Origin of the sequence: Rhizobium leguminosarum, from assembly GCF_004123835.1 — a bacterium.
Taxonomy (GTDB): domain Bacteria; phylum Pseudomonadota; class Alphaproteobacteria; order Rhizobiales; family Rhizobiaceae; genus Rhizobium; species Rhizobium leguminosarum_M.
Window position 1 is genome coordinate 57,672 of record NZ_MZMU01000025.1, and the last position, 56,560, is coordinate 114,231.

Here is a 56,560-nt window from a genome sequence, read left to right on the forward strand (position 1 = left end):
TAGCGGAGACGGATGCCCAGTCGGGGTGGGATGTTTTGGCCGCGTCTAAAATGCGGGTAGGAGGACGCGTTGATAGGCAAGCATATCATCAACCTGAGTTTTACGTTTTCAACGCGACGCTCGCCTACGCCAAAATACCAGACGATACCAGTTACAGGTGGCGCGAGGTATCCTTCTTCAATTGGCGCCACGGCTCGATGGAGAACGCACCTGTGGCCCTGAATCCTAGTTCCCAGGAGTTTCATCTGGCGTTGTCGAATGTCGTCAGCGGATGGCAAACAGCTTTTGGACCCGCGGCCATCGATGGAGAGGATGAAGAGGGATTCGCAGAAAGGTGGATTAAGCTGTTCACCAAGGCGGTGGGCGGCAGGCTGAACCCGCCGAGTGGCCTCCCTCTTTCACCCTCTTATTTCAAATAGCCGACACCACGGGCAACATTCGTAATATCCGCTATATCCGCTCATCGAACATCGAGCGCCGTTGCCGGATGGAACGCAAGGAGGGGGACTTCGGCCCGTCCCTTCCAACCCTCGACCAGCCATGCCGATTGGATCACGCCAATGTTCTCGCCGCTTTTGACCGCGCCGGAGCTTGTGCCGTCCTGGACCTGCGTCGGGCTTTTAGCATTGATACCCTTCGGCGTTCCTGAGCAGACGGCATAACGACGTCCTTTCTCCACAATTCGGCACCAAATGTTCTCTATTTGTTTATGTCGTGGCATATGATAGATTCGTGGCGCTGTTGGCGGTAACGCCACTCACGAGACGTCGCCTTCTGTGCGGAGGCGTGGTGGGAAACTACCCCCGCACAAATCGTCGGCGACGCTCGCAGTCGTCTCCTACGCCTCGCGCTTTTCATATCTCGACGATAACAGCCGTCAGCCGCTTGACCATCGGCAGCACCAATAGCAGGACGGGAAAGGCGATCGCCCATGCGGAGGGCCACATGGCAAGTGCAGGCGCGGTCAGGCCTTGTGCTCTCACGATGCTGATCGCCGAGACGACACGGGTCATCAGCAGCGAGAGGATGAGCGGCATGGCCACCGTATTGTAACGTTTGGGGAGTTTGCCTTTGGGCATTTTGATCTCCGTAAGATGCCGATCAGACAATTGCGCAGCTCCGACCGGCGGGTTGCGCGTTGATTGACGTAAATGCTTACGGAGCTTCGATCTGAAGCAACGCCATCTCTATGGCCGAAAATGTCTTGCCGTTCAAGTCCGCCCATCCCTTCCGATCACCTTTGCCAATTCCTCAATAGGACGATGTATGTTCGTTGCCGCAACCTCAGCGATTCGGCTCCAGGACCTTCAGCCAATGACCAGAGCAAGACGCCGCCGCATCATCCGGACCCGACGAACCCTGACCGGGCTCGCCCTTGTCGGCTCGATCTCGTTTCTGGCCGGCATGACCGATGCCACCGGTCTTCTGCTGACCGGCGATTTCGTTTCCTTCATGACGGGAAACACCACGCGGGCGGCACTGGCCTTGAGCGAGGGCAATCTTTATCACGCCGCGGTCCTGATCTGTGCGATCGTCGTTTTCGTGCTTGGCAATGCGGCAGGCATCGTCATTTCCCATGTCTCGCAACGCCGCATTTTCGTGGTGCTTGGCTGCGTCGGGCTGGTTCTGGCGCTCGCCTCGATGATGACGGTGCAGAACATGTTGTTCGCGCGGTTCTACATGATCGTTTTTTCCATGGGCATGGTGAACGCTGCCGTCGAGCATATCGAAGGCCTGCCGATCGGGCTGACCTATGTGACTGGCGCCCTGTCGCGTTTCGGCCGCGGCATCGGCCGCTGGATCATCGGCGATCGTCGTGTCGAATGGACGATCCAGATCGTGCCCTGGGGCGGCATGGTGCTCGGCGCGATCGCCGGGGCCGTCCTGACACGACTGACGGGCGCGCATGCGCTGTGGCTGGTCTCCCTCTTCGCCATGGCGCTGGCGCTTGCCGCGATGCTTATCCCGCGGCCGCTTCAGCGGCGCTTTAACCAGAAGATCGCGCCGCATCGATCCGCCGTTGCGCGGATGAAATAGAACCGTCGCATTCCTGTTACCGTCGAATCGGATAGGAAGGACCGCCGCCCATCCTCAAGGAGTAGGTCTTGTTCGTCATTTCGAAGCTTGTCTGGATTTTCGCTCAGCCGCTGTCGCTGGCATTCTTCCTCGTCTTCCTTGCTCTGCTTGCCGGCCTTCTGCGCTGGCGTATCCTAAGTATCCTCGGCGCAGCCGGTTCAGCCCTCATCCTTTTCGTCACGCTCTACACCACGGCCGGCAACTTCCTGATGCAGGGTCTCGAGCAGCGCTTCGCAAAGCCGCCCGCGGATCCCGATAACCTGCAATGCATGATCGTGCTCGGCGGCGGCTTCGAAAATGAGGTGAACACGGCGCGCCACGGCATAGAATTCAATGCCGGAGCCGACCGCTTCGTCGAAGCCCTGCGGCTCGCGCAGAAATTTCCGCAGTCGCGCATTCTGGTATCGGGCGGCGACGGCTCCCTCTCCGGCATCTATGAAGGTGATGCGGCGGCGTCCGAGCGTTTCTTCCCGCTCTTCGGCGTTGGCAAGGATCGCCTGATCGAAGAGAGACAATCGCGCACGACCTTCGAAAACGCCGTCAACACCAAGGAATTCCTGGCAAGCCAGGGGCTTTCCAATTGCCTGCTGATCACGTCGGGTTTCCATATGCCGCGATCCGTCGGCATCTTCCGCAAGCTCGGCATCGATATCGTGCCCTGGCCGACCGATTATCGCACCGACGGCCAAGTGAGGCTGGGGTTTGATTTCACCCAGCCGACCCTCAACGCGCAGAACATGGCAACCGCGATCCGCGAATGGTACGGCTTGGTCGGCTATTATCTCGCCGGCCGCACGTCGGAACTCTATCCGCAATAGAGCGCCGCGTGTCCGCCAGGACGCGCAAAGGACGCTCTATCGCTTTGAATCCACGCATAACCCCGAAAATCTTTCGGGGTTATGCGTGGTGAGTTACTTCTTCGAGATGGTGACGAATTTCGTGCCGCGGACACGCGCCGTCACGATGCAGGGATCACCTTCGGTGCGGTCGCAGAAGCGCGGATGCATCTTCATCGCCAGCACCATGTTGCCGAAGCGCTGGACGAAATCGTAGCCATAGATCTGCGCGGTTGCGATCATGAAATAACCGCCTTCTGCAACCTGCAGGTAGAAATTATAGGTGCAGCCGTCATCATTGCATTGCGGCCCCTTCTGCCCGTCGCAGGTCAGCTGGCCCTCGTTGACCACCGCGTCGATCAAGCCGTCATTGTTGATATCCTGCCGGACGACGAGGCCGTCGGCAAACTCGGCCGTCTTGCACTGCTCCTGAAAATGTTTCTTCTCGTAGATCTCAGGGTCGGAGATCAGCGATTGCTGACCGAAGGCGGCAGCCGGCATGGCCAGCAGCAGAACGATATTCAGAACGGCGAGCACCAGCGTTTTCACGGCTTTCCTCTTTCGGATAAAGGCTCCCAATGCATGTCGCCCAAAGTGTGCAGCGGTTTTGGGGCAACGACATGCAGCAAACAAAGACTTCACCTTTATGGCCGCGCCGCCTTGCGCCGCCCTTGCCGCCGTGTTTCTTTCCGGAAATTGTTCGCCGGTTCCGGGGGCCGCATGTCCTTGCTCGTCTATCTCGATTATGCCGGCATTGCGCTGTTTGCCGCGACAGGCGCGCTCGCCGCCTCGCGCAAGCAACTGGACCTGATCGGTTTTTTGTTTTTCGCCATGGTGACGGGAACGGGCGGCGGCACCGTGCGCGATATCGTGCTCGGCCGCGTTCCGGTCTTCTGGGTGTTGAACCCCGCCTATATCCTCGTCTGCTGCATCGTGGGCGTCATCGTTTTCTTCACCGCCCACCTGCTGGAATCGCGCTATCGCCTGCTGATCTGGCTGGATGCGATCGGCCTTGCCGCTTATTGCGTGATCGGCGCCGCCAAGGGCCTCGCCGCCACCGGCTCGCCCACGATTGCGATCGTCACCGGCACGCTGACGGCGACCTTCGGCGGCATCCTGCGCGATCTGATGGCAAACGAGCCTTCGGTGCTGTTGCGGCCGGAAATCTACGTGACCGCAGCCCTTATCGGCGCCGGTGTGTTCACGGCCGCCAATGCGCTTGGAATGCAGCTCTATCTGGCGTCTGCCTGCGGCGTCGTGGCGGCCTTTGCCGTCCGTGGCGGAGCCCTGTGGTTCGGCTGGACCTTCCCGACCTACAGGCACAAGCCCGGCCGGCATCCCGACGATGTCATGTGAAGTCTCGGGTGGCCTGGGGTGGCGTCAGCCCTGCTTCGCCCGCAGGCGGATCACCACGTCGACATGGGCGATCTCCATGCCCTCAGGCGGTTCCGGCAGATTGGCGATCGTCAGGTTGCTGACGGGAATGTCGAGCACCTCGTTTTCGCCTTCGACGAAGAAATGGTGATGGTCGGAAACATTGGTGTCGAAATAGGTCTTGGCGCTCTCAACGGCGAGAACGCGGATGAGACCGGCTTCCGTGAATTGGTGCAGCGTGTTGTAGACGGTTGCCAAGGACACCGGCACGCCGGCGGCAACCGCCTCTTCATGCAGTTCCTCGACGGTCAAATGCCGGTCGCCCTTGGCAAACAGGAGGTCGCCGAGCGCGACGCGCTGGCGGGTGGGGCGCAGGCCTGCACCGCGCAGCCTTACCTCTATTGCGATCGGGAATGCACCCGTCATCAAAACCAACTCCGGTTATTCTGGCATAAAGCAATCATGTTTCTTTAAGCGGTATAACTTTTGCATCGGAGCCTTTCAATAGTTCAATGGGGACGGGAGCCTGATAAACGCGGCAAAAACGGGCTTTTGACGCAAATAGGTCTGGTCCCAGCCCTAGCCTTCCTGTATGCGACCACCAAATAATGGCGCAAGCCTGGTCCGGGGCGATGAATGAAGCTGCCTTGCTTGTGCTTCATTTTCTGAAGAACTTGGACTACACGTTCACATCCATCGGCTTGACGCGGGGGGAAAAAGAAACTTTATGACGACCAGACAATCCAGCTTCTCGTATGAAGAACTCATCGCTTGCGCACATGGCGAGCTGTTCGGCCCCGGCAATGCGCAGTTGCCCCTGCCGCCCATGCTGATGGTTCACCGCATCACGGACATTTCCGAAACGGGCGGCACCTTCGATAAGGGCTACCTCAGAGCGGAATACGACGTACGCCCGGACGACTGGTATTTCCCCTGCCATTTCGAAGGCAATCCGATCATGCCGGGCTGCCTCGGTCTCGACGGCATGTGGCAGCTGACCGGTTTCTTTCTGGGTTGGCTCGGCGAAGAAGGCCGCGGCATGGCGCTTTCGACCGGCGAAGTGAAATTCAAGGGCATGGTCCGGCCACAGACGAAGCTGATCGAATATGGCATCGATTTCAAACGTGTCATGCGCGGCCGTCTGGTCCTCGGCACCGCCGACGGCTGGCTAAAGGCGGACGGCGAGACCATATATCAGGCGGCCGATCTTCGCGTCGGTCTATCGAAAGACAAGACGGCCTGAAACCGCATTTCGAGCGGCTGACGAAAACAACAAAGGTTTGATCAGATGAGACGGGTAGTTGTCACAGGTCTGGGTGTCGTGTCCTCGATCGGAAACGACGCAGCCGAAGTCACCGAATCCTTGCGGCAGGCAAAGTCGGGTATCTCCTTTTCGAGCGATTTTGCCGAACATGGGTTCAAGTGCCAGGTCTGGGGCAGTCCCAAGCTCGGTTCGGCGGAACTTGCCGAACTGGTTGACCGCCGCGCCATGCGTTTCCTGTCGCAGGGCGGCGCCTGGAACCATGTGGCCATGAAGCAGGCGATCGCCGATTCCGGCCTGGAAGAGAAAGACTACGCTCAGAACGAGCGTACCGGCATCATCATGGGCTCTGGCGGTCCGTCCACTCGCACCCTGATCGAGGCCGCCGAAATCACCGTCAAAAACAACAGCCCGAAGCGCATCGGCCCCTTCGCCGTGCCGAAGGCGATGTCCTCGACCGCATCGGCCACGCTCGCCACCTGGTTCAAGATCCACGGCGTCAATTATTCGATCTCGTCGGCTTGCTCGACGTCGGCGCATTGCATCGGCAACGCCGCCGAGATGATCCAGTGGGGCAAGCAGGACGTGATGTTCGCAGGCGGCCACGAGGATCTCGATTGGACGATGTCCAACCTCTTCGACGCCATGGGCGCCATGTCCTCCAAATATAACGACACGCCGGACAGCGCCTCGCGCGCCTATGACGTCAACCGCGACGGTTTCGTCATTGCCGGCGGCGCCGGCGTGCTGGTGCTCGAGGAGCTGGAGCGCGCCAAGGCCCGCGGTGCCAAGATCTATGCCGAAATCGTCGGCTACGGCGCAACCTCTGATGGATACGACATGGTCGCCCCCTCGGGCGAAGGCGCTATCCGCTGCATGCGCCAGGCGCTCGCCACCGTCAAAGGCGATGTCGACTACGTCAACACCCACGGCACCTCGACGCCGGTCGGCGACAGCAAGGAAATCGGCGCCATCCGCGAAGTATTCGGCTCGAAGATCCCGCATATCCAGTCGACCAAGTCGCTGACCGGCCATTCGCTGGGGGCTGCCGGTGTGCAGGAATCGATCTATTCCCTGCTGATGATGCAGCAAGGCTTCATCGGCGAAAGCGCCCATATCACCGAGCTCGATCCCGAATTCGAAGGTGTCCCGATCGTGCGCAAGCGCATCGACGACGCCAAGATCGACACTGCCCTCTCCAATTCCTTCGGCTTCGGCGGCACCAACGCCACGCTCGTCTTCCAGCGCTATAACGGATAATAATAATATGACGGGAATCATGCAGGGTAAGCGCGGGCTCGTCATGGGCGTCGCCAACAACCACTCGATCGCCTGGGGAATTTCAAAAGCTCTCGCCGCACAGGGTGCGGAACTCGCCTTCACCTATCAGGGCGATGCGCTCGGCAAGCGCGTCAAGCCGCTTGCTGCCGAGGTCAGCTCGGATTTCGTGCTGCCCTGCGACGTCGAGGACATCGCCTCGGTCGATGCCGTCGTCGATGCGATAAGCGAGCGCTGGGGCAAGCTCGATTTCATCGTCCATGCCATCGGCTTTTCCGACAAGAACGAGCTGAAGGGTCTCTACGCCGATACGACGCGTGAGAATTTCAGCCGCACCATGGTCATTTCCTGTTTCTCCTTCACCGAGATCGCCAAGCGCTGCGCTCCGTTGATGGAAGATGGTGGTGCGATGCTGACGCTGACCTATAATGGCTCGACGCGCGTCATCCCGAATTACAACGTCATGGGGGTTGCCAAGGCGGCGCTCGAGGCTTCGGTGCGTTATCTCGCCGCCGACTACGGCCCGCGCGGCATCCGCGTCAATGCCATTTCCGCCGGCCCGATTCGTACGCTTGCCGGCGCCGGCATCTCCGATGCGCGCGCGATCCTCTCCTGGAACCAGCGCAATGCGCCGCTGCGCAAGACCGTGACCATCGACCAGGTCGGCAACTCGGCTCTCTACCTGCTTTCCGACCTTTCCTCCGGCGTCACCGGCGAAATCCACTTCGTCGACGCCGGCTTCAACGTCACCTCCATGCCGACGCTGGAAACGCTGCGCAAAGCGGACGTCGAATAAGAGTCTTGTTCCGATAGCAGAAGATTATTGCCAGGCTGAAGCGGGAAGGCTTCGAAGTCGTTTCGATCAAAGGCTCGCACCACAAGCTTCGAAGACGTAGTCAGACCATCATCGTTCCGCACCCGAAGAAGGATCTGCCGATCGGCACCGCGCTCTGCATAATTCCTTAAATCGGAATCGATTTAAGGATAAAATTATGCAGCACTTCAAAGTGCTACAGCGTCCTTTGCGCGTCTAAAAAGACGCGCGGCGCTGTAGAGATTGCGAAACAGGCCGGATGGAATGCGAGTGACAAATCATGAAATATTTCATTGCCATCGTGCATAAGGACAAGGACAGCCCTTTCGGGATCAGCTTTCCAGATCTGCCGTCGGTATTCTCCGCCGCCGATAAGGAGGAGGATCTGATTGCAAACGCCATCGAAGCGCTTCGCCTCTGGGCAGAAGATGAAACCCTGCCGATGCCGTCCTCATACGACGAGATGAGTTCCCGGCAGGATATCCGCGAGCAACTGGCCGCCGGTGCTTTTCTGACGCGTGTTCCCTTTATCGAAGATACGACGCGCACCGTTCGAGCCAATGTCACCTTCGACAAAGGCATGTTGGATGCAATCGACAAGGCCGCGAAAGAGCGCGGCCTGACCCGTTCGGCTTTTCTTGCGAGTGCTGCCCGCAAGGAAATCGAGGCTGCGTAAAGCTTATTTCTTCGCCCAGAGAACCTTGAACCGGGCGTTGCGGCAGGTTTCGCCGCTTTCCCTGAAATTCGCCGCCAGAACCGGCTCGTAAGGCAGGCCGCGATTGGCGACGAGCATCAGGCGGCCGCCGCCGCGAAGGGCGGATCCGGCGGTCTTGATCATTGCCTGGCCGAGTGCCGGCTCGGCCGCGTGTCCCTCATGGAAGGGCGGGTTCATGATGACGAGATCGTATTTGTCTTTGACCGGTTCGCCCGCCAGATCGTGCCAGAAGAAGCGCGCAGGCGCGTTCGGGCAGTTCTCCGCCAGATTATCCCTGGCAGCCTCCAGAGCTGCGTGATCGGCCTCGTAGAGGTCGAGGCGCGTCAGTCCACGCGACTTCTGGGCCAGCTCGACGGAGAGATAGCCCCATCCGGCGCCAAAATCCGCAACGTCGCCGGTGAAATCCTCAGGCAGGCGCGAGGCAAGCAGTTCCGATCCGGCATCGATGCGGTCATGCGAGAACATGCCGGCGGTTGCATTGAAACGGCCGTCGACACGCACCGGCGCCTTTGCCAGCTTGGAGATAATCTCGTCGGCATCCGCCGGCCGGCCAAACCAGAAGGCGACGCCATGATATTTCGGCATATGGTCGACGGCGAGATTGAAACCTTCCATCCGCTTGCGCAGCGGCTGGATGCCGTCTTCCTTGGCGCCGGCAACGACGATCAGCCCGCCGAGCCGCGTACGGGCGATAGCAGCGGCAAGATTGGCCTCGTTCTCACCCTTGTGCTTGGTGCAGAGCACCAGAGCCGCATCGTAGTCCTCGCCGTTGATCTCCGGCTTCGCTTCGATCCGCTGGGCCAGCAGCTGCCGATAGAGCGGCCGGAAGCCCTGGACGGCACTGAGCGAGGCGGCGAAGCCTTCCGGCAGCGCAAAGCCTGCCTCGGCGCCGAGGAAGAGCACGCGCTCGCCCTCGCCGGGCGCCGCGACTGTGCCGCTGGCAAAGGGATGGAACAGGGTCTTCAGCGTCTCGCTGCTCATGGTCTCGTCTCGTCCTAAAGCATGTCGCGCAAAAGTGTTCAGCGGTTTTGCGAGCACGACATGCGCAAAACCAAAGACCTGAAGTGCGGCAAGCGATCTGAACGATCGCACCGCGCTTTAGGATACAAAAAAGGGCGCGGAAGCATTCCCGCGCCCGGTATTGAATCTGGAAGGCGGCTTATTCGGCCGCTTCTTCCTTCTTCTTCTCGTTCGGGATTTCCTGGCCGGTGGCCTGGTCGACGACCTTCATCGACAGGCGAACCTTGCCGCGTTCGTCGAAGCCGAGCAGCTTGACCCAGACCTTGTCGCCTTCCTTGACGACGTCCTGCGTCTTGGCAACACGCTCGGAAGCGAGCTGCGAGATGTGGACGAGGCCGTCACGGGCGCCGAAGAAGTTGACGAAGGCGCCGAAGTCGGCGGTCTTGACGACCGTGCCTTCGTAGACCTGGCCGATCTCAGGTTCGGCAACGATCGAGTGGATCCACTTGCGGGCCGCTTCGATCTCCTTGCCGGAGGAGGAGGCGATCTTGACGGTGCCGTCGTCCTCGATGTTGATCTTCGCGCCGGTCTTTTCGACGATTTCGCGAATGACCTTGCCGCCGGAGCCGATGACTTCACGGATCTTGTCGACCGGGATGTTCATGACTTCGATGCGCGGAGCGAATTCGCCGAGCTGGCCGCGGCTTTCGGTGATGGCCTTGGACATTTCGCCGAGGATGTGGACACGACCGCCTTGGGCTTGGCCAAGGGCGACCTTCATGATCTCTTCGGTGATACCGGTGATCTTGATGTCCATCTGCAGCGAGGTGATGCCGTCGGCGGTACCGGCGACCTTGAAGTCCATATCGCCGAGGTGGTCTTCGTCACCGAGAATGTCGGACAGGACAGCGAAGCGATCGCCTTCCAGGATCAGACCCATGGCGATACCGGCAACCGGCTTTGCCAGCGGAACGCCGGCGTCCATCAAAGCGAGCGAGGTACCGCAGACGGTCGCCATCGAGGACGAACCATTCGACTCGGTGATCTCAGAGACGACGCGCAGCGTGTAGGGGAACTGCTCAGGTGTCGGCAGCATCGGACGGATCGCGCGCCATGCGAGCTTGCCGTGGCCGATTTCGCGGCGACCCGGGGAGCCCATGCGGCCGGTCTCGCCAACCGAGTAGGGAGGGAAGTTGTAATGGAGCAGGAAGCGCTCCTTGTACATGCCCGTCAGGCTGTCGACATACTGCTCGTCTTCGCCGGTGCCGAGCGTGGCAACCACGATCGCCTGGGTTTCGCCGCGGGTGAACAGCGCCGAACCGTGGGTGCGCGGCAGAAGGCCGACTTCCGAAACGATCGGACGGACGGTTTCGAGGTTGCGGCCGTCGATGCGGCTCTTGGTGTCGAGGATGTTCCAACGGACGATCTTCGCCTGCAGATGCTTGAAGATCGCGCCGACTTCTTCAGGTGTGTACCGGGCTTCGCCTTCCTCGGGGAGGAAGTGCGCCTTCACCTTCGCCTTGACGGCGTCGACGGCGGCGTAGCGATCAGCCTTCTGGGTGATCTTGTAGGCTTCGCGAAGTTCACCTTCGGCAAGGCCGAGCATCTCGGTTTCGAGAGCGGAGTAGTCTTCCGGCTGGAAGTCGCGCGGCTCCTTGGCGGCCACTTCGGCGAGCTTGATGATCGCGTCGAGAACTGGCTGGAAGCCCTTGTGGCCGAACATGACGGCGCCGAGCATGACGTCTTCGTTAAGTTCCTTGGCTTCGGATTCCACCATCAGCACGGCGTCATAAGTGCCGGCGACGACGAGATCGAGGCTCGATTCGTCCATCTCGTCGAGATGCGGGTTGAGAACGTATTCGCCGTTGATGTAGCCGACGCGCGCACCGCCGACGGGGCCCATGAAGGGAACGCCGGACAGCGTCAGCGCAGCCGAGGTGGCAACCATCGACAGCACGTCGGGATCGTTTTCGAGGTCATGCTGGATAACGGTAACGACGACCTGCGTGTCGTTCTTGTAGCCCTCAGGGAAGAGCGGGCGGATCGGGCGGTCGATCAGGCGGGAAACCAAGGTTTCCTTTTCGCTCGGACGGCCTTCGCGCTTGAAATAGCCGCCGGGGATCTTGCCGGCTGCGTAGGTCTTTTCCTGGTAGTTGACGGTGAGCGGGAAGAAGTCCTGGCCGGCCTTCGGCGCCTTGGCCGAGACGACGGTGGCGAGAACAACGGTTTCGCCGTAGGTGGCGAGAACCGCGCCGTCGGCCTGACGGGCGATCTTGCCGGTTTCGAGCTTCAGCGGGCGGCCGGCCCACTCGATTTCCACTGTGTGTGTATCAAACATGTCTTGTCCTTCAATGCGGGAGCACGCGCCATCGCCGATATCAAGGCGCAGCGCACAGTCGACCGCAATCAATGTGACGTATCACGGGCAAGACAACGGGAGGCTTTTCATCCTCGGTTTCCTCGGGCGTTCCTGAGAAACCGGGCCAAAGCTCATTGACAAGCCTTGGCCGAAAGCATCCGGCAATCCTGCCCCATGACAGGTCAACGGTTGGTTTGGCAGATCCGGCCCATCCGGGTCTGCCGGTCGTTCCACCGCTAAAAGATAGGGCGCGGCTGGAACATTTCATCGGGAGCCTTGTCCCGAAACAGATCCGGCGGGCGCTCGGAAAGCGCCCGCCGGACAATCTTAGCGGCGGATACCCAGGCTCGTGATCAACTTGGAATAGCGGCCTTCATCCTTCTTCTTGAGATAATCAAGAAGCGAGCGGCGGCTCGAAACCATCGTCAGCAGGCCACGGCGGGAATGGTTATCCTTCTTGTGGTCCTTGAAGTGTTCGGTCAGGTTGTTGATGCGTTCGGTCAAGATCGCGACCTGGACTTCCGGAGAACCGGTATCGCCTTCAACGGTCGCATATTCCTTGATCAGTGCAGACTTGCGCTCAGCAGTGATCGACATCGGGTGATCCTTTCTAAGAGGAGGAGATTAAAGTCGCCAAAAGCCGGGATGTCGTCCAGCTTTGGCCGTGAATGCAAACGGGCGTACCCGATGCTGGCGCTGCCTATAAACCAAATATGGATCGATGGAAAGAGGGGTCGTCCTTGGCGGCTTCAACGGCCCGCCATGGCGCCCCGGATCATCCCGTCATAGGCTGCAGGATCCTGCAGCATGGCGAAATGGCTCACATCTTTCAGGATGACGAGTTTGGCGCCCGGAATCTGTTTTGCCATCATTTCCGTATGGTCGAGCTTTACGGCTTCATCATGATCGCCGATGGCAAGTGTCACCGGCACCGAGATCTTGCCAAGATCGGCGGCCGTCCAGGCCGGCTGGGTTGCCCACATTTCGGAGATCTGCTTGACGAAGGCGTCGTATTCGTTCGGTGTCGGCGAAAGCTTCCGGTACTGCTCGCCGGCGACGTTGATGTAGTCGTTGAAGGTCTTATTGTCCATGACGTCAGCCTTGACGCCGTCTGTTGTGACGTTGGCTGCCTGGGCAATGACGCGGGTCAATTTTTCCGGGTGTTTCATCGCCATGTCGATGCCGATGATGCCGCCGTCCGACCATCCGACAAGCGTCACCTTGTCGATCTTCAGATAGTCGAGAAGTGCCACATAATCCGATGTCATCAGGTCATAGCCGAAGGGCTGCTGGCTGCGCGTCGAACGTCCATGGCCGCGGCTGTCGGCAACGATGACCAGGTGGTCCTTGGCAAAATCGGCGACCTGATGACCCCAGACCTCGGCATTTCCAAGACCGCCGTGAATGAACAGGATGGGGTCGCCTTCGCCGTATTCGGCGTAATACATCTTGATGTCGTTCACTTCGGCCATGCCGCTCGTCCTTGCCGTCGGCATCGAAGGAGAGGCCGGGAGCTCGGCCCAGCGCTCGGCGGATCGAGCGCCGGCGACGGCGAGAAACATCGAAAAGAACGTCAGGATTCCGATAGCAGTTCCGCGCATGATCTTTCCCTCTGTCAGGCCCCCATGGCCCCTCGGGCCGCTATGGCCCGACAGGGAAGATATCGCATCGCTACCGGCTGACAATCGCTGTCGTTGTCAGAAAGCGAGATAGGCTCAGGCGAAAACCCGCTTCGGGCGAAACTCGCCCTGGCCGATCTCGCCGATCGCGATCAGCTTGCCGCGGGCCGTCGCATAGGCTTCGCTTTCGGCAACCGGCGCATCGCGGCCACGCACCAGGATCGGGTTGCCCATCTTCAGCCGGTGCGCCTGGTCGTCGTTGATGACGAGATGGGGCAGGGAGGATAGCGCTTCGCAGGTGTCGATCAGCAGCGCGTCGAGGGCCGCCAGGCGCTCGTCCATATCCTCGATCGCCTCCAGTGCCACGAGATCCGCGAGCGGCACCATGGCCTCTTCCGCGAAAGGCGCGACGAAGGTGCGCCGCAGCCCGGACACATGGCCGTAGCAGCCGAGCTCGCGGCCGAAATCGCGCGCCAGCGCCCTGACATAGGTACCCTTGCCGCATTCCACTTCGAAATGCGCGCTGTCGGCGTCCGGGCAGGCGAGCAAGGTCAGCCGAAAAATATCGACCTCACGCGAGGGGATTTCGACGGTTTCGCCTTCGCGCGCCAGATCATAGGCGCGTTCACCGGATATCTTGATAGCGGAAAACTGCGGCGGCACCTGGCTGATGGTACCGATATATCCAGGCAGGATATCGCGGATCTGCTGTTCGCTCGGGCGTTTGTCCGAACTCTTGGTCACGTCGCCCTCGAGATCGTCGGTCGCACGCTCCTCGCCCCAGCTCACCGTGAATTCATAGATCTTGCGGCCGTCCATCACGTAGGGGACAGTCTTCGTCGCGTCGCCGAGCGCGATCGGCAGCATGCCGGAGGCGAGCGGATCGAGCGTGCCGGCATGACCGGCCTTCTCAGCCTTATAGAGCCACTTGATCTTGGAAACGGCTTCCGTCGAGCCGAAATCCACCGGCTTGTCGAGGATCAGCCAGCCGGAAATCGGCCGGCCCTTGGGTTTGCGTGGTTTGGACATGCGTCTCTTCTGTTTATTGTTCGTCATTATCGCCGTCGAGGTCGCGGCTCACCTCGGGCGAACGCAGCAGCTCGTCGATCTTCTTGTAGTTGTCGAAGCTGGTATCGTCGCGGAAGCGCACCTCCGGCATGTATTTCATCTGCCGGAGCTGCGGCCCGAGCCGGCCGCGGATGAACCTCGCGTGGCGGTTCAACGCCTCGATGACGATGCTGTGGTCGGAAACGCCGAGCGGCGTCACATAGGCGGTGGCGATCTTGAGGTCCGGCGACATGCGCACTTCCGAGATCGAGATCACGGTCGCCTCGATGACGTCGTCACGCACTTCGCCGCGCTGCAGCACCTGGGTGATAGCGGCGCGAACCTGTTCGCCAATGCGCAGCATGCGCTGCGAAGGCGCGGAAGAAGTTGCTCTGGTCATTGTTATCTCTATTTGCCGATGCGGCTGGGAATCGAACCCGTCAAAGGAGAGCGTCCATGACTCTTTTGGTCGAAAAGGTCAAGTCGGCAGATGCCCGAAAGCCATCCGCCGGCTAGCGGATGGCTTTCGGAAAAGTTCAGGCGCAGCTGTTTAGAGCGTGCGCGTGATATGCTCGACGCGGAAGCACTCGATGACGTCGCCGGCGCGCATGTCCTCGTAGTTTTCGAAGGCCATGCCGCATTCCTGACCCATCGGCACTTCGGACACTTCGTCCTTGAAGCGCTTGAGCGTCTTGAGCTTGCCTTCGTGAACGACGACGTCGTTGCGGATGAGGCGGACGCCCGCACCACGTTCGACCTTGCCTTCGACGACACGGCAGCCCGCGACCTTGCCGACCTTGGTGATGTTGAACACCTCGAGGATCTCGGCATTGCCGATGAAGGTTTCGCGCCGCTCCGGAGACAAGAGGCCCGACATCGCTGCCTTCACGTCATCCACGAGGTCGTAGATGATGTTGTAGTAGCGGATCTCGATGCCTTCGCGCTCGGCGAACTGGCGTGCTTGCGTATTCGCACGAACGTTGAAGCCGATGATGGCCGCGTTCGAGGCTTCGGCGAGCGAGATATCCGACTCGGTGATGCCGCCGGCGCCCGAATGGACGATGCGGGCGCGGACTTCGTCGGTGCCGAGCTTCTCCAGCGCGCCGGCAATCGCTTCGATCGAGCCCTGCACGTCGCCCTTGATGACCAGCGGGAACTCCTTGATGCCGACGCTTTGGCGCTGCATCATCATCTGTTCCAGAGAACCGCGCTGTCCCGACTGGCGGGCAGCCGCCTTGTCGCGGGCCAGACGCTGACGATATTCCGAGATTTCGCGGGCGCGACTTTCGCTTTCGACGACGGCGAACTTGTCGCCCGCCTGCGGCGTGCCGGAAAGACCGAGAACCTCGACCGGCGTTGCCGGACCAGCTTCCTTCACATGGTCGCCCTTGTCGGTGACGAGCGCGCGCACGCGACCCCAGACGTCGCCGGCGACGATGATCTGGCCCGGACGCAGCGTGCCCTTCTGGACGAGCACGGTCGCGACCGAACCACGGCCACGATCGAGCTGGGCTTCGATGACAGTGCCTTCCGCGGTCCGGTTCGCATTGGCCTTGAGATCGAGAATTTCCGCCTGCAGCAGGATCGCCTCGAGCAGCTTGTCGAGGTTCTTGCCGGTCTTGGCCGAAACCTCGACGTCAAGCACTTCACCGCCCATGGATTCCACGAAGACTTCGTGCTGCAGCAGCTGGTTGCGGACCTTCTGCGGATCAGCCTCGTGCTTGTCGACCTTGTTGATCGCCACGATGATCGGAACACCGGCCGCCTTGGCGTGGTTGATCGATTCGATCGTCTGCGGCATCACGCTGTCGTCGGCAGCGACGACCAGGATCGCGATATCGGTCGCCTGCGCACCGCGGGCACGCATTGCCGTGAAGGCGGCGTGGCCGGGCGTATCGATGAAGGTGATCTTCTGACCGTTCTGCTCCACCTGATAGGCGCCGATATGCTGGGTGATGCCACCGGCTTCGCCGGAGACCACGTTGGCATGGCGGATGGCGTCGAGCAGCGAGGTCTTGCCGTGGTCGACATGGCCCATGATGGTAACGACGGGTGGGCGCGAAACCAGTTCGCCATCGTCGTCGGACACGTTGAAGATGCCGAGTTCGACGTCGGATTCAGACACGCGCCGGACCGTATGGCCGAATTCGCCGGCGATGAGTTCGGCAAGGTCGGCGTCGATGACGTCGCCCGGCTTCATCATCTGGCCTTCCTTCATCAGGTACTTGATGACGTCGACGGCGCGTTCGGACATGCGCTGCGACAGTTCCTGAATGGTGATGGTCTCGGGCAGAACCACCTCGCGGGAGATCTTCTCGCGGGTTTCCTGCATCTGACCGCGGCGGAACTTCTCCTGCCGGCGACGCATCGCCGAGAGCGAACGACCGCGGGCATTGTCTTCGCCGTCGACGTTGGCAGTGGTGATCGTCAACTTGCCGCGACGGCGCTCTTCATCCGTCTTCGGACGAGTCGTGACCGGCTTTGCGGGTTCCGGGCGAACAACGCGGCCACGGACAGGACCGCCGCGCGCTGCGCCACGATCGTCGTCTTCCTTTTCCTCGCGACGGCCGCGAACGGCCCCAGGAACGGCAGCGCCGGGTGCCGGACGGGCAGCAGGTGCTCCAGCCGCATCGGGCCGGCGTGCGGCCGGTGCCGACGATGCGGGCTGCGGCGGCCGTGGCGCGTCGGAGCGTGCTTCGGTCGGAGCCGGTTCTGCGGCTGCGGGTTCGGCAACAGCGGGTGCTTCAGCCTGCCGGATAGCCTCTTCAGCGGCCCTGCGGGCAGCTTCCTCCGCTTCGGCGGCCTTGCGGATCACCTCTTCGGCGGCACGGCGCTTTTCTTCCTCGGCGCGGCGGATCGCATCCTGGGCGTCACGCGCCTGGGAGTCGGCAAGCGCGCGGCGGCGGGCGTCCATCTCTTCCGGCGACAGATGGTTCAGCACCACCGGGCGCGGACGATCGTTCTGGCGCTGCGGCTGGTGGGACTGCTGCTGCGGACGCTGGTTCGTCTGGTTGTTGTTGCCCTGCTGGACCCGCGGAGCCGGCGTCGGCTGCTGCGGACGCGCCTGCACGGGTGCGGGCGCCGGTTCGGCTGCGCGGACGGGGGCCGCCGGAGCGACGGGCGTGATCGGCTTTTCATCTTCCGGGCGCATCGGGCGCCGCTTACGGGTCTCGACGACGACCGCCTTGGTGCGACCTCGACCCATATCCTGGCGAACGGTGCCCTGGCTCATCCCCGATGGTTTCAGGGTGAGTGTCTTTTTGCCCGCTACGCTGATTGTCTTGTCGTCGTTACTATCGGTCATTCGTTCCCGTTCCTTCGGACAGGGAGCGATGACTAGATCAGACCCTGTCGTTCAATACTGTCGATCAATGAGGATGGGACCGGCCGATGCCGGTGACCGCCTCATTGTTTTTGCCGGCCAGCGCCGCCCGCTGCCCGGGACTGACCGCCAATACGGTACTGTTCGAGCATCTTTGCGCGCTTCACTACACCTTCACCCGCCTGCCCTGCAAGCACTGCGGCATGGATAAAAGCATTCTGGCCCATCAGGCCTTCCATTTCGCTCTCCGAGAAGAGACGGAAGGAAGGTATCTCCTCCTCGGTCTCCATTCCGAGGTGCCAGGCCTTGCGGGCCTGGTCGATTTTCCGGACGCCGTCGTCCGCTGCGCCGGTCGCGTGGAACACCGCAAGGGCTGCTCCGCTTCTAACCGCGGCATCCACTTTCGCGGACCCGCTGACGAACTGGCCGGCTTTCCGCGCCATGTTCATCATCTGCATCAATTGCGCCGCGAGCAGCCGATCGACGCTCGCGCCGAGATCGTCCGCCGCCTTCACATCCATTTTCAACGCGCGGGCGAAGAGCTTCTTCGCCACCGCCCTGTCGACCAGCGACCGGTCGATCTTCACCCAGCATCCGCGTCCCGGAAGCTCGCGCTTCAGGTCGGCGACAACTGTTCCATCGGGAGCGGCGACGAACCGGATCAGCTCTTCCGGCGATCCGCTTTCGCGCGTCACGATGCACATGCGTCCGTTCACGTCATAACCTGCAAGATCGTCGTCCTCGAGAGGAGCGTCCGGTTCATGCGCGGTCATCATGCTTCTTGTTCGGCTTCGGTGACCTCTTCTTCGGTCCCCTTCGCCAGGTCCTCTTGCGTGATCCAGCCAGCCGAAAGGCGGGCCTGGACGATCATCTGTTCTGCCTCGACGCGCGAGACGTCGAACTTCGAGAACAGACCCTCGAACTTCTTCGTTTCGCCGTTCTTGCGCTCCGTCCAACCGACGAGATCGTCGGCAGCGCAGCCGGCAAAGTCCTCGATCGTCTTGATGCCGTCTTCGCCGAGCGCCACCATCATCTGGGCGGTCATGCCGTTGATTTCACGAAGTTCGTCCTCAACACCGAGCGCCTTGCGCTTCTCGTCCATCTCGGCTTCGAGACGCTCGAGGAATTCGCGGGCGCGCTGCTGGATTTCCTGCGCCGTCTCTTCGTCGAAACCGTCGATCGAAGAGATTTCGTCGAGATCGACATAAGCCAGTTCTTCAACCGCGGCAAAACCTTCCGAAGCCAGAACCTGGCCGACCATCTCGTCGACATCGAGCGAATCCATGAACAGGTTGGTGCGCTCGTTGAATTCCTTCTGGCGGCGTTCCGATTCCTCGGCCTCCGTCATGATGTCGATATCCCAGCCGGTCAGCTGCGAGGCGAGGCGGACGTTCTGGCCGCGGCGGCCGATGGCAAGCGACAGCTGCTCGTCGGGAACGACGACTTCGATACGCTCGGCATCCTCGTCGAGAACGACCTTGGCGACCTCAGCCGGCTGCAGGGCGTTGACGACGAAGGTCGCCGGGTCTTGGCTCCACGGAATGATGTCGATCTTTTCGCCCTGGAGTTCGCCGACGACGGCCTGAACGCGTGAGCCGCGCATACCGACGCAGGCGCCGACCGGATCGATCGAGCTGTCGTTCGAGATCACCGCGATCTTGGCGCGCGAACCCGGATCGCGGGCGACCGACTTCACTTGGATGATACCATCGTAAATCTCCGGCACTTCCATGGTGAAGAGCTTCACCATGAACTGCGGATGCGTGCGCGACAGGAAGATCTGCGGGCCGCGCTGCTCGCGGCGGACATCATAGACATAGGCACGGACGCGATCGCCATAGCGGACGTTTTCGCGCGGGATCATTTCGTCGCGGCGGATGATGCCTTCGCCACGACCGAGATCGACGATGACGTTGCCGTATTCGACGCGCTTGACGGTGCCGTTGACGATTTCGCCGACGCGATCCTTGAATTCGTCGAACTGGCGGTCGCGCTCGGCTTCACGCACCTTCTGCACGATCACCTGCTTGGCCGACTGTGCGGCGATGCGGCCGAAATCCATCGGCGGCAGCGGATCGGCGATGAAATCGCCGAGTGCGGCGTCCGGGTTGCGATCGCGGGCCAGCTCCAGCGGGATCTGGGTCGAATAATCCTCGGCCTTCTCGACGACTTCGAGCAGGCGCTGCAGGCGGATTTCGCCGGTCTTCGGATTGATGTCGGCCCGGATGTTGGACTCGGTGCCGTAACGGGAGCGTGCCGCCTTCTGGATGGCATCGGCCATTGCGGCCAGCACGATCTCGCGGTCGATGACTTTTTCGCGCGCCACTGCATCTGCGATCTGCAGAAGTTCGAGCCGGTTCGCACTGACTGCCATTGTCTTGTTTCTCCGTCTTTACTCGCCGGGTTCCCGTCCCTGGAGCGGTCTGTTGATCGGTTATTCTTCGTCGTCCGCTTCGTTCTGGTTGGCGGCCTGGGCTTTCGCCAGCTTGTCGGCGCGCAACGCGTCGCGGATCAGGTCGTCGGTCAGAATGAGCTTCGCATCGCTAAGCGCCGTGAAGGGAATGGTGACCTTCTGCTCTTCCCCATAGGCGATCTGGTCACGCTCAAGCGTGAAACCATCTGTGCCTGCTTCGACGATCTTGCCGCGGAAGCGCTTGCGATTGTCGATCAAGATCGACGTCTCGCATTTCACAAGGTGGCCCTGCCAGCGGACGAAATCGGATTTCCGCACCATCGGACGGTCGATGCCGGGCGAAGACACTTCCAGATGATACTCTTTATCGACCGGATCTTCCACATCGAGGACGGGAGAAATCGCCATCGAGACTTCTTCGCAATCCTGAACCGTCATCGTGCCGTCGTTGCGTTCGGCCATGACCTGCATCGTCGCGCCGTTCTGGTTCATCATGCGGACGCGGATAAGCCGGAAGCCCAGGTCGACGAGAACGGGTTCGATGATATCGGCAAGACGCTGGTCGAGCCCGGTTTCGGTAATCAGCCGCGGCTCACGTTCATTGTCTGCGTTTGTCAGATCCGACAAGCGGTGCGCTCCTCGCAATTTCATGCTTTTTCGGCGATCGCGCTAATAAAAAAGAGCGGGTCCTTGCGGCCCACTCTTCATCAAGCGATCAAGAATTTGAGAGCCATATAGTCGGGTTTTTCCGAAATTGCAAGGTCTGCGACCGATTCCGTCAATTCGCTTGCCGCGCGTGAACAGGCCTATGGCCAGCGCCGGTCTTGCGCATATATTGCCGTTGGCGCGCAATAACAAAAGCGGGAGAAATCGTGGCCTACACTTCGTCGACATTGGCGCCTTTGCGGCACGATACCTACCGCACAATCTGGTTCGCGAGCCTTTCTTCGAATTTCGGCGGCCTGATCCAGGCGGTGGGTGCTGCCTGGATGATGACGACGATCACCGCCTCGGAGGACATGGTCGCGCTGGTGCAGACCTCGACGGCGCTGCCGATCATGCTGTTTTCGCTGATATCGGGTGCGCTCGCCGACAATTATGACCGCCGCCGGGTCATGCTGACGGCGCAGTGCATGATGCTCACCGTCTCGGCGCTGCTGACGGCCTCAGCCCTTCTCGGCTGGATCACGCCCTGGCTGCTGCTCTTCTTCACCTTCCTGATCGGCTGCGGCACCGCACTCAACAATCCCTCCTGGCAGGCCTCGGTCGGCGATATGGTGCCGCGTGCCGATCTGCCGGCAGCGGTCACACTGAACAGCATGGGTTTCAACATCACCCGCAGCGTCGGCCCGGCGATCGGCGGCGTCATCGTCGCCGCTGCCGGCGCGGCCGCGGCCTTCGCGGTGAATACGCTGAGTTACCTCGCCTTGATCTATGCCCTGCTGCGCTGGCGGCCAGCCGCGCCCGTCTCGACCCTGCCGCGTGAGGCGCTCGGCAGCGCCATCTTTGCCGGCCTGCGCTATGTCTCGATGTCGCCCAATCTTGAAAAGGTCCTCGTCAGGGGGCTGCTCTTCGGCATCGGCGCCAGCTCGATCCTGGCGCTGCTGCCGGTCGTCGCCCTCGATCTCGTTGCCGGCGGCCCGCTGACCTATGGTTTCATGCTCGGCGCCTTCGGCATCGGCGCGATTGGCGGTGCGGTGCTGAATGCCAGGCTTCGCCAGGTGCTTTCCAGCGAGATGATCATCCGGCTCTCCTTTGCCGGCTTCGCATTGAGCGCGGTCATCGCAGCCGTGAGCTCGAGCGCCGTCTTGACCTCCGCCGGGCTGCTCGTTTCCGGCGCCTGCTGGGTCTCCGCACTTTCGCTCTTCAACACCATCGTCCAGCTTTCGACGCCGCGCTGGGTGGTCGGCCGGGCGCTGTCGCTCTACCAGACCGTCACCTTCGGCGGCATCGCCGGCGGCAGCTGGCTGTGGGGCGTTGCTGCGGATCGCTACGGCGTCGCCGATGCGCTGCTGATGTCATCCGTCGTCATGCTGCTCGGCATCGCGATCGGCCTGCGTTTTTCCATGCCGGCCTTCGCCTCGCTCAATCTCGACCCACTGAACCGCTTCACCGAACCGGCCCTCAGTCTCGACATCACGCCGCGTAGCGGCCCGATCGTCATCCAGGTCGATTACGAAATTGCCGATGAGGACCTTGCCGAGTTCATGGAATTGATGGGCGAACGCCGCCGTATCCGCATCCGCGACGGCGCCCGCAACTGGGCGCTGATGCGTGATCTTGAAAATCCCAGCCTTTGGACGGAAACCTACCATACGCCGACCTGGGTCGAATACATTAGACACAATCAACGACGCACGCAGGCCGATGCCGAAAATACTGACAGGCTGCGTGCGCTTCACCGCGGCGAAGGTCCGCTGCATGTCCACCGCATGATCGAACGCCAGGCCATTCCGCCGGGCGACGACGTCTTCCACAAGGCGCCGATCGATCTGCATCATTGAGACCAGGTGTGCAGAGATCAAACATGTATAGATTCAGGCTCGCCCGCCAATCCGATCTTTCTGCCATCGTCCGGCTTCTGGCCGATGACGATCTTGGCGGCACCAGGGAGATCGTTTCGGATCCCGTCGACGCGCGTTATCTCTCGGCCTTCGCCGCGATCGAGGCGGACGCCAATCAGCTTCTGGCCGTCGCAACCGATGCGGCCGATCGGGTCGTCGGCTGCCTGCAGCTGAGCTTTGTTCCCGGTCTTTCGAGGACGGGCATGTGGCGCGGCCAGATCGAAAGCGTGCGTGTTGCAAGCGATCTTCGCGGCTCTGGCCTCGGCTCTGAATTCATCGAATGGGCGATCGCCCAATGCGCCGAGCGTGGTTGCGGCCTCGTGCAGCTGACATCGGACAAGACGCGAGGGGATGCGATCCGCTTCTACGAGAAGCTCGGTTTCGTCACCAGCCATGAAGGTTTGAAACGCAATCTCTGAAGCCGGTTACTTCAGCTTGCCCTTCATCGTCGCCTCGGGAAAGCATGTCGGCTTCATGCCGTTCTTTGCCTGCCACTGGCCGATCGAACGCCGGGTCTTGTAGCCCGGCAGACCGTCGGAACCGCCGACATCATAGCCCTGCCGTTCCAGCGCCTTCTGCATGGCGGCGACATCCGAGCGCAGCATCTTGCCGACATCGCCCCATCTGCCTTGGAAGGCGTCGCCATTATAGGCGATCCGGTCGGCGAGGTTGCCGATATAGAGCGCGTAGAGATCGGAATTATTATATTCCTTGATGATGTAGAAATTCGGGGTGACGATGAATTCCGGTCCGTCGCGGCCGGCCGGAACCAGCATCATGCCCTCAGCCTTCATTTCGCCGGAGGGAAAGCCCTTGCCGGAGATGCGGTCGATGCCGAGCGAGGCCCAGTGCGACAGCGGCTTTGCCAGATCAGGTCCCTCCTGGGCGCAGGAGACCGCCTCCGGTATCGACACCTCGAAGCCCCAGTCGCGGTTGCGCTGCCAGCCTTTCTTGACCAGGTAATTGGCGATCGAGGCGAGCGTATCGGGCACCGAGGTCCAGATATTACGGTGACCGTCGCCATCGAAATCCACGGCATATTTTAGATAGCTCGTCGGCATGAATTGCGGCTGGCCGAGTGCGCCCGCCCACGAACCCTTGAAATCGGCAGGTGTGACGTCGCCGCCGTCGAGAATATGGAGTGCGGCCACCAGCTCGGTGCGGAACATCTCCTTGCGCGTCGACATGAAGGCCTTGGTCGCCAGCACCTCGATCGCCGAATTCGGGATCTTCGCCGCACCGAAACCGGTCTCCCGGCCCCAGATGGCCAGCACGATCGAGCCCGGCACGCCATAGGTCTTTTCGATCCGCTTCAGCGTCGAGCCGTATTGGGCGGCAAAGCCGCGTCCCGTTGCGGCAAGCTTCTTCAGTTGGTCTTCGTTGAAATAGGGAGCGGGCGAGGAAAATTCGGCCTGCGTCTGCTTCTGCTCCTTCGGCGGCGGGAAGCCCGGCGGAGCGAGATCGGGCAGGTTCCAGTTCAGCGTGATGCCTGAGAAAGCGGCTTGAAAGACCTTCTCCGAAATGCCGTTCGCCTTCGCCTCCGGCCAGAGGTCGGCCTGCACCCAGGTCTCGAACTGCGCCTCGACATCGGCTTTCGAAGGGGCCGCGTAACAGGAGAGGGGCAGGAGAGCTGCCGCCAATGCGAGTGCGAATATCCCCGTGCTCTTCGGCATAGACAAACCCCTCATATCACAGTCCGCGCCCGAAGGGCCGCCGCAAGCGTGCCCTCGTCGAGATAGTCGAGCTCGCCGCCGACGGGCACGCCGTGCGCCAGCCGCGTGATCTTCACGTCGAGCCCCTGCAACTGGTCGGTGATGTAATGCGCTGTCGTCTGTCCCTCGACCGTGGCATTGACCGCGATGATCAGTTCCCGGATGCCGCCCTCGCCGACACGGTCGATCAGGCCGCGAATGTTGAGATCGTCAGGACCGACCCCGTCGAGCGGCGACAGCGTGCCGCCGAGCACGTGATAGGCGGCGTTCATCGCGCCTGCCCGTTCCAACGCCCAGAGATCCGATACGTCCTCGACGACGATGATGACGGATTGATCGCGTTGCGTGTCGGTGCAGACAATGCAGGGATCGACCGTATCGACATTGCCGCAGCGCGAGCAGATCTTCACCTTGTCATAGGCCTCGCCCATTGCATTCGACAGCGGGCCGAGCAACTGGTCCTTCTTCTTGATCAGATGCAGTGCCGCCCGGCGCGCCGAGCGCGGCCCGAGGCCCGGCACCTTCGCCAGAAGCTGGATGAGTTTTTCGATTTCGGGTCCGGTGACTCGTTTTGCCATGCGCCGTTCTTAACTGATATGGAACGAAAACGGAATCGCGGAAGGATCGGCCATCCCATGAAAATCCTGGCCTTGTGCACCGGCAATCCGGAAAGACTGCCGGGCAAGAGCTACAAGACCGGCATCTTCAAACAAGCCGTCAACGGCCCGGTGATAATCGACGCCGAAGGTCTTGTCGGCGATGCGATCTGCAACCGCAAACACCATGGCGGCGTCGACCAGGCGGTCTATGTCGAGGGATCGCTGACGCTCGACTGGTGGGCGCAGGAGCTGGGCCGACCCTACGAGGCCGGTACTTTTGGCGAGAACATGGTGATATCAGATCTGGATAATCGCGACGTCGCCGTCGGCGACCGCTTTATCGTCGGCGATCTGATCCTCGAGGTCACGGCATGCCGTATGCCCTGCGCCACCTTCGCCGCCAGGATGGCCGATCCGAAATTCGTCAAGCGTTACACCGCCGCCGCCCGTCCCGGCATCTATTGCCGCGTCATCCGGGGCGGCGTGGTCGAGCCCGGGATGCCGATGGAATACACGTCTTTTTCGGGAGACAAGATTACGATGCCCGAGCTAATGGAGACCTTCGGCCGAAGGCTTCAGGGCGCAGATCGGGCGCGATATCTCGCGGCCCCAATTCACTACAAGCTTCGGGCCATGCTGGAATCCCAAGCCGACCAAGCGCACTAGAGCGGTTCGGCTTTTCATAGAAACGCAGAACCGCTCTAACCTTTTCTTTTGACGCAATTCCGGACGGAAACCGCTTCGCACTTTTCCTGGAATTGCTCTAGATCACACTTTACACCTTGATATGTGGGCCGCCTCAGAATGGCAGCTTGAAGCCCGGTGGGATCGGCAGGCCTGCCGTCAGCGCCTTGGTCTTTTCGGCGGCGAGCGCCTCGGCCTTGTCCTTGGCGTCCTTGTGGGCGGCGACGATCAGGTCCTCGAGGATCTCGACATCGTCTTCCTTGAACAGCGACGGATCGATCTTCAGGCTCTTCAACTCGCCTTTGCCCGTGATGACGACGGCGACGAGCCCGCCGCCCGCTTTGCCTTCGGCCGTGAGCTCAGCGATCTCCGCCTGCATCTGCTCCATCTTGGCCTGCATTTCCTTGACTTTGCCCATCATGCCCATGATGTCGCGCATCGTCTCGCTCCTTGTTGAAACCTCAGAATTCTATGTCGTCGCCCGGCAAGATGTCACCTTCCTCGGATTCGGCGGCGGCCGGCGGCGTCGCCTCGCCTTCCTCCTCCGGCTCGGGCGCCCGTACGCGCACGTCGATGATCTTGGCACCCGGAAAATGTGCAAGGATTGCCGCCACGTCAGGGTCCTGGCGCGCGTCGATCACATGCTGTTCCCGCGTCCTGGCCTCTGCCTCCACCAGCGTCGGCTGGCCCTCGTCGCGGCTGAGGCTGACGATCCAATGGATGCCGGTCCATTCCTTCAGCTTGACGGCAAGCTCGTTGAGCAGCGTCGTCGGCGCACCGGGAGCCAGGCTGACGTCGAGCCGGCCGGCTTCGATCCGGACCGGGCGCAGGAAGGTGCGCACCATGGCCTTCAGCTTCGGATCGCGTTTCTCGGTGGCTAGGTTGACGATATCGTTGACCGAATTGACCGGGACGAGCGGCTTCGGTGCTTCCGCCGGTTTTGGCTCGATCCGCCCGACAGACATCGTCTCCGGCTGGCTGCTCGGCACGGCACGCAGCATCGCCACCGGCGCGGAAGACGGTAGTTGGCTCGGCGCGGTTTCCGCTGCACGCGCCGCGACACTGCTTTGATAGGGAACCCGTGTACCGCTGCCGCCGCCATTGCCGGACGGTGGAGCCGCGGGCCGGGGGCCGGCATTGTCGCCGGAAAATTCGGCAAGCCGCCGCGCCGCATCCTCGGGCGCCGGCAGATGGGCGGCATGCGCAAGCCGGATCAGCACCATCTCGGCCGCGCCTGCCGTCCGCGACGAGCCTTCCGTCTCCGGAATGCCTTTCAGCAGCATCTGCCAGATGCGCGACAGCGTCGTCACTGCAACGCCCTTGGCAAATTCCGCCGCCTTGGTGCGCTCGACCTCGCTGAGCGAAGGATCGTTTGCCGCATCCGGCACATATTTCAACCGCGTCACCAGATGGGTGAAATCGGCAAGATCGGTCAACACCACCACCGGATTGGCGCCGGCTTCGTACTGGTTCTGGAACTCGCCGAGGGCTGCGGCCACATCGCCTTTGAGGATATGCTGGAAGAGATCGACGATCCGGGCGCGATCGGCAAGGCCGAGCATGCCGCGCACGGCTTCCGCCTGCACGACGCCTGCGCCATGGGCGATCGCCTGGTCGAGCAGAGACAGGCCGTCGCGCGCCGAGCCTTCGGCAGCACGCGCGATCATCGCCAGCGCGTCCGGCTCCGCCTCGATGCCTTCCTTAGCCGCGATCGTCGTGAACAGCCCGACGAGATCGGAGGCGCTGATGCGCCGCAGGTCGAAGCGCTGGCAGCGTGACAACACGGTGATCGGCACCTTGCGGATCTCGGTGGTGGCGAAGATGAATTTCACATGCTCCGGCGGCTCTTCCAATGTCTTCAACAGGCCGTTGAAGGCCTGCGTCGACAGCATGTGCACTTCGTCGATGATATAGACCTTGTAGCGCGCCGAAACCGGCCGGTAGCGCACCTGCTCGATGATCTCGCGAATATCGTCGATACCGGTATGGGAGGCGGCATCCATCTCGATCACGTCGACATGCCGGCCTTCCATGATCGCCTGGCAGTGCTCGCCGGGCGTGCGGAGGTCGATCGTCGGCTTGTCGGTCTCTGATGTTTTGTAGTTCAGCGCCCGCGCCAGGATGCGCGCCGTCGTCGTCTTGCCGACGCCGCGCACGCCGGTCAGCATGTAGGCTTGCGCGATGCGGCCGGTCTCGAAGGCGTTGGTGAGGGTGCGGACCATCGGCTCCTGGCCGACCATCAGGTCCGTGAAATCCTTGGGGCGGTATTTGCGAGCCAGCACTCGGTATCCGGTGCCCGTCGAGGCGGCATCTTTTGATTGTCGCTCGGTGTCGCTCATCGCCCTGCTTGTCGCCCGGACTGTCGGGCACTTCGTGGAGAGAAGGTGGGAGGCTGGCACGATGACCCGTGCCGGGCTCGTTAGGGCTGCTTCCTTCCGGACCTGACCCGGTTGGCGAGTGGCTCGTCCACCACCAACCTCCCGGATGCACATATCGGCAATATCGTCATCAAAAGCAAGCCAACATGCGAAAAAACTGCTAGTCATTGGAAAAGACAGGAGGAATGCCATTTGAACGGTTTCGTGCTCGACCCCAGGCTGGAAAATGACAGCGTCAGCATCATGGTCACCGGCCTCTGCGATCTGAGATTGTCGAAGGACGCCCGCTGGCCCTGGCTCATTCTCGTGCCGCGCCGGGCTGATATAACCGAAATCTTCGAACTGACACCGCTCGACCAGGTGCTGCTTGCCTTCGAGACGGAGCTGGTCGCCAAGGCGCTGAAGAAGATCACCGGCGCGACAAAAATCAATATCGGGGCTCTTGGCAACATCGTCCGCCAGCTTCATGTTCATGTCATTGCCCGCTTCGAAGGCGATGCCAACTGGCCGGGTCCCGTCTGGGGCTTCGGGCGCGCGGAGCCCTACGAAGACGGAAAGAGAGACAAATTTACAGTGAAGCTGCGGGAAGCCCTTTCATCATGAGTCATTCGCTTTTCGATTCGGATGTGCCGCATCCGGAACCCAGCAATCTCACGGCCTTTGCCGCCAACGACCTCAACCGCGATTCCGAGCATCGCGACGAACAATCCGTCGAAAAGGCGCTGGCCAAGGAAGGCACCCATATCTTCGCCTTCGCCGGGGATAAGCTGGTGCTGAAGCATGACGGCCAGGTGCTCGATCCGCTCTTTGCCCGCTACGAGCTGCAGGAATTGCAGCCGAATTGGGACGAGACCATACTTCTCGGCTACCGCAAATCAGGCGAGCCGCGCCTTGCGGTTCCCGTCGGCATCGACGTCGACGACCTCACCAGCCACTACAAGCCTGCCGACGGCCGCACGCTGTTTCGCGAAATGCTGATCGACGAGGTGTTGCTCGGCGAATTCGCGCAGGCCGCAAGCCTCATCCGTTGGAATGGCGACAATCGCTTCTGCGGCCGCTGCGGCTCGGCGATGGAGATCCACATCGGCGGCTACAAGCGTGTCTGCGCCGCCTGTGAGCACATGATCTTCCCCCGCACCGACCCCGTCGTCATCATGCTGACCGTCGACGAGCAGCGCGACCTCTGCCTGCTCGGCCGCAGCCCGCATTTCGCGCCGGGCATGTATTCCTGTCTTGCCGGCTTCCTCGAACCCGGCGAGACGATCGAGAACGCCGTGCGCCGTGAAACGCTGGAGGAATCGGGCATCCGTACCGGCCGCATCCGCTACCATGCCTCGCAGCCCTGGCCGATGCCGCATTCACTGATGATCGGCTGTTACGCCGAGGCGAAATCCACCGAAATTAGCCGCGACGAGACCGAGCTGGAGGATTGCCGCTGGTTCACCCGCGAGGAAACGATCGAGATGCTGGAACGCCCGAGCGCGACAGGCAGGGCCTCGCCGCCGAAAGGGGCGATCGCCCACCGCCTGATGCGTGACTGGGTGGAGTGGAAGCGGTAGCGCCATGCCGGTCGCCCGCTCGGAACGGCTGTTGACGCTGCTCCAGACGCTCCGGCGTTACCGGCGGCCGGTGACCGGCACGGTGCTGGCACAAGAGACCGGGGTCAGTCTGCGCACGCTCTATCGCGATATTGCCAGCCTGCAGGCCCAGGGCGCGATGATCGAAGGCGAAGCCGGCATCGGTTATGTGCTGAAGCCCGGCTTCATGCTACCGCCGATGATGTTTTCCGAAGAAGAGCTGGAGGCATTGGTCCTCGGCTCGCGTTGGGTGGCGCGCGCCGCCGAGCCGCGCCTTGCCGGCGCCGGCGCCGATGCACTGGCCAAGATAGCCGCCGTGCTGCCGTCCGACATGCGAGAGATGATCGATTCGGCGGCCCTGTTCGTCGGCCCCAAGCGCAGGGACGAGGACAAGGCTGACGTTTCGGCCATCCGCAAGGCGATCCGCATGGAGCGGATTCTCGAACTGCATTATGGCGACGAGCAGGGCCGTATTTCGCGCCGCCGCGTCTGGCCTTTCGGGCTCGGTTATTACGAGCATGTGCGCGTCCTGATGGCCTGGTGCGAACTGCGCCAGGATTTTCGCCATTTCCGCACCGATCGCATCATCGACATGGCGTTGCACGAGGTGCGTTATCCGCGCCGCCGCACGGTGCTCCTCAAGGAATGGCGCGAGACGCAGGACGTGCCGATGGAGAACTGAACGCTGCTGCCATAAACTGTCAGCAGATGGAGTTATTATCAGTGCAGTTCACCAGGAAGGAGTACTGATCATGGTAACGCCTCCAGCCATTCATTTCGCGAACGACCGTTTTGCGGCTGAGTCCTTTGCCGATGTCATTTCGGCCGAGACTTTTGCCGATGTCCGCCAGTCAGCGCGCTCCGGCCTGCTGCACCTGGTCATGAACATTTTCCGCTTTCGCAGGGGAGATCGCACCAGCCTCGACCTTGAAGCGACCCCGGATTACCTGAAGCGCGACCTCGGCTTCATCGATGGACGCGACCCGCGCTGCGAGGACCGTTTTCCGCTCTAAAGCATATCGCGCAAAACTGTGCAGCAGTTTTGCGACAACGACATGCGCGACCGCTTTAGGCCGCCCATCCTTATCAACATTCTGCCCGACGAGAACGGGGCGTTGCGATCGCAACGCCCTCGGTAGTCTGCTGCCATGATTTGTCAGCAGACGAGATCTCTGGCGGCGCCATTCTTAAACAACGGGAGAACCGAAATGACCAGCCCCAACCTCATCATTCTTTACGTCAAGGACCCGGGTGAAAGCGCCAGCTTCTACCGGAATCTGCTGAACCGCGAGCCGGCCGTGGAAGCGCCGAATTTCGTCGCTTTTCCGCTTGAGGGCGGTTTCACGCTCGGTCTCTGGCGGCGCAGCAAGGTCGAGCCGCAGCCCTCCGCCATCGGCAACCGCGGCGAAGTGGCCTTCATGGTCGAAGGAGAAAATGCCGTCGCCAGACATTATGAAGACTGGCGCCAGCGCGGTCTGCCGATCGCCCAGGAATTGACCGAACTGGATTTCGGCCCGACCTTCGTCGTGCTCGATCCGGATGGGCATCGGCTGCGTGTCTGTGAGCCGGATAAATAATTCAGGCGACTTGCGGGGCTTGCCTTACAGCAGGCCTCGCATTGCATGCCCCTTGTAGACGCCGAGGATGCGGACTTTCTCGGAAAAGAACCGCAGTTCCTCCAAGGCCCGGCGCACGTTCGGATCGTTCGGATGGCCCTCGATATCGGCGTAAAACTGCGTCGCCACGAATTTTCCGCCGAGCTGATAGCTTTCCAGCTTCGTCATGTTGATGTTGTTGGTGGCAAAGCCGCCGAGCGCCTTGTAGAGCGCGGCCGGAATGTTGCGGACGTTGAAGACGAAGGTGGTGACGACCTTTTCTTCCGCCGAATTCCGCTGTGCCCATTCCTCGTCGCGGGACAGGACGACGAAGCGGGTGACGTTGTTTTCCGTATCCTCGACATTTTCGGCGATGATCTCGAGCCCGTAGAGATCGGCGGCAAGGCGTGGCGCCAAGGCGGCCATCGAGCGGTCGCCGGTTTCCTTCACGAGCTTTGCCGCCCCCGCCGTATCGCCGGCGATCACAGGCTTCCAGCCATTGGCACGAACGATCTTGCGGCACTGGCCGAGCGCGTGGATATGGCTGTGCACCGTGCGGATCTCGTCCTTGGTAACACCGGGCAGCACCATCAGCTGGAAGCGGATCGGCATGAAATATTCGCCGATGATGTGCAGCCGCGACTCCGGCAGCAGATGATGGATATCGGCGACGCGCCCGGCGATCGTGTTCTCGATCGGGATCATCCCGATATCGGCATCGCCGTTGTCGACCGCCGTGAACGCATCCTCGAAGGTCTGGCAGGGCAGCGGCTCCATGGTCGGAAACATGTCGCGGCTGGCCATATCGGAATTGGCGCCGAATTCGCCCTGGAAGGCGATCCTGTTGGTCTTGATGTTCATGATGGTTCCGTCAGTTCGACTTTGCGGAGAGGATGCGCCGCGCTTTTTCGAGGTCGGCGGGAGTATCGACACCGAGCGGAACCGTGTCAACGATCTCGGCGTCGATGCGCATGCCGGCTTCCAGCGCCCGCAGTTGCTCCAGTGATTCGCGCTTTTCGAGCGTCGAGGGACCGAGCGAGACGAACCGTTCGAGCGCCGCGCGCCGATAGGCATAAAGGCCGATATGATGGTAGAGCGGCCCCTGGCCGTAAGGGGCGGTTGCCCGCGTGAAGTAGAGCGCGTGCAGCCGGGCCGCGGAAATCGGCGAGCCGACGATCTTGACGATGTGCGGCGCGGTCTTGTCCTCCTCATTGTCGATTTCGGTCGTCAGCGTGCCGATATCGACCGCCTCGTTTTCGAGCGGTCGCAAAGCCGCGCGCACTGTATCCGGATCGATCGTCGGCAGATCGCCCTGGACGTTGACAATGATTTTCGCCTTTCCGTCCGGATCGACTTTCGTCAGCGCCTCAAAGATCCGATCGGAACCCGATTGATGATCCGTGCTGGTCATGACGACCTCGAAGCCGGCAGCGGCCACGGCATCGAACACTTGGGCGTCGTCGACGGCGACGACGACGCGGCCGATGGCTGCTTCCCTGGCGCGCATCGCCACCTGGACGATCATCGGCAGGCCGCAAATATCGGCCAGCGGCTTGCCCGGAAGGCGGGTGGAGGCCATGCGCGCCGGGATCAGCACCAGCACGCCATCTAAATTTGAATCACTCATTGTTCAGGCCTTCTAATCCGGGCTGGAAAGTGTCAAAAAGTCTCATGCGCAAGACCATTTAGACAGTTGCAACGAACAGCCAAAAGACATAGGTTCCGCGCGATTTCAAGATGGTCCGGTTTATGATCTGCCGGCTGCAAGGGGAGCATTGCAGATGAATTCATACGTCAATACGGCCGTCGGGGCGCTGCTCGGAACGATTTTCGTTCTGATGTCGGTCTCTATCGCGTCCGAAGGAATCTTCCATTCCGAAGCACCGGAAAAGGAAGGTTTCGCGATCGTTGCCGAAGAGGCGCCCGCTGCTGGCGGCGAGGCTGCGCCTGCCGTTGCCGTTCCGATTGCGCAATTGCTCGCTTCTGCAGATGCCAAGGCCGGCGAGACGGTCTTCAAGAAGTGTCAGGCCTGTCATGACGCCACCAAAGGGGGGCCGAACAAAGTCGGTCCCAACCTCTTTGGTGTCGTAGATCGCCCGGTCGCCTCGCATGCAGGCTTCGCCTATTCTACCGCCATGAAGGATTTCTCCAAAGGCAGCAGCGAGAAGTGGACCTTCGACTATCTCAACAAGTTCCTGCTGGCGCCGAAGAAGGACGTTCCCGGTACCGCGATGAGCTTTGCAGGTCTGCCGAAGGATCAGGATCGGGCCAACGTCATCCTCTATCTGCACACGCTCGCCGATTCGCCGGTACCGTTGCCGGATCCGAACGCGGCGACGCAATGAGCGCACATACAATCGCATGACATCGAAGCCCGGCCCCGCAAGCCGGGCTTTTTTGTGCTGAGAGCGCTCAGGCGCCGAGGAAATAGGCCCAGAGCGAGACCGTGATGGCGCCGAGCGCCGTCGTCACGGTGATGGTCGAGGCGGCGAGGCTGTGACCGACGCCGAAGCGATTGGCGATCAGCCAGGCGTTGACGCCTGTTGGGACGGAGGAGGTCAGTACGATTGCTGCCGTCCATTCGGGGCGGCTGAGGCCGAGGAGATGGCTTGCCGCCCAGACGCAGCCCGGCAACAGCAGCAGCTTGCACGCCGAGGTGACGCTGGCGATACCGAGATTGCCGGAAACGCCGTATCTCTCCAGCGCCATGCCGAGCGATATCAGCGCCGCCGGGCCGGCAATGCCGGCGATCTGCCCGACGACCGTTGCCAGCGTTGTTGGCATGGTGAGACCGGAAAGGTGCATGGCCATGCCGGCCGCAAGGCCGATCACCAGCGGGTTGCGCACGAGATTGACTGCGATCTGGCGGAGCACGAGCATCATGCTGCGATCGCTTTTGCCGGCGATCTTGCGCTCGGCATGCTCCATCAGCACTGTGCCGGCGACCATCATCACGGGCAGATGCACGGCAAGCAGGATCGACAGCGCCACCAGCCCTTCGTCGCCGACGGTCCGCTCGACAAGCGGCAGGCCGATGAAGATATTGTTGGCGAAGGCCGAGGACACGCCGGCCAGCACGCCGATCCGTTCGTCGCGGTTAAAGAGGCGTGTGGCGGCGATATGGCCGGCCGTCCAGGTGATAGCAACGCCGGAAAAATAGACGATCCAGAGCCGGAAGGGTGAGGCGCCGTGAAAATCCGCCTCGGCGATGGTGCGGAAGAGCAGAAGCGGCACGGCGATCTTGAAGACGAATTCGCTGAGCGCTTCGCCGACATTCGACGCCATCAACCCGCTGCGGACGATCACCCAGCCGATGAGAATCAGAATGAAGATGGGAAGGACGTCGAAAATGATGGCTGACATGCGGGAGGCTGCTCTGCGCGGGGGAGTATACGACCTCTACAGCGCCGCGTCTTTTCGAGACGCGCAAAGGACGCTGTAGTACTTTGAATTAAGGAATTATGCAGTAGCAGCAAACGGCTCGGATTGAAAAGCCAATCGCCGCCCGATCCGGCAGCCCGAGTATCCGAAAGCAAAAAAAGCGGGCACAGCCCGCTTTTCCGCTCCGGCCGTGCCGGATATCCGGATCACGAAGCTGCCAGTCCATCCGTGGTCAGCATCGCGCCGGTAAGATCGAAGGGATCATCCCTCGTGCGCCCGACTGCAACTGAAAGCTGCTCATGCCGGTCTTCTTGCGAGTATTTCTAGATATTGAAAATGACAGGGACATGACGAATAGCCGGCACTTTTGCGAAGAAATAGATAGGCCAACCACCATTTATCCTTCCAAACCGCAGAAATTTCGCTAAGACCAAACCCCGGCTATCACAAACTCCGGGACCTCCCATTTCATGACAAGATTCGATGTTCTGACAGTCGGCAACGCAATCGTGGATATCATTGCCCGTTGCGACGACCAGTTCCTCATTGACAACCAGATCACCAAGGCGGCGATGAACCTTATCGATGCCGAACGCGCCGAACTCTTGTATTCGCGCATGGGACCGGCGCTCGAAGCTTCCGGCGGCAGCGCCGGCAACACGGCGGCGGGCGTGGCGAGCCTCGGCGGCAAGGCTGCCTATTTCGGCAATGTCGCCCAAGATCAGCTCGGTGACATCTTCGCGCACGACATCCGCGCCCAGGGCGTCCACTACCAGACCCGGCCGAAGGGCACCTTCCCGCCGACGGCGCGTTCGATGATCTTCGTCACCGAAGACGGCGAGCGTTCGATGAACACCTATCTCGGCGCTTGCGTCGAACTCGGCCCGGAAGACGTCGAGACCGACGTCGTGGCCGACGCCAAGGTTACCTATTTCGAAGGTTATCTCTGGGATCCGCCGCGCGCCAAGGAAGCGATCCTCGATTGTGCCCGCATCGCCCATGAAAACGGCCGCGAAATGTCGATGACGCTGTCCGACAGCTTCTGCGTCGACCGCTATCGCGGTGAGTTCCTCGATCTGATGCGCTCCGGCAAGGTCGATATCGTCTTCGCCAATCGCCAGGAAGCACTGTCGCTCTACGAGACCGACGATTTCGAGGAGGCGCTGAACAGGATCGCCGCCGATTGCAAGATCGCCGCCGTGACGATGAGCGAGGACGGCGCCGTCATCCTGAAGGGCCGTGAGCGTTTTTACGTCGATGCGATCAGGATCAAGGAAGTGGTCGATACGACCGGTGCCGGCGATCTCTTCGCCTCCGGCTTCCTCTATGGCTACACGCAGGGACGCTCTCTCGAGGATTGCGGCAAGCTCGGTTGCCTGGCTGCCGGCATCGTCATCCAACAGATCGGTCCGCGCCCGATGACCTCGCTTTCCGAGGCCGCCAAACGGGCAGGGCTTATTTGAAGGCTTCGCCGGGATAGGCGCCCCAGATCTCCGACTGCGCCACCCAGCCCGAGGCGCCGTCGGATTCGGCGCGGCACCAGTCGCCGTTGCATTCGCCGATCGTCAGCATCACGCCGGGTTCGAGCTTGGCGACGATCGAGGCGGAGGGCTGCGCCTCGCGGCGCAGATTGACATAGATTCCCTTGCCCTTGGTCTTCATCCACGGGGCGGCGATCGCCGCGCGCTGGCCTGACAGCAGCGACTGGTTGACCCAGCCTTCGGTGCCGTCGGCATCTCGGATGCGGCGCCAATTGTCGTATTCCTGGATGATCTCCACCGGCAGGCCGGATTTCAGGTACATCCACGACACGGCGTAATCCGTTCCTGGACCGATGCGCAGGTTGACGCGCTTGGATTTCAGCGTGACGAAACGCGGCAATGGCAGTCCGCTTGGCCCCTTGGCCGCCTGCGCATGGGCGAACTCGACGCTTCCCAGGGATGCAGCCAGAGCGATGGCAAGGGCGAGGCAGGACTTTAGGACTTTGCTGCGCATGGAAGTTTCCGTTTGCTCGAATTCGCGGGCAGGCCCGGCCTGCTCGCGGTCCGGGCTCTGACATTCCCCGGCTGCACCACGAGTTTTGTTTGTCTTCGCGTGCGGGTCTGGTAGAAAATGCCCGGAATGGGAAAATTATCACCCCTCTTGGTTAAAGACCTCTGAACAAGGCACCACAGGCAGCCATGACAGCGAAGAAAAAACCGAAGGTCTACATCACCCGCAAGCTGCCGGATGCCGTCGAAACCCGGATGCGCGAACTCTTCGACGCCGAGCTGAACATCGACGACGCGCCGCGTTCCGTTCCCGAGCTGATCGCCGCGGTCAAGACCGCCGACGTGCTGGTGCCGACCGTCACCGATCGTATCGACGCGGCGCTGATCGAACAGGCGGGACCGCAGATGAAGCTGATTGCGAGCTTCTCGAACGGCACCGATCACATCGACGTCGAGGCGGCGGCGCGCAAGGGCATCACCGTTACCAACACGCCGAACGTCCTGACCGAGGACACCGCCGATATGACGATGGCGCTGATTCTCGCGGTTCCGAGAAGGCTCGGCGAAGGTGCGCGCGTGCTGACCGACCAGCCGGGTGAATGGGCAGGCTGGTCTCCCACCTGGATGCTCGGCCGGCGCATTCACGGCAAGCGCATCGGCATCGTCGGCATGGGCCGCATCGGCACGGCGGTGGCCCGCCGCGCCAAGGCTTTCGGCCTGTCGATCCACTACCACAACCGCAAGCGCGTCAATCCGGCCGTCGAGGACGAGCTGGAGGCGACCTATTGGGAAAGCCTCGACCAGATGCTTGCCCGCGTCGATATCGTTTCCGTCAATTGTCCGTCGACGCCGGCCACCTTTCACCTGATCTCGGCCCGCCGTCTGGCGCTGCTGCAGCCGACAGCCTATCTCGTCAACACCGCGCGCGGCGACGTGGTCGACGAAGCTGCGCTGATCAAATGCCTGAGGGAAGGACGGATCGCCGGCGCCGGCCTCGACGTCTTCGAGAACGAGCCCGCCGTCAACCCGAAGCTTATCAAGCTCGCCAATGAGGGCAAGGTCGTGCTGCTGCCGCATATGAGTTCGGCGACGATCGAAGGCCGCATCGACATGGGCGACAAGGTCATCATCAATATCCGCACCTTCATCGACGGTCACAGGCCGCCGAATCGGGTACTGCCCGGCCGCTAGAGCAATTCCAGGAAAAGTGCGAAGCGGTTTTTCGTCCGGAATTGCGTAAAAACAAAAGGCTAGAGCGGTCCTGCGCTTCCGTTAAAAGCTGACCGCTCTAAGCGCATCTCAGGATCGAATCACGCGAGGCGCATCAAGACGCAAGGACCTTGCGCATCTCGATGAACGTCGTCTTGGCAAAGCCGGGATGGGCCTCTTCGGCGGTTCTGGAAAATCCCCAGGCGGCAAAGACGGCGTGGTTGTCGGTGAGTTCGATGCGCGTTTCCAGCCGCAAAGCGGGAAGGCCGAGTGCTGCAGCGGTCTCCTCGGCTGTTGTCAGCAGCCGCTTGCCGAGGCCCTTGCCCTGCACCTCAGGCAGAACGGCGAGCTTGCCGACATAGAGACAATCGGCCTCCGGCCGCAGAAAGAGGCAGCCGATCAGTTTTTCGCCGTCGATCGCGATATGGCCGATCTCGGCCCTGGCCTTTTCTGCCAGCGACTCCGCCGTCAGCTCGAGCGCCGAGGATGGCGGGTCGATCCTGCCATTCATGGAGGCGAAGGCGGAAAGGATGAGCGTCAGCAGTTCATCCCAGCGCGTGAAAGTCTGATCAAGCCGAACAATCCTCATCCCGCCTGTCTCTGTGTCGTACGGCGTCGTTTGTAGCGGACGGTGTCGAAGCGAGCCGAGAGTGCGTCGTAGAGCAGCAACCGTCCGACCAGCGGTTCGCCGGTGCCGGTGACGAGCTTGATCGCTTCCATCGCCATCATCGTGCCGATGACGCCTGTGAGCGCGCCGATGATGCCGGCCTCGGCGCATGCGGGAATCAATCCAGCCGGCGGCGCTTCCGGAAACAGGTCACGATATCGAGGGTTGGGCGTTCCGTCCTCAGCCGTATCATAGGGCTTGAGAACCGTCAGCGAGCCGTCGAAGCGCCCGACGGCGCCGGTGACGAGCGGAATATGCGCTTCATCAGCCGCATCGGCGGCGGCATAACGGGTGTCGAAATTGTCGGAGCCGTCGATCAGCAGATCGAAGCCCGAGAGTTGACGGCGGGCGGCCTCCGGGGAGAAGCGTTCCTCGAAGCGGATCAGTCGGACATGCGGATTGAGCCTGGCGATGGCGAAGGCGGCGCTCTCCGTCTTCAATTCGCCGATCGTGCCGGAATCATGGATCACCTGGCGCTGCAGGTTCGACAATGACACTCGGTCGTCGTCGACGATCCCGAGCGTGCCGACGCCGGCTGCGGCCAGATATTGCAGGACCGGTGCACCGAGGCCACCGGCGCCGATCACCAGCACGCGGGCGGCTTTCAATTTCTGCTGGCCGGCGCCGCCGATCTCCGGCAGCAGGATGTGGCGGTGATAGCGCGCGATTTCTTCGGGGCTGAGCGGTTCCATGGTGCCGATGTTATCATGACGCCCGACGCCGGGAAAAGCCGCCTCCGTCATTCGAACACCCTTCCGTCGGCCACCGTGAAAAACTGCGCCCTGTCGCCGAGTGCTGAAAACATCGCGCGATCCGTTCCGGTCATGAAGGCCTGGCCGCCGAGCCCGTCGATAAGGTCGAATAACGCGGCGCGGCGGCCCTCGTCGAGATGGGCCGCGATCTCGTCGAGCAGCAGGATCGGCGCATGGCCGGTGAGATTACCGACGAGCCGGGCATGCGCAAGCACCAGGCCGACAAGCAGCGCTTTCTGCTCGCCGGTGGAGCAACGCTCCGCCTCCATCGCCTTTTCGCGGTGATGCACGATGAGATCGGCCCGGTGCGGCCCCTCGAGCGTGCGCCCTGCGCCGGCATCGCGGTAGCGGCTCTCCGCCAGCATCGCCGCGTAGTCGTCCTCAAGGTCGACCGAGGGGCGCGAGAACTGGCCGTCCATGAAGCCTGAGAGTTGCAGCGATGCCGAAGGGAAGGGCGACGTTTCGCGGGTTTCCTCGATCAGCCGGGTCAGCAGGCCGAGCATCTCCTGCCGGGCGAGCGCCATGGCGATGCCGAGGCTTGCCATCTGCTCCTCGATGCCGGCAAGCCAGGAGGGATCGAAGCGCCCTTCATCCAGCAATTTGTTGCGGCTGCGCATGGCGCGCTCAAAATCGCTGGCGCGGCGGCCATGGGCGGGATCGAGCGACAGCACCAGCCGGTCGAGAAAGCGGCGCCGGTCGGAAGAGGCGCCGGTAAAGAGGCCGTCCATCGCCGGTGTCAGCCAGAGAAGGCGCAGATGGTCGGTCAGTTCGTCGGCAGTCTTTGCCGTCGTGCCATTGATGCGCAGCCTGCGGGCGGTGGTCTCCTCGCCCGTTTCGATGCCGGTGCCGATCTCGACGTCGCCCTCCATGCCGTCGAGCGCGGCGAAGATCGAAAAGCCGCCGGCCGCGCCGACCCGGGTAATATCGCCATAAGCCGCGCGGCGCAGGCCGCGGCCAGGCGAAAGCAGCGAGACTGCCTCCATGAGATTGGTCTTGCCGGCGCCGTTGTCTCCCGTCAGCACGGCATGCCGACCATCAAGGGTTAGGGCCGCCGCCACATAGTTGCGGAAGTCTGTCAGCTTCAGACGGGAAAGAGAAACCTTGTGCGGCATCGAATGTCCGGAATCGTAAAGCGTGACAGCTAAGCCGAAGCGGCGCTGATGGCAAGGCTGGCAGCTTTTTGGCCGTGGATCGCGTACCGCTGATGCTGCCGGACGTCAGGACGCGGCCGCTGGCGCCACGCAGGAGATATATTCCAGATGATCCCGTGACCGAAGTCCTTGTGTCCGACATCCTCCCCATGGAACGGCAGCCATGGACTTTCGAAATTCGGTTAAAAATACAACCATCGGAGATGGCCTGACATCGCCAAACCGATACCGTCGACAGTCACTGCCAATGTCTTCCAGCTCCGGATATTCAGGGTTTGCCGCCATCCTCTAACGCTACTAACGTGACATAAAGCCCAAAAAAAGTTGGTTGAATTTTGCAACTGCAGGGTTGAGTTATTCGATGCAAGCGATATGGTAAACGGACCGTTTATGTATAAGAGAGTAATGAAGTGCCAGATCCGGTTGATATTATCGTCGGTCGCAACGTCAGACAGTTTCGCGCCCTTCGCCGTGTTTCCCAGCTCGAACTTGGCGAAGCACTCGGACTGACTTTCCAGCAGATCCAGAAATACGAAAAGGGGACGAACCGCGTTTCCGCCAGCAAGCTGCATCAGATCGCGGTTTTTCTCGACGTCGAGATCTCTGCTCTCTTCGAGGGTGCCGGCATGTCACCCTTCGGGAGCCGTGTCGAACTCAGCCCCGACGCCTATGCGCTTGCGCTGAGCTACGACAAGCTGAACTCACCGGCAGGCAAGGAAGCGGTCAAGACCATCGTCACCCTCATGACGGGCGAAGCGGCCGAAACCGCCGCCTGATTCCACCGCAGCAATCACGGTTCCCACGGAAAAGCACGACCTATTCAAGGTCTGGATGATTTCCGGACACATGCGGGTGTGCAGCGGTATTGGGAGATGACGTGCATCAGGACAAAGATCGGAAGCAGACCGCCTGATTCAGGTTCGATGCCGCGCGCTTCAGTGAATCTCGCATTCGTGCAGCGCCATCAGCAGATCGTCCTGCGTCTGGTGGCCGGCATGATAGAGGTCGATCGCGATGCTGGCGATGGAAAGGCCTTGCTGGCTGCGAAGCTTGATGTTGCGCTCGGCGCACCATGTGTAGATGGCGCCGGCGAGAACGTCGACGTCTTCGGACTGAGAGGAAAAGGCTGGCGCCATGGTCGATACCCTTGGTTTGGTTGTCCCTCGCTAGAGCGCCGCGCTAAGGGCGCTCTATCACTTTGATTTGGTGCATGACCCGAAAATCGATTCCGATTCTCGGGGTCATGCACTGACGGCAGAGACTGAATTCATTTGGAAAACTTGCAAGCGGCATCATCTGGCTGCGTTAACGCAAGTCGTCGTCCCGCCCGCTGCCGTATCGATCCGGGACAGATTCGCCGGTATGGACGGCGAATGTCGCAAATTGGGACTCGCGCAACAAAAAAGCCGGAGACGTTTCCGTCCCCGGCTTTCGTAATGGGCATGTCGATCGCAGCTCAGCCTTCGAAGAATTCCTTCATGCGGGCAAAGAAGCCGGTCGATTCGGGATTATTCTCCTTGGAGGAAAGCTGCTCGAATTCCTGAAGCAGTTCGCGCTGGCGCTTGGTAAGCTTTTGCGGCGTTTCGATCTGGATCTGAATGTAGAGGTCGCCCGTCTGCACCGAACGCAACACCGGCATGCCCTTGCCCTTGAGGCGGAACTGTTTGCCGACCTGGGTGCCCTCGGGCACGGTGACGCGCGACTTGGTGCCGTCGAGCGTCGCCACGTCGAAGGTGCCACCGAGCGCGGCCGTCGTCATCGAGATCGGAACGGCGCAATAGAGATCGGCTCCGTCGCGCTGGTAGAATTCATGCGGTTTGACGGACAGGAAGATATAGAGGTCGCCTGCCGGTCCGCCGCGGGCGCCGGCCTCGCCTTCGCCCTGCAGCCGGATGCGGGTGCCGTCCTCGATGCCGGCGGGAATATTGACCGAGAGCGAACGCTCTTCCGTCACCCGGCCCTGGCCGTGGCACTTCGGGCAGGGATCGGGAATGATCTGGCCGCGGCCGTGGCAGGTCGGGCAGGTCCGCTCGATCGAGAAGAAGCCCTGTGCCGCGCGCACGCGCCCCGTTCCCTGGCAGGTGCCGCAGTTCTTCGGCTGCGTGCCGGGTTTGGCGCCTGAACCCGAACAGACGTCGCAGGTGATCGACGTCGGAACGCGGATCTGCGCCGTCTTGCCGGAGAAAGACTCCTCCAGCGTTATTTCCATGTTGTAGCGAAGATCGGCGCCGCGTTCGCGGCCGCCCGACGAGCGCTGGCGCGCGCGCCCTCCACCCATCATCTCGCCGAAGATATCCTCGAAAATGTCGGAGAAACCGCCGCCGGCAAATCCACCGCCACCGCCGCCCATGCCGCCATGCTCGAAGGCCGCATGACCATAGCGATCATAGGCCGCCCGCTTCTGCGGGTCCTTGAGCATCTCGTAGGCTTCGTTGATTTCCTTGAACTTCCGTTCGGCGTCCTTGTCATCCGGGTTCTTGTCCGGATGGTATTTCATCGCCAGTTTGCGAAAGGCGCTTTTCAGCTCTTTCTCGTCCGCCGACTTGGCTACACCCAGAGTTTCGTAAAAGTCCGCTTTTGCCATTAAGGATTAAACCCCGGAAATGGATTTCCGGCTGCCATGGTGAGCAGCCGGATCAGATGTTGAAGCATAACCACGCCGTCGCGGATTACGCGGACTTCTTGCGGTCGTCGTCCTTGATTTCCTCGTAGTCGGCATCGACGACGTTGTCGCCGCCTTCCGCGGAGGCATCGCCAGCAGCGCCGCCTTCGGCCTGCTGTGCTTCATAGATCGCCTGACCGAGCTTCATCGACACTTCCATCAGCGTCTGGGTCTTGGCCTTGATGTCGTCGGCATCGGGCTCGGATGCTTCCGACGCCGTCTTCAGTGCGGCAATCGCATCCGAGATCGCGGTGCGGTCGGCCTCGGAAACCTTGTCGCCATAATCCTTCAGCGACTTTTCCGTGGAATGGATCAGGCTTTCGGCCTGGTTCCGGGCTTCGACGGCCTCGCGGCGCTTCTTGTCCTCGGTGGCATGGGCTTCGGCATCCTTCACCATCTTCTCGATGTCGGCGTCGGAAAGACCGCCGGAAGCCTGGATGCGGATCTGCTGTTCCTTGCCGGTGCCCTTGTCCTTGGCCGAAACCTGCACGATGCCGTTGGCATCGATATCGAAGGTGACTTCGATCTGCGGCATGCCACGCGGCGACGGCGGCAGACCGACGAGGTCGAACTGGCCGAGCAACTTGTTGTCGGCAGCCATTTCACGCTCGCCCTGCGAAACGCGGATGGTCACAGCCTGCTGGTTGTCTTCGGCGGTCGAAAACGTCTGGCTCTTCTTCGTCGGGATCGTCGTGTTGCGTTCGATCAGGCGGGTGAAGACACCGCCGAGCGTCTCGATGCCGAGCGACAGCGGCGTCACGTCGAGCAGCAGGACGTCCTTGACGTCGCCCTGCAGAACGCCGGCCTGGATGGCGGCGCCAAGGGCCACCACTTCATCCGGGTTGACGCCCTTGTGCGGCTCCTTGCCGAACAGCTGCTTGACGACTTCCTGTACCTTCGGCATGCGGCTCATGCCGCCGACGAGAACCACTTCGTCGATTTCGGCAGCGGTGACGCCGGCATCCTTGAGCGCTGCCTTGCATGGCGCGATCGTGCGCTGGACGAGATCGTCGACCAGGCTTTCGAGCTTGGCGCGGGTCAGCTTCAACGTCAGATGCTTCGGGCCGGAGGCGTCGGCCGTGATGAACGGCAGGTTGATTTCGGTCTGCTGCGAGGACGAAAGCTCGATCTTTGCCTTTTCCGCAGCTTCCTTGAGGCGCTGCAGGGCAAGCTTGTCGTTCTTCAGGTCGATGCCGTTGTCCCTCTTGAACTCGGCAACGAGATATTCGACGAGACGCATGTCGAAGTCTTCACCGCCGAGGAAGGTATCGCCGTTGGTGGACTTCACTTCGAAGACGCCGTCACCGATCTCGAGGATCGAAATATCGAAGGTGCCGCCGCCAAGGTCGTAGACGGCAATCGTCTTGCCTTCTTTCTTGTCGAGACCGTAAGCGAGCGCTGCAGCAGTCGGCTCGTTGATGATGCGCAGGACTTCAAGACCGGCGATGCGGCCGGCATCCTTAGTTGCCTGGCGCTGCGCGTCGTTGAAGTAGGCGGGAACGGTGATGACGGCCTTCTCGACCTTCTCGCCGAGATAGGATTCGGCGGTTTCCTTCATCTTCTGAAGGATCATCGCGGAAATCTGTGCGGGCGAGTAGCCCTTGCCATTGGCTTCGACCCAGGCGTCGCCATTGTCGCCCTTGACGATGGTGAAGGGAACGAGATGCTTGTCCTTCTCGACGGTCGGATCTTCGTAGCGGCGGCCGATCAGGCGCTTGACAGCAAAGAGCGTATTCGTCGGGTTGGTGACTGCCTGGCGCTTGGCCGGCTGGCCGACGAGGCGTTCGCCATCATCGGAAAATGCCACCATGGAAGGGGTCGTACGCGCACCTTCCGCATTCTCGATAACCTTCGCGTCCTTGCCGTCCATGACTGCGACGCAGGAATTCGTCGTTCCAAGGTCGATACCAATTACTTTTGCCATGTCATTCTCTCCTTGAAGCAAGCTGTCGGAACCCCGAGAAGGCATTTCCCTGACAGCCCCTTACGGGATGGGTCTACTTGAGATTACGCAATCGTGATTGCGGTGATGCGGCGTATATAAGGAGCGGTTTTCTGGACTGCAAGGCGAGAAATGCCCCGGAATCCAGCAAAACGAATGTGTTGCGTTCAATTTTGACGGTAGCCGGGAAAGAGGTCGCCCCATGTCCGGAAAGCGGCCGATTTTTAGAGCATGTCGCGCAAAACTGTGCAGCCGTTTTGCGACAACGACATGCGTAAAACAAAGACCTAAAGCGCGAGAAGCGACTCTGAAAGATCGCGATGCGCTTTAGAGCAACGGGCTTGTGTTGGACATGCAGCAAAGATCTCACTGGCCCATGATCAGATCGAGCAGCGTCGTGCGCCGCGGCTGGACGGAAGAGGTTGTCTGCGCCCCCCCGACATCCCCCGGTGGCACCACGCCCTCATAGCCCGAACCGCCGCCTTCGGCAATGTCTGCGGGCGGAACCGGGCCATTGCCGGAGCTTGCCGCCTGCTGCCGGACAGGCGCTTGCGGATAGCGATTTGCATTGTCGTCTCCGCCGAAGACGCCGGAAATGATGCCGCCGATCGTCGAAGGCGGCGCCTCGGCCGTCATCGGCTGCCCGCTGCCCAACTGCCCATCGCCCGCTTGTCCATCACCAGGGGCTGCCTGCGCCATCGGCTGACCATTGTTCGGATCGGCGATCAACTGGCCGTTGCCGAAGAGCGGTGCCGGCGAAAGACCCTTGTGGGCGGCGATCATGAATTCCTTCCAGGCCTTGGCGGGCAAGCCGCCGCCAGTCACCTTCTTCATCGGCTTGCCGTCGTCATTGCCGAACCAGACCCCGGTGGTGAGGTTGCTGGTGAAGCCGACGAAGAGCGCGTCGCGCGAATTCTGCGTCGTGCCGGTCTTTCCCGCCGCCTGCCAGCCGGGGATCTTGGCGCTCTTGCCGGTGCCGTTGTCGATGACGCCCATCATCATCGCATCCATCTGGGCGACGATCTGCTCGGAGAGCACGCGCGGCGGGCTGTCATAGGTATTTTCGTAGAGAACCTTGCCCTCGGCCGTCGTCACCCGGCGGATGACGTGCGGCGTCGCCTTGTAGCCGCCGTTCATGAAGGCGGCATAGGAGGCGGTGAGTTCCATCAGCGACACCTCGGACGTGCCGAGCGCGATCGAGGCGTTCGGCTGCAGCTCGCTTTCGATGCCGAGCCGGTGGGCAAGCTTGATCACCTGATCCGGCCCGTCATACATCACCAGCTGGGCGGCCACCGTGTTCAGCGACTTGGCAAGCGCGGTCGCCAGCGTCACTTCGCCATTGTATTTCTTCTCGTAATTTTCGGGCGTCCAGTCGCCGATCCGGATCGGCGCGTCGTTGAACACCGAATAGGGCGTCAGCCCCTTCTCCAGTGCTGCGGCATAGACGAAAGGCTTGAACGAGGAACCCGGCTGGCGTTTGGCCTTGACGGCGCGGTTGAACTGGCTCGTCGCATAATCCCTGCCGCCGACGAGCGCTCGGATCGCGCCGGTGCCGTCGATCGAGACGAGGGCCGCCTGCGAGGCGTCGACCTTGCCGCCCTCCTTGTCGAGCACGTCGACCAGCGATTGCTCGGCCTTCTTTTCCAGCGACTTGTCGATGGTCGTATCGACGATGACGTCTTCCTTGACGTCGCCGATCAGGCTTGGCAGCTGGTCCATTACCATGTCGGCGACATAGTGACCGGCGCCCGACCAGTAACTCTTGGCCGAAGCCGGGGTCTGCGACATCGCCGTCTTGACCTCGGAATCGGTGATGAAGCCCTGTTCGCGCATCGCCGCGAGCACGAGCTGGGCGCGTGCATTCGCCGCTTCCGCATCGCGGGCCGGCGAAAGCCGCGACGGCGCCTTGAGCAGGCCGGCCAGCACCGCTGCCTCGCCGAGGTTCACGTCACGCGCCGATTTGTTGAAGTAGCGGCGCGAGGCCGCCTCGACGCCGTAGGCGTTCGATCCGAAGAACACCCGGTTGAGATACATGGCAAGGATCTGGTCCTTGGTGTATTTCTGCTCCAGCCAGAGCGAGAGCAGCACCTCCTGCACCTTGCGTTCCAGCGTCCTTTCAGGAGAGAGGAAGAGGTTCTTGGCAAGCTGCTGCGTCAGCGTCGAGCCACCCTGGACCATGTGGCCAGCCGTGAGATTGGTCACGATCGCCCGGCCGAGGCCGAGCGGATCGACGCCGAAATGCGAATAGAAACGCCGATCCTCGATGGCGATGACGGCTTCCGGAATATAGGGCGACATGTTTTCGAGCGACAGCGCCTCGCCGCCGGTGGCGCCGCGATTGGCGATGACGCTGCCGTCGACGGCGGTGATCTTGACGTTTGGCGGCCGCTCCGGGATCGCCCATGTACTGGCGCTCGGCATGCGCGAGCCATAATAGACCACGAGCCCGGCAACGCCGATGCCGGCCCAGATGAAAAGCACGACGCACCAGTAGACCATGCGGCGCATAAAGCCGAAAAACCCGCCGCCTTCGCGCTCCCGCGTCTCGCGCCGCCGCCGGGGGGCGGCACGCTGCGGCGGGGGTTTCGAGCCGCCGCGGCACGGAGATCGGCCTCCGGCAATGCGATCGTCGGCATCGAGCGAGAATTCGTCATCGTCGCGTGCCGGCCGGCCGCTGAAGGAGGGTTCTATTCTGTCGCCTGATCTGCCTCTGCCTGCCATCGCGGACCGGTCACACCCCATGTTCGATCGCGAAGCCAGCTTCGCATAACGGTGCCCTTCTCCAGCGCCGCGCGTCTTTTCAGACGCGCAAAGGACGCTGGAGCACTTTGAGTGCCGCCGTGATCATCCGACTGAACTGTAAATGCGGCGATTTAACGGGGTGTTAAGAATGGAAAGTAAAACAGATCGCGCCGGGCGGCAGCACTGGCCTTCAGAACTGGCGGGCTTCGTAATCGTCGAGCGTTTCCGGGTCCTGCTTATATTCCCACTCGCCAAGATGAAAGCGGCGCCAGATCTGGCCGGAAGGGTTGAGGCTCGCCCCATCGGTGAGACGCACAGGCAGGATGGGGTTGTGTTTATGCCAAACGGTAACATCTGTGGCGGCTGCCCGAGGGCCGAAAAGCCCGAAGAAAGCCAGGTAGTCTTGTGTCATCAGGGTCCAGCCTCGAACGGATCAAGATCGATCCGCAACTTCACAAAAATGCAATAAAGCATCCCGCAAAACAAGAGCATCGCGGTGGCCTCACATCAAATTGTCGGTGACCGTATTCGAGAATCGATGCTTCCCCGGCGGCTCCTGTCTAGCGCTCGCCGGCCAAGCTGCACGCCTCATGAAAAAAAGACCTGAAGTGCGTCACGTGAATCACTGATGATACGACGCATTTTTCAGTGCAGCGCGTCTTTTCGAGAGACATAAAGAAGGCTGTAACACATTGAATTGCCGCATAGTGTTCCTCAAATCGGGTCCGTTTCAAGGAATTATGCAGCAGGCGGAACCAATAGGCTTCGCGATTGTTTATGAAGAAGCGGGACAGCCCCTCACGTCCCGCGAATGATCGGCCGTCTCCCCTCAACGCGCGCCGATCGACATCAGGCCCGGTGCATCCCCCCAAGGGAGCGCCGGGCTTTTTCTTGGGTGTTTGCCCTTGGCAAACCTCGGAAGAGGACGGCGCTGCCGTCCCCTTTCTGTTTCATTCGGCGCAGCTGGGATCGCCGGGGCGGCAATCAAAATCCCTGCGGTCTGGCCTGCGGTCATCGCCCCTGCGGTCGTCCCCTTGCCGGTCACCTCTTTGCCGGTCGCCTCTTTGCCGATCGTCCCTTTGCTGATCGCCCCGTTGATTGTCGTCGCGCCAGTCACGATCTCGGTCGCGCCCATCTCGGTCGCGATCCCGCTCACGCCAGTCCCGGTCGCGATCCCGGTTATCCCGATCGCGGTCGCGATCCCGATTGTCGCGGTCGCGGTAGTAATAATCCGGGCCGCGGCTCCAGCGGTCACGGTCGCGATAGAAATCGCGGTTGCGGTAATAGCGGTCCCAATAATTGTCGACGCTGAAGCGAATCATCGGAATGCCGAGCGGACGGTAATATTGCGGGCCGACATAGACGCGGCGCTGCTGGTAGAGGGCCTGCACATACTGGCCGGAAACCCAGCCGCGGCCGCCGTAGAACTCGACGTCGCACCAGTTGACGTCGGAAAGGCATCCGCGGATCTCGACGGAAGAACCGGCTGGGATGACCGCGACGGCAGGATAACGGGTGCTCGGACCCGCACGCATGTTGACATTCGCCGTTGAGTAGCCCTCGGCAGCCTGCGCTACGGCGGGAGCCAGCATAAGCATGCCGGCGGCCGCGATTTTAACAAAGAGATTTTTCACGCTTCTCAGTCCTTGTTGGCACGTTTTTCAGGCGGCGCTTGGCCGCGTTTCCTTGGCATATGCCATTGAAACAAAAGATAGAGCGATCGCCACAGGTGTCATGGCGTTAGCATTCGTCTTATCTTTCAATGGCTTATATGTCGCGCGCGATGAACGCAGCTTGAACGGCAAATGTCTGTCAGCGCCTTGGAGCCGCGCGTGGTGCTTTCGGGCTTTGTTAACGGTTCGTTAACCTTTCGGCGGCAATCTCGTTGCAATACCCGCTTGCTCCTTGACCACGGATGAACTGGCACTGAGGTGAGCGGATGACGAAAGGCCGGGTCGAACCGGCCTTTTTGTTGTCGCGATTTTCGCATGGCGCATCCTGGTTTGAAGGCGCGACTTTCCCTCAGGCAGCGAGCGCCTGAAGAATCCGCACCCAGGAGCGAATGCCTTTGTGGTAGGAGACGAGCTCGTATTTCTCGTTCGGCGAGTGGATGCGATCGTCGCTGAGGCCGAAGCCGACGAGCAGCGATTCCATGCCGAGCATCTTCTGGAAATCTCCGACGATCGGGATCGACCCACCCATCCCGATGACGATGGCGGGCTTCGGCCACTCGTCGGAAAGCGCGTTCTTCGCCTTGGTGAGAACAGGCGAATCATAGGAAAGATGGATCGCCGGCGAGCCGCCATGCGGATGGAACTCGACCGAGCAATCGGCGGGAATCTTCGCACTGATATAGCTGCGGAAGGCCTCGCGAATGGCGGCCGGATCCTGCGTGCCGACGAGGCGGAACGAAACCTTCGCCGAAGCCTTGGCGGCGATCACCGTCTTGAAGCCTTCGCCGGTATATCCGCCCCAGATGCCGTTGATTTCGGCGGTCGGCCGCGCCCAGGTGAGTTCCAGCACCGAGCGGCCCTTTTCACCGGATGGAATGGAAAGGCCGACTTCGCCGAGGAAGCTCTCCGCGGTCTTGCCGAGCGTCTCCCATGACGCTTTGATGTTGTCAGGCGTTTCCTCGACGCCATCATAGAAGCCGTGGAGCGTGATGCGGCCCGTCTCGTCATGCAGGCCGGCCAGAGCCTCGACGAGAATATGGATCGGATTGGCGGCCGCGCCGCCGAAGAGACCGGAATGCAGGTCGCGGTCGGCGGCCGTCACGATCACTTCCTCGCCGACGAGGCCGCGCAGCGCTGCTGCGATCGCCGGTGTGTCGCGGTCCCACATGCCGGTATCGCAGACCAGCGCATAATCGGCCTTGAGCTCTGCGGCATTGGCTTCGAGGAAGGGCTTCAGGGACGGCGAGCCGGATTCCTCCTCTCCCTCGAAGAGGATGGTGACGCGGCAGGGAAGCGCGCCGTTGATCTCCTTATAGGCGCGGCAAGCCTCGACGAAGGTCATCAACTGGCCCTTGTCGTCGGAGGTGCCGCGGCCGGTCAGGATCTTGCGGCCCTCGCCGACATCCTTGACCGATGGCTCGAACGGGTCGTTTTCCCAGAGCTCGATCGGATCGACCGGCTGAACGTCGTAATGGCCGTAGAAGAGAACATGCGGCGCATCGGCGGACGCGCCGGCATGGTGGGCGACCACCATCGGATGGCCAGGCGTATCGCGCAGCGAGGCCGTAAAGCCGAGCGTCCCGAGATAGGCGACGAGCCATTCGGCGGCCTTCCGGCATTCGGCTTTATAGGCGGGATCGGTGGAAATCGACTGGATGCGCAGAAGCTCGAACAGCTGTTCGAGACTCGTGGAAAGGTTCTGATCCGCGCGTGCAAGCACCTGTTGTACATCGGTCACTTTCGACTCCTTTTTGAAATTCGGCCGGACGATAGACCAAACCAGGAAGGCAGGCGAGGCGGAAAAGGCAAAAATGGGCGGCGCGTAAGGCGTCCAGATCTAGTATCGGGTTCAAGAACATTGCCGGATATTATAGAAGAAGTTTCTAATTCAATTTACAGTTATTTAGTACAACCTCGATAGCCTGATTGAATTCAGCTGTTCGGGGGGACGGATGTTTTCGATCATCACATGTATTCGCGACGATCACGATTGGCGGCTGGTGCTTGCGGCGGCCGCGGTTTGCCTGATCGGCGCTATGGCAGCGATGCTGCCGCTTTCCCGCGCCCAAGGATGCGATGCCGGGCGGCGCAAGCTCTGGATCGGTGCCTCGGCTTTCGCCTTCGGCACCGGCGTTTGGGCAACCCACTTCATCGCGATGCTGGCCTATGACGGAGGCATGCCGATCAGCTATCAGCTGGGTTTAACGGCGCTATCCTTCCTTCTATCGGTTGTCGGATCGTGGGCCGCGATCCTCGTCGCTTCGCAAAGCCGCGGCAGATTTTCGCGCATACGCGGCGGCGTCCTGATGGCGCTCGGCATCGCCGCGATGCATCTGACCGGCATGCAGGCGATCCAGACCCAGGCGGCAATCGTCTACGACCCCTATATGACGCTGAGTGCGGTTCTCGCAGGAGCGCTGTTGTCAAGCGCCGCCTTCCACGCCTTTTTCGAATTGAAGGGACCGAGGCGGCTCCTCGCTTCGTCGATCACTTTCGTCCTCGCGATCTGCGCGCTCCATTTTATCTCGATGGCTAGCATCACGCTCGTGCCGGATCCCGGCAAAGAGCTTCCGGCAACGGTGCTCGACGCCAGCCTGCTTGCTGCGATCGTCGTGGTGGCGGCGACGACGCTCATTCTGATGGCGCTCGCGGTGGTCTATATCGAAAGCCACGTGACGGATCTGAGAGGGCTCGCGAATGCCTCGCAGGAAGGGCTGCTGATTCTGCGGGAAGGCAGGATCATCGACGCCAACGAACGTTTCCAGGAACTCTCCGGCTGGAAGCTTGCCGATCTTGCCGGCAAGGCGCCCTCTGCTGTTTTGGGCGCCGTCCAGGGACAGAACAGGCTCGGCGAGACGCTGCTCAACACCAGGAACGGCAAGGAGACCGCCGTCGAAGTGAACACAAGCAGGATCGTCTATCGCGGGCACAATTGCGACGTTCTGGCGGTGCGCGATCTCAGCGAGCGCAGACAGGCCGAGGAAATGATCGAACATCTCGCCCACCACGATGTTCTCACCGATCTTCCGAACCGATCATTGTTCGACACGCGCATCCGCCAGGCGCTGCAGATGGCCGAACGAAAGAACGGCGAGGTTGCCCTCCTCTATATCGATCTCGATCGCTTCAAGACCGTCAATGACGTTTTCGGCCACGCCGAGGGCGACCGAATTCTCTGCAAGGTCGCCTCTATCCTGCGTCGCGTGACTGATGAAAGCGATACGATCGCCCGCCTCGGCGGCGATGAATTTGCCATCATCCAGCCCGCCGGACAGCAACCGGCGGCCGCGCAGAAGCTCGCGGCCGCGATCCTCGACGAATTCGCCGTCGAGATGGATACGGCACGCGACCCTACCGCCGTCGGCGTCAGCCTTGGCATCGCCCTTTATCCGGCCGACGGCAGCGATGCAGACGAGATCTGCAACAACGCTGATATCGCGCTCTACCGGGTCAAGCATGGTGGCCGCGGCAAGGCCTGTTTTTTCGATGCGGAAATGGACGAGGCCACACGAGCCCGCCGCCTGATCGAAAGCGAACTGCGCCACGCCATCACTCGCCATCAGATCCATGTCAGCTATCAGCCAATTCTCGATGCACATAGCGGCGTGATCAGCGGTTACGAGGCCTTGATGCGCTGGAACCGGCCGGGCCACGGCATATGCGAGCCGGACGTCTTCATTCCGATCGCCGAGGAAAGCGGGTCGATAGTCCAACTTGGGGAATGGGTGCTGCAGCAGGCCTGCACGGAGGCCGCTCGCTGGCCGCATCCGCTGACGATTGCCGTCAACGTCTCGCCGGTGCAGTTCATGCTGCCGAACCTGGCCGAGCGAATCGAAACAATCCTCGAGGAAACGCGGCTCGCGCCAGATCGGCTGGAAATTGAGATCACCGAGGCCGCTCTCTTCCGTGATCGCGATCGGGTGATGACCACGCTGCAGCGTCTGCGCAGTCTGGGAGTTCACATCGTCATGGACGACTTCGGCACCGGTTATTCCTCCCTTTCCAACCTGCGAACCTTCCCTTTCGACAAGATCAAGGTCGACCGCAGCTTCACCGGCATGCTGGAGCATGATGCGGCGGCGCGGTCGATCGTGCGCGCAATCATCGGCCTCGGTCACAGTCTCGGCATGCCTGTTGTGACGGAGGGCGTCGAAACCGAGACGCAGCGCCGGATCGTCGTCGAAGAAGGCTGCGCGCAGGTACAAGGCTTTTTGCTCGGCAAGCCGGATATCGAGCCGAGCATCAAGTTCGCCGCCCGCAGAAGCTTCCTGTCTCCGACGGCCGACGCCGACGCGCTGCAGATATCGCGGTGGCGACCTACGCGTCTTGCCTGCGAGTAATCTGGGTCAGAGCGCCTTGGCGTTTTCCAGAAGCCGGCGGATATATTCAAGCGTCAGCTCGCGCTCGAAAACCCGAAAACCTTTAAACAGCGCAAGGTCGGCCTCCCGCGCGGTCTCGATCGCCTCGGCCTCCATGGCGCGGGCCTTCGGCGTCAGGAAGAGCAGTTGCGCCCGCTTGTCGGACGGATGCGGCCGGCGTTCGATCAACCCGTCTCGGACCATGCGCGAAAGCGTATTGGCCATGGTCGCCTGTTCGATATCGACACGCTCGAGAAGCTGTTTCTGGGTCAGCCCGTCCTCGGCCCAGAGTTCCAGCAGAATGGGGAACTGGCCCGGAGAAAAACCGAGCCCAACCGCGCGCTGGTGCAGCGAGCGGGCAAACCCTTTCGCCAGCTGGCTGGCAAGGTAGGCTCCCGAATCCATGCGGTTAAATCCCATGATTGCAAGTTAGGCTCAAAACCATGCCGGAGACAATGCAGCAAATCGCATACGATGCTCCTAAACATGCAAGCGGTGATCAGAATTTCGAGTGCCTCGAAAAAACAAAAGTCGCCATGGCCTGGAGGTTGGCCATGGCGACTTTAAAGTGGGGACAAAGGCCCGGAGAGGGGGATAAGGCCTTTGTCCAAGCCTGACGCGGCGGGGGACAAGCCGGTGATCAGACCCGCGACGCAATCAAGCGCCGGTGACATGGATTTGTGGCTCAGAATGTGGTTTTTCAAGGGAGGGCCATGGTTACAAATCGGTAACAGTTTGGTGAGCCGGAATCCGTGCCGCACAATTCCTCAGATCGGAATCGATGGAAAGATAAAATTATGCAGCAACGCCAAGTGCTCAGCGTGCTTTGTGCGTCCGAAAAGACGCGCGGCGCTGTGTGACGCTCCGAACGCCATAATCCTTTTCGCGCGCCGAACTTTATGCCGAACTCCATATGGACCTCGTCCCATGCCCGCGCTATCCATGCACGCATGAAAAAAGGCGATCACCTCTTCCTAGTCGATGGTTCCGGATTCATCTTCCGGGCGTTTCATGCTTTGCCGCCGCTGACCCGCAAGACCGACGGCCTGCCGATCGGCGCCGTGTCCGGTTTCTGCAACATGCTGTGGAAGCTGCTGAGGGACGCGCGCAATACCGATGTCGGTGTGACGCCGACGCATCTAGCCGTCATCTTCGATTATTCCGCCAAGACGTTTCGCAAGGATCTCTACGACGCCTATAAGGCGAACCGCTCCGCGCCGCCGGAAGAGCTCATTCCGCAATTCGGCCTTATAAGAGAGGCGACCCGTGCCTTCAATCTGCCCTGCATTGAGACCGAAGGCTTCGAGGCCGACGACATCATCGCCACCTATGCCCGCCAGGCCGAAGCGACCGGCGCCGATGTCACCATCGTCTCCTCCGACAAGGATCTGATGCAGCTCGTCAGCCCCAATGTCCATATGTATGACAGCATGAAGGACAAGCAGATCGGCATTCCCGATGTCATCGAGAAATGGGGCGTGCCGCCGGAAAAAATGATCGACCTGCAGGCGATGACCGGTGATTCCGTCGACAATGTTCCCGGCATTCCCGGCATCGGCCCGAAAACCGCCGCCCAGCTGCTCGAGGAATACGGCGATCTCGATACGCTGCTCGAACGCGCCACCGAGATCAAGCAGGTCAAGCGCCGCGAGACGATCCTCGCCAATATCGACATGGCCAAGCTCTCGCGCGACCTCGTGCGGCTACGCACCGATGTGCCGCTCGATCTCGATCTCGACGCGCTGGTTCTGGAACCGCAGAACGGCCCGAAGCTGATCGGCTTCCTGAAGACGATGGAATTCACAACGCTGACGCGCCGCGTCGCCGAGGCCTGCGCTTGCGATGCCGGCGCCATCGAACCGGCGATCGTCCGCATCGAATGGGGTGAGACGGCCCGCGGCCCGGATCTCGATGCGGCGGAGCCTGAGACTGTCGCGGGCGGCATCCCCGACGTTTCGGGCGAATCCGTGCCGGTGCCGCCGCGCGCGAAGGCGAAGACCGCGGTGGAAGGCGCCTTTTCGCCCGCCGATCTTGCCAAGGCGCGGGCCGAAGCCTTTGCGACGCTGCCTTTCGATCATTCGGCCTATGTCACGATCCGCGACCTGGCGACGCTCGACCGCTGGCTCGCCGATGCGCGCGCTACCGGCCTCGTTGCTTTCGATACCGAGACCACGTCGCTGGATGCGATGCAGGCCGAACTTGTCGGCTTTTCGCTGGCGATCGCCGACAATACGGCCGATCCCACTGGCACGAAGATCCGCGCCGCCTATGTGCCGCTCGTCCACAAGAACGGCGTCGGCGATCTGCTCGGCGGCGGCCTTGCCGACAACCAGATCCCGATGGGCGATGCCCTGCCGCGGCTGAAGGCATTGCTGGAGGACGAAGCGGTTCTCAAGGTCGCCCAGAATCTGAAATACGACTACCTGCTGTTGAAGCGCTACGGCATCGAGACCAGGAGTTTCGATGACACGATGCTGATCTCCTACGTGCTGGACGCCGGCACCGGCGCGCATGGCATGGACCCGCTCTCGGAAAAATTCCTCGGCCATACCCCGATCCCCTACAAGGACGTGGCGGGCAGCGGCAAGGCGAACGTCACCTTCGATCTGGTCGATATCGACCGCGCCACCCACTATGCCGCCGAAGATGCCGACGTGACGCTGCGCCTCTGGCTGGTGCTGAAGCCTCGGCTGGCGGCAGCAGGGCTGACCAGCGTCTATGAACGGCTGGAGCGGCCGCTGTTGCCCGTGCTTGCGCGCATGGAAGCGCGCGGCATCACCGTCGACCGACAAATCCTGTCGCGGCTCTCCGGCGAGCTGGCCCAGGGTGCAGCAAGGCTGGAGGACGAG

Annotated in this window: 56 protein-coding genes and 1 other RNA gene (2 of these 57 only partly in view); 23 read left to right on the top strand and 34 right to left on the bottom strand. The window is 61.4% G+C overall.

Features of this window, described 5'->3' with window-relative positions; genetic code table 11:
* Positions 1-419: the end of a serine/threonine-protein kinase gene (locus B5P46_RS32185; RefSeq protein WP_129422252.1), read on the top strand. 1,051 nt of this gene lie to the left of the window's left edge; 419 of the gene's 1,470 nt are visible here — the last part of the coding sequence; its start codon lies off the left edge, out of view; its stop codon occupies positions 417-419.
* Positions 420-460: 41 nt separating this feature from the next.
* Here the strand turns inward: B5P46_RS32185 and B5P46_RS32190 are convergent, their stop codons facing one another.
* Both B5P46_RS32190 and B5P46_RS32195 read right to left on the bottom strand, forming a co-directional pair.
* On the bottom strand, positions 461-721 hold the full coding sequence (locus B5P46_RS32190; protein WP_129422253.1) for a hypothetical protein: 261 nt from the start codon (positions 719-721) through the stop codon (positions 461-463).
* 133 nt (positions 722-854) lie between these two features.
* Entirely contained in the window at positions 855-1,079 is a 225-nt protein-coding gene (locus B5P46_RS32195) for a DUF2798 domain-containing protein (protein WP_129422254.1), read from the bottom strand.
* A gap of 235 nt (positions 1,080-1,314) precedes the next feature.
* On the opposite strand from B5P46_RS32195, the gene B5P46_RS32200 reads away from it, so the two are divergent.
* Both B5P46_RS32200 and B5P46_RS32205 read left to right on the top strand, forming a co-directional pair.
* Positions 1,315-2,037, top strand: coding sequence for a YoaK family protein (locus B5P46_RS32200; protein WP_129422255.1), 723 nt, complete (start codon positions 1,315-1,317; stop codon positions 2,035-2,037).
* A gap of 68 nt (positions 2,038-2,105) precedes the next feature.
* Positions 2,106-2,894 carry a YdcF family protein gene (locus B5P46_RS32205; RefSeq protein WP_129422256.1) on the top strand — a complete coding sequence of 263 codons (789 nt, stop codon included), beginning with the start codon at positions 2,106-2,108 and terminating at the stop codon, positions 2,892-2,894.
* A gap of 93 nt (positions 2,895-2,987) precedes the next feature.
* On the opposite strand, the gene B5P46_RS32210 is transcribed toward B5P46_RS32205, so the two are convergent.
* The gene (locus B5P46_RS32210; RefSeq protein WP_129422257.1) at positions 2,988-3,461 is read right to left on the bottom strand and encodes a hypothetical protein; all 474 of its coding nucleotides are present in this window, start codon (positions 3,459-3,461) and stop codon (positions 2,988-2,990) included.
* 171 nt (positions 3,462-3,632) lie between these two features.
* On the opposite strand from B5P46_RS32210, the gene B5P46_RS32215 reads away from it, so the two are divergent.
* Complete coding sequence (locus B5P46_RS32215; RefSeq protein ID WP_129422258.1) at positions 3,633-4,268, top strand: trimeric intracellular cation channel family protein; 636 nt, start codon at positions 3,633-3,635, stop codon at positions 4,266-4,268.
* A gap of 24 nt (positions 4,269-4,292) precedes the next feature.
* On the opposite strand, the gene irrA is transcribed toward B5P46_RS32215, so the two are convergent.
* Entirely contained in the window at positions 4,293-4,712 is a 420-nt protein-coding gene (gene irrA, locus B5P46_RS32220) for an iron response transcriptional regulator IrrA (protein WP_003544303.1), read from the bottom strand.
* A 301-nt stretch (positions 4,713-5,013) separates the two neighbouring features.
* Between irrA and fabA the strand changes: the two genes are divergently transcribed.
* The 5 genes from fabA (at position 5,014) to B5P46_RS32245 (ending at position 8,315) form a co-directional block, all read left to right on the top strand.
* Complete coding sequence (fabA, locus tag B5P46_RS32225) at positions 5,014-5,529, top strand: 3-hydroxyacyl-[acyl-carrier-protein] dehydratase FabA (protein WP_017962726.1); 516 nt, start codon at positions 5,014-5,016, stop codon at positions 5,527-5,529.
* A gap of 45 nt (positions 5,530-5,574) precedes the next feature.
* Positions 5,575-6,807, top strand: coding sequence for a beta-ketoacyl-ACP synthase I (gene fabB / locus B5P46_RS32230; RefSeq protein WP_129422259.1), 1,233 nt, complete (start codon positions 5,575-5,577; stop codon positions 6,805-6,807).
* 7 nt (positions 6,808-6,814) lie between these two features.
* Complete coding sequence (fabI, locus tag B5P46_RS32235) at positions 6,815-7,621, top strand: enoyl-ACP reductase FabI (protein ID WP_129422260.1); 807 nt, start codon at positions 6,815-6,817, stop codon at positions 7,619-7,621.
* A gap of 23 nt (positions 7,622-7,644) precedes the next feature.
* Positions 7,645-7,791: a type II toxin-antitoxin system HicA family toxin gene (locus tag B5P46_RS32240; protein ID WP_129422347.1), complete on the top strand. Its 147-nt coding sequence runs from the start codon at positions 7,645-7,647 to the stop codon at positions 7,789-7,791.
* Between the two features lie 128 nt (positions 7,792-7,919).
* Complete coding sequence (locus B5P46_RS32245; RefSeq protein WP_129422261.1) at positions 7,920-8,315, top strand: type II toxin-antitoxin system HicB family antitoxin; 396 nt, start codon at positions 7,920-7,922, stop codon at positions 8,313-8,315.
* A 3-nt stretch (positions 8,316-8,318) separates the two neighbouring features.
* Here the strand turns inward: B5P46_RS32245 and B5P46_RS32250 are convergent, their stop codons facing one another.
* The 10 genes from B5P46_RS32250 to rimP all read right to left on the bottom strand — a co-directional run bounded on the left by B5P46_RS32250 (position 8,319) and on the right by rimP (position 20,701).
* Positions 8,319-9,335 (bottom strand): class I SAM-dependent methyltransferase, encoded by a 1,017-nt coding sequence (locus B5P46_RS32250; protein ID WP_129422262.1) that lies wholly within the window; start codon positions 9,333-9,335, stop codon positions 8,319-8,321.
* A 178-nt stretch (positions 9,336-9,513) separates the two neighbouring features.
* Positions 9,514-11,652: a polyribonucleotide nucleotidyltransferase gene (pnp, locus tag B5P46_RS32260; RefSeq protein ID WP_129422264.1), complete on the bottom strand. Its 2,139-nt coding sequence runs from the start codon at positions 11,650-11,652 to the stop codon at positions 9,514-9,516.
* Between the two features lie 348 nt (positions 11,653-12,000).
* Positions 12,001-12,270, bottom strand: a complete 270-nt coding sequence (gene rpsO / locus B5P46_RS32265) for a 30S ribosomal protein S15 (RefSeq protein ID WP_003544317.1) — start codon at positions 12,268-12,270, stop codon at positions 12,001-12,003.
* 152 nt (positions 12,271-12,422) lie between these two features.
* Complete coding sequence (locus tag B5P46_RS32270; protein WP_129422265.1) at positions 12,423-13,274, bottom strand: alpha/beta fold hydrolase; 852 nt, start codon at positions 13,272-13,274, stop codon at positions 12,423-12,425.
* A 114-nt stretch (positions 13,275-13,388) separates the two neighbouring features.
* A complete protein-coding gene (gene truB / locus B5P46_RS32275) occupies positions 13,389-14,321 on the bottom strand; it encodes a tRNA pseudouridine(55) synthase TruB (protein WP_129422266.1) in 933 nt (310 codons plus the stop codon).
* A 13-nt stretch (positions 14,322-14,334) separates the two neighbouring features.
* Positions 14,335-14,739, bottom strand: a complete 405-nt coding sequence (rbfA, locus tag B5P46_RS32280) for a 30S ribosome-binding factor RbfA (RefSeq protein ID WP_129422267.1) — start codon at positions 14,737-14,739, stop codon at positions 14,335-14,337.
* Between the two features lie 150 nt (positions 14,740-14,889).
* Positions 14,890-17,643, bottom strand: a complete 2,754-nt coding sequence (gene infB / locus B5P46_RS32285) for a translation initiation factor IF-2 (RefSeq protein ID WP_129422268.1) — start codon at positions 17,641-17,643, stop codon at positions 14,890-14,892.
* A gap of 101 nt (positions 17,644-17,744) precedes the next feature.
* Complete coding sequence (locus B5P46_RS32290; RefSeq protein ID WP_171376589.1) at positions 17,745-18,437, bottom strand: RNA-binding protein; 693 nt, start codon at positions 18,435-18,437, stop codon at positions 17,745-17,747.
* Positions 18,434-20,035, bottom strand: coding sequence for a transcription termination factor NusA (gene nusA / locus B5P46_RS32295; protein ID WP_129422269.1), 1,602 nt, complete (start codon positions 20,033-20,035; stop codon positions 18,434-18,436). The genes B5P46_RS32290 and nusA overlap by 4 nt, the downstream gene beginning before the upstream one ends.
* Positions 20,036-20,095: 60 nt before the next feature.
* Positions 20,096-20,701, bottom strand: coding sequence for a ribosome maturation factor RimP (gene rimP, locus B5P46_RS32300; RefSeq protein ID WP_003544329.1), 606 nt, complete (start codon positions 20,699-20,701; stop codon positions 20,096-20,098).
* A 197-nt stretch (positions 20,702-20,898) separates the two neighbouring features.
* On the opposite strand from rimP, the gene B5P46_RS32305 reads away from it, so the two are divergent.
* Positions 20,899-22,578: an MFS transporter gene (locus tag B5P46_RS32305; RefSeq protein ID WP_206735442.1), complete on the top strand. Its 1,680-nt coding sequence runs from the start codon at positions 20,899-20,901 to the stop codon at positions 22,576-22,578.
* A 23-nt stretch (positions 22,579-22,601) separates the two neighbouring features.
* On the top strand, positions 22,602-23,057 hold the full coding sequence (locus tag B5P46_RS32310) for a GNAT family N-acetyltransferase (RefSeq protein WP_129422271.1): 456 nt from the start codon (positions 22,602-22,604) through the stop codon (positions 23,055-23,057).
* 6 nt (positions 23,058-23,063) lie between these two features.
* Here the strand turns inward: B5P46_RS32310 and B5P46_RS32315 are convergent, their stop codons facing one another.
* On the bottom strand, positions 23,064-24,311 hold the full coding sequence (locus B5P46_RS32315) for a lytic murein transglycosylase (protein WP_129422272.1): 1,248 nt from the start codon (positions 24,309-24,311) through the stop codon (positions 23,064-23,066).
* Between the two features lie 11 nt (positions 24,312-24,322).
* Positions 24,323-24,928, bottom strand: coding sequence for a recombination mediator RecR (recR, locus tag B5P46_RS32320; RefSeq protein WP_003555792.1), 606 nt, complete (start codon positions 24,926-24,928; stop codon positions 24,323-24,325).
* A gap of 57 nt (positions 24,929-24,985) precedes the next feature.
* Between recR and B5P46_RS32325 the strand changes: the two genes are divergently transcribed.
* Positions 24,986-25,615: an MOSC domain-containing protein gene (locus B5P46_RS32325; RefSeq protein ID WP_129422273.1), complete on the top strand. Its 630-nt coding sequence runs from the start codon at positions 24,986-24,988 to the stop codon at positions 25,613-25,615.
* Positions 25,616-25,748: 133 nt separating this feature from the next.
* Here the strand turns inward: B5P46_RS32325 and B5P46_RS32330 are convergent, their stop codons facing one another.
* From B5P46_RS32330 to ffs, 3 genes are all read right to left on the bottom strand, one after another.
* A complete protein-coding gene (locus B5P46_RS32330; protein ID WP_003544342.1) occupies positions 25,749-26,072 on the bottom strand; it encodes a YbaB/EbfC family nucleoid-associated protein in 324 nt (107 codons plus the stop codon).
* Between the two features lie 22 nt (positions 26,073-26,094).
* Positions 26,095-27,972 (bottom strand): DNA polymerase III subunit gamma/tau, encoded by a 1,878-nt coding sequence (locus B5P46_RS32335; RefSeq protein ID WP_129422274.1) that lies wholly within the window; start codon positions 27,970-27,972, stop codon positions 26,095-26,097.
* Positions 27,973-28,017: 45 nt separating this feature from the next.
* An RNA gene (gene ffs / locus B5P46_RS32340) (signal recognition particle sRNA small type) lies at positions 28,018-28,114 on the bottom strand.
* A gap of 89 nt (positions 28,115-28,203) precedes the next feature.
* Here ffs and B5P46_RS32345 point away from each other — a divergent pair.
* The 5 genes from B5P46_RS32345 to B5P46_RS32365 all read left to right on the top strand — a co-directional run bounded on the left by B5P46_RS32345 (position 28,204) and on the right by B5P46_RS32365 (position 31,165).
* Complete coding sequence (locus B5P46_RS32345) at positions 28,204-28,614, top strand: HIT domain-containing protein (RefSeq protein WP_129422275.1); 411 nt, start codon at positions 28,204-28,206, stop codon at positions 28,612-28,614.
* Complete coding sequence (gene nudC, locus B5P46_RS32350) at positions 28,611-29,570, top strand: NAD(+) diphosphatase (RefSeq protein WP_129422276.1); 960 nt, start codon at positions 28,611-28,613, stop codon at positions 29,568-29,570. The genes B5P46_RS32345 and nudC overlap by 4 nt, the downstream gene beginning before the upstream one ends.
* Before the next feature lie 4 nt (positions 29,571-29,574).
* Entirely contained in the window at positions 29,575-30,270 is a 696-nt protein-coding gene (locus B5P46_RS32355) for a helix-turn-helix transcriptional regulator (protein ID WP_129422277.1), read from the top strand.
* Between the two features lie 70 nt (positions 30,271-30,340).
* Positions 30,341-30,601 carry a hypothetical protein gene (locus B5P46_RS32360; protein WP_129422278.1) on the top strand — a complete coding sequence of 87 codons (261 nt, stop codon included), beginning with the start codon at positions 30,341-30,343 and terminating at the stop codon, positions 30,599-30,601.
* Positions 30,602-30,796: 195 nt separating this feature from the next.
* Complete coding sequence (locus tag B5P46_RS32365; RefSeq protein ID WP_003555800.1) at positions 30,797-31,165, top strand: VOC family protein; 369 nt, start codon at positions 30,797-30,799, stop codon at positions 31,163-31,165.
* A 24-nt stretch (positions 31,166-31,189) separates the two neighbouring features.
* Here B5P46_RS32365 and B5P46_RS32370 read toward each other — a convergent pair whose 3' ends face one another.
* Both B5P46_RS32370 and B5P46_RS32375 read right to left on the bottom strand, forming a co-directional pair.
* Entirely contained in the window at positions 31,190-32,044 is an 855-nt protein-coding gene (locus tag B5P46_RS32370) for a prephenate dehydratase (protein WP_129422279.1), read from the bottom strand.
* A gap of 10 nt (positions 32,045-32,054) precedes the next feature.
* Entirely contained in the window at positions 32,055-32,810 is a 756-nt protein-coding gene (locus B5P46_RS32375) for a 3-deoxy-manno-octulosonate cytidylyltransferase (protein WP_129422280.1), read from the bottom strand.
* Positions 32,811-32,964: 154 nt separating this feature from the next.
* Between B5P46_RS32375 and B5P46_RS32380 the strand changes: the two genes are divergently transcribed.
* The gene (locus B5P46_RS32380) at positions 32,965-33,528 is read left to right on the top strand and encodes a c-type cytochrome (protein WP_129422281.1); all 564 of its coding nucleotides are present in this window, start codon (positions 32,965-32,967) and stop codon (positions 33,526-33,528) included.
* Positions 33,529-33,595: 67 nt separating this feature from the next.
* Here B5P46_RS32380 and B5P46_RS32385 read toward each other — a convergent pair whose 3' ends face one another.
* A complete protein-coding gene (locus B5P46_RS32385) occupies positions 33,596-34,546 on the bottom strand; it encodes an AEC family transporter (RefSeq protein ID WP_129422282.1) in 951 nt (316 codons plus the stop codon).
* Between the two features lie 488 nt (positions 34,547-35,034).
* On the opposite strand from B5P46_RS32385, the gene B5P46_RS32390 reads away from it, so the two are divergent.
* The gene (locus B5P46_RS32390; RefSeq protein WP_129422283.1) at positions 35,035-36,027 is read left to right on the top strand and encodes an adenosine kinase; all 993 of its coding nucleotides are present in this window, start codon (positions 35,035-35,037) and stop codon (positions 36,025-36,027) included.
* Here B5P46_RS32390 and B5P46_RS32395 read toward each other — a convergent pair.
* A complete protein-coding gene (locus tag B5P46_RS32395; RefSeq protein WP_129422284.1) occupies positions 36,020-36,559 on the bottom strand; it encodes an SH3 domain-containing protein in 540 nt (179 codons plus the stop codon). The two genes, B5P46_RS32390 and B5P46_RS32395, sit on opposite strands and share 8 nt — an antisense overlap.
* 185 nt (positions 36,560-36,744) lie before the next feature.
* On the opposite strand from B5P46_RS32395, the gene B5P46_RS32400 reads away from it, so the two are divergent.
* On the top strand, positions 36,745-37,746 hold the full coding sequence (locus tag B5P46_RS32400; protein ID WP_129422285.1) for a 2-hydroxyacid dehydrogenase: 1,002 nt from the start codon (positions 36,745-36,747) through the stop codon (positions 37,744-37,746).
* Positions 37,747-37,879: 133 nt separating this feature from the next.
* Here B5P46_RS32400 and B5P46_RS32405 read toward each other — a convergent pair whose 3' ends face one another.
* The 3 genes from B5P46_RS32405 to recF are packed head-to-tail and all read right to left on the bottom strand — an operon-like array spanning position 37,880 to position 40,295.
* Positions 37,880-38,353 (bottom strand): GNAT family N-acetyltransferase, encoded by a 474-nt coding sequence (locus B5P46_RS32405; RefSeq protein ID WP_129422286.1) that lies wholly within the window; start codon positions 38,351-38,353, stop codon positions 37,880-37,882.
* On the bottom strand, positions 38,350-39,174 hold the full coding sequence (locus B5P46_RS32410; RefSeq protein ID WP_129422287.1) for a molybdopterin-synthase adenylyltransferase MoeB: 825 nt from the start codon (positions 39,172-39,174) through the stop codon (positions 38,350-38,352). The genes B5P46_RS32405 and B5P46_RS32410 overlap by 4 nt, the downstream gene beginning before the upstream one ends.
* Entirely contained in the window at positions 39,171-40,295 is a 1,125-nt protein-coding gene (recF, locus tag B5P46_RS32415; RefSeq protein WP_129422288.1) for a DNA replication/repair protein RecF, read from the bottom strand. The genes B5P46_RS32410 and recF overlap by 4 nt, the downstream gene beginning before the upstream one ends.
* 449 nt (positions 40,296-40,744) lie before the next feature.
* On the opposite strand from recF, the gene B5P46_RS32420 reads away from it, so the two are divergent.
* Positions 40,745-41,110 (top strand): helix-turn-helix domain-containing protein, encoded by a 366-nt coding sequence (locus B5P46_RS32420; RefSeq protein ID WP_129422289.1) that lies wholly within the window; start codon positions 40,745-40,747, stop codon positions 41,108-41,110.
* A 159-nt stretch (positions 41,111-41,269) separates the two neighbouring features.
* Here B5P46_RS32420 and B5P46_RS32425 read toward each other — a convergent pair whose 3' ends face one another.
* The 7 genes from B5P46_RS32425 to B5P46_RS32455 form a co-directional block, all read right to left on the bottom strand.
* Positions 41,270-41,470, bottom strand: a complete 201-nt coding sequence (locus B5P46_RS32425) for a hypothetical protein (protein ID WP_003544370.1) — start codon at positions 41,468-41,470, stop codon at positions 41,270-41,272.
* 320 nt (positions 41,471-41,790) lie between these two features.
* The gene (gene dnaJ / locus B5P46_RS32430) at positions 41,791-42,918 is read right to left on the bottom strand and encodes a molecular chaperone DnaJ (protein ID WP_011649969.1); all 1,128 of its coding nucleotides are present in this window, start codon (positions 42,916-42,918) and stop codon (positions 41,791-41,793) included.
* A gap of 85 nt (positions 42,919-43,003) precedes the next feature.
* Positions 43,004-44,920, bottom strand: coding sequence for a molecular chaperone DnaK (dnaK, locus tag B5P46_RS32435; RefSeq protein ID WP_129422290.1), 1,917 nt, complete (start codon positions 44,918-44,920; stop codon positions 43,004-43,006).
* 384 nt (positions 44,921-45,304) lie between these two features.
* Positions 45,305-47,659, bottom strand: a complete 2,355-nt coding sequence (locus B5P46_RS32440) for a transglycosylase domain-containing protein (protein WP_129422291.1) — start codon at positions 47,657-47,659, stop codon at positions 45,305-45,307.
* 211 nt (positions 47,660-47,870) lie between these two features.
* Complete coding sequence (locus B5P46_RS32445) at positions 47,871-48,092, bottom strand: hypothetical protein (RefSeq protein WP_129422292.1); 222 nt, start codon at positions 48,090-48,092, stop codon at positions 47,871-47,873.
* Between the two features lie 538 nt (positions 48,093-48,630).
* Positions 48,631-49,314 (bottom strand): SH3 domain-containing protein, encoded by a 684-nt coding sequence (locus B5P46_RS32450; RefSeq protein ID WP_129422293.1) that lies wholly within the window; start codon positions 49,312-49,314, stop codon positions 48,631-48,633.
* 388 nt (positions 49,315-49,702) lie between these two features.
* Complete coding sequence (locus B5P46_RS32455; protein WP_129422294.1) at positions 49,703-51,091, bottom strand: dipeptidase; 1,389 nt, start codon at positions 51,089-51,091, stop codon at positions 49,703-49,705.
* 214 nt (positions 51,092-51,305) lie between these two features.
* Between B5P46_RS32455 and B5P46_RS32460 the strand changes: the two genes are divergently transcribed.
* Positions 51,306-53,693, top strand: coding sequence for a bifunctional diguanylate cyclase/phosphodiesterase (locus B5P46_RS32460; protein ID WP_129422295.1), 2,388 nt, complete (start codon positions 51,306-51,308; stop codon positions 53,691-53,693).
* Between the two features lie 6 nt (positions 53,694-53,699).
* Here B5P46_RS32460 and B5P46_RS32465 read toward each other — a convergent pair whose 3' ends face one another.
* On the bottom strand, positions 53,700-54,116 hold the full coding sequence (locus tag B5P46_RS32465; protein WP_003583451.1) for a MarR family winged helix-turn-helix transcriptional regulator: 417 nt from the start codon (positions 54,114-54,116) through the stop codon (positions 53,700-53,702).
* A 545-nt stretch (positions 54,117-54,661) separates the two neighbouring features.
* Between B5P46_RS32465 and polA the strand changes: the two genes are divergently transcribed.
* Positions 54,662-56,560 carry the 5' portion of a DNA polymerase I gene (polA, locus tag B5P46_RS32475; protein WP_129422296.1) on the top strand. Its footprint extends 1,101 nt past the window's final position, so 1,899 of the gene's 3,000 nt are visible here — the first part of the coding sequence; it begins with the start codon at positions 54,662-54,664; its stop codon lies off the right edge, out of view.

Coding starts and splice junctions, on each gene's coding strand:
- B5P46_RS32190 (WP_129422253.1), bottom strand. CDS start 721: ATGCCACGACATAAACAAATAGAGAACATTTGGTGCCGAATTGTGGAG.
- B5P46_RS32195 (WP_129422254.1), bottom strand. CDS start 1,079: ATGCCCAAAGGCAAACTCCCCAAACGTTACAATACGGTGGCCATGCCG.
- B5P46_RS32200 (WP_129422255.1), top strand. CDS start 1,315: ATGACCAGAGCAAGACGCCGCCGCATCATCCGGACCCGACGAACCCTG.
- B5P46_RS32215 (WP_129422258.1), top strand. CDS start 3,633: ATGTCCTTGCTCGTCTATCTCGATTATGCCGGCATTGCGCTGTTTGCC.
- irrA (WP_003544303.1), bottom strand. CDS start 4,712: ATGACGGGTGCATTCCCGATCGCAATAGAGGTAAGGCTGCGCGGTGCA.
- fabA (WP_017962726.1), top strand. CDS start 5,014: ATGACGACCAGACAATCCAGCTTCTCGTATGAAGAACTCATCGCTTGC.
- fabB (WP_129422259.1), top strand. CDS start 5,575: ATGAGACGGGTAGTTGTCACAGGTCTGGGTGTCGTGTCCTCGATCGGA.
- fabI (WP_129422260.1), top strand. CDS start 6,815: ATGACGGGAATCATGCAGGGTAAGCGCGGGCTCGTCATGGGCGTCGCC.
- B5P46_RS32245 (WP_129422261.1), top strand. CDS start 7,920: ATGAAATATTTCATTGCCATCGTGCATAAGGACAAGGACAGCCCTTTC.
- B5P46_RS32250 (WP_129422262.1), bottom strand. CDS start 9,335: ATGAGCAGCGAGACGCTGAAGACCCTGTTCCATCCCTTTGCCAGCGGC.
- pnp (WP_129422264.1), bottom strand. CDS start 11,652: ATGTTTGATACACACACAGTGGAAATCGAGTGGGCCGGCCGCCCGCTG.
- rpsO (WP_003544317.1), bottom strand. CDS start 12,270: ATGTCGATCACTGCTGAGCGCAAGTCTGCACTGATCAAGGAATATGCG.
- B5P46_RS32270 (WP_129422265.1), bottom strand. CDS start 13,274: ATGCGCGGAACTGCTATCGGAATCCTGACGTTCTTTTCGATGTTTCTC.
- truB (WP_129422266.1), bottom strand. CDS start 14,321: ATGTCCAAACCACGCAAACCCAAGGGCCGGCCGATTTCCGGCTGGCTG.
- rbfA (WP_129422267.1), bottom strand. CDS start 14,739: ATGACCAGAGCAACTTCTTCCGCGCCTTCGCAGCGCATGCTGCGCATT.
- infB (WP_129422268.1), bottom strand. CDS start 17,643: ATGACCGATAGTAACGACGACAAGACAATCAGCGTAGCGGGCAAAAAG.
- B5P46_RS32290 (WP_171376589.1), bottom strand. CDS start 18,437: ATGATGACCGCGCATGAACCGGACGCTCCTCTCGAGGACGACGATCTT.
- nusA (WP_129422269.1), bottom strand. CDS start 20,035: ATGGCAGTCAGTGCGAACCGGCTCGAACTTCTGCAGATCGCAGATGCA.
- B5P46_RS32310 (WP_129422271.1), top strand. CDS start 22,602: ATGTATAGATTCAGGCTCGCCCGCCAATCCGATCTTTCTGCCATCGTC.
- B5P46_RS32315 (WP_129422272.1), bottom strand. CDS start 24,311: ATGCCGAAGAGCACGGGGATATTCGCACTCGCATTGGCGGCAGCTCTC.
- recR (WP_003555792.1), bottom strand. CDS start 24,928: ATGGCAAAACGAGTCACCGGACCCGAAATCGAAAAACTCATCCAGCTT.
- B5P46_RS32325 (WP_129422273.1), top strand. CDS start 24,986: ATGAAAATCCTGGCCTTGTGCACCGGCAATCCGGAAAGACTGCCGGGC.
- B5P46_RS32330 (WP_003544342.1), bottom strand. CDS start 26,072: ATGCGCGACATCATGGGCATGATGGGCAAAGTCAAGGAAATGCAGGCC.
- B5P46_RS32335 (WP_129422274.1), bottom strand. CDS start 27,972: ATGAGCGACACCGAGCGACAATCAAAAGATGCCGCCTCGACGGGCACC.
- nudC (WP_129422276.1), top strand. CDS start 28,611: ATGAGTCATTCGCTTTTCGATTCGGATGTGCCGCATCCGGAACCCAGC.
- B5P46_RS32355 (WP_129422277.1), top strand. CDS start 29,575: ATGCCGGTCGCCCGCTCGGAACGGCTGTTGACGCTGCTCCAGACGCTC.
- B5P46_RS32360 (WP_129422278.1), top strand. CDS start 30,341: ATGGTAACGCCTCCAGCCATTCATTTCGCGAACGACCGTTTTGCGGCT.
- B5P46_RS32365 (WP_003555800.1), top strand. CDS start 30,797: ATGACCAGCCCCAACCTCATCATTCTTTACGTCAAGGACCCGGGTGAA.
- B5P46_RS32370 (WP_129422279.1), bottom strand. CDS start 32,044: ATGAACATCAAGACCAACAGGATCGCCTTCCAGGGCGAATTCGGCGCC.
- B5P46_RS32375 (WP_129422280.1), bottom strand. CDS start 32,810: ATGAGTGATTCAAATTTAGATGGCGTGCTGGTGCTGATCCCGGCGCGC.
- B5P46_RS32380 (WP_129422281.1), top strand. CDS start 32,965: ATGAATTCATACGTCAATACGGCCGTCGGGGCGCTGCTCGGAACGATT.
- B5P46_RS32385 (WP_129422282.1), bottom strand. CDS start 34,546: ATGTCAGCCATCATTTTCGACGTCCTTCCCATCTTCATTCTGATTCTC.
- B5P46_RS32390 (WP_129422283.1), top strand. CDS start 35,035: ATGACAAGATTCGATGTTCTGACAGTCGGCAACGCAATCGTGGATATC.
- B5P46_RS32395 (WP_129422284.1), bottom strand. CDS start 36,559: ATGCGCAGCAAAGTCCTAAAGTCCTGCCTCGCCCTTGCCATCGCTCTG.
- B5P46_RS32400 (WP_129422285.1), top strand. CDS start 36,745: ATGACAGCGAAGAAAAAACCGAAGGTCTACATCACCCGCAAGCTGCCG.
- B5P46_RS32405 (WP_129422286.1), bottom strand. CDS start 38,353: ATGAGGATTGTTCGGCTTGATCAGACTTTCACGCGCTGGGATGAACTG.
- B5P46_RS32410 (WP_129422287.1), bottom strand. CDS start 39,174: ATGACGGAGGCGGCTTTTCCCGGCGTCGGGCGTCATGATAACATCGGC.
- recF (WP_129422288.1), bottom strand. CDS start 40,295: ATGCCGCACAAGGTTTCTCTTTCCCGTCTGAAGCTGACAGACTTCCGC.
- B5P46_RS32425 (WP_003544370.1), bottom strand. CDS start 41,470: ATGGCGCCAGCCTTTTCCTCTCAGTCCGAAGACGTCGACGTTCTCGCC.
- dnaJ (WP_011649969.1), bottom strand. CDS start 42,918: ATGGCAAAAGCGGACTTTTACGAAACTCTGGGTGTAGCCAAGTCGGCG.
- dnaK (WP_129422290.1), bottom strand. CDS start 44,920: ATGGCAAAAGTAATTGGTATCGACCTTGGAACGACGAATTCCTGCGTC.
- B5P46_RS32440 (WP_129422291.1), bottom strand. CDS start 47,659: ATGGCAGGCAGAGGCAGATCAGGCGACAGAATAGAACCCTCCTTCAGC.
- B5P46_RS32445 (WP_129422292.1), bottom strand. CDS start 48,092: ATGACACAAGACTACCTGGCTTTCTTCGGGCTTTTCGGCCCTCGGGCA.
- B5P46_RS32460 (WP_129422295.1), top strand. CDS start 51,306: ATGTTTTCGATCATCACATGTATTCGCGACGATCACGATTGGCGGCTG.
- B5P46_RS32465 (WP_003583451.1), bottom strand. CDS start 54,116: ATGGATTCGGGAGCCTACCTTGCCAGCCAGCTGGCGAAAGGGTTTGCC.